55 protein-coding genes and 1 tRNA gene (2 of these 56 running past the window's edge) are annotated in these 55,969 nt (G+C 65.2%); 26 read left to right on the top strand and 30 right to left on the bottom strand.

Features of this window, described 5'->3' with window-relative positions:
* Together LG3211_RS25840 and LG3211_RS16430 are read right to left on the bottom strand one after the other, a co-directional pair.
* Nucleotides 1–297 carry the 5' portion of a hypothetical protein gene (locus LG3211_RS25840; protein ID WP_148648966.1) on the bottom strand. Its footprint begins 96 nt before the window's first position, so the window shows 297 of its 393 coding nt (coding positions 1–297); the start codon lies at nt 295–297; its stop codon lies off the left edge, out of view.
* Between the two features lie 23 nt (nt 298–320).
* On the bottom strand, nt 321–980 hold the full coding sequence (locus tag LG3211_RS16430) for a phosphatase PAP2 family protein (RefSeq protein WP_057943778.1): 660 nt from the start codon (nt 978–980) through the stop codon (nt 321–323).
* Between the two features lie 382 nt (nt 981–1,362).
* On the opposite strand from LG3211_RS16430, the gene LG3211_RS16425 reads away from it, so the two are divergent.
* The 10 genes from LG3211_RS16425 to LG3211_RS16380 all read left to right on the top strand — a co-directional run bounded on the left by LG3211_RS16425 (nt 1,363) and on the right by LG3211_RS16380 (nt 14,026).
* Nucleotides 1,363–2,448 carry a 3-oxoacyl-[acyl-carrier-protein] synthase III C-terminal domain-containing protein gene (locus LG3211_RS16425; RefSeq protein WP_057943777.1) on the top strand — a complete coding sequence of 362 codons (1,086 nt, stop codon included), beginning with the start codon at nt 1,363–1,365 and terminating at the stop codon, nt 2,446–2,448.
* Between the two features lie 213 nt (nt 2,449–2,661).
* Nucleotides 2,662–3,678, top strand: a complete 1,017-nt coding sequence (locus LG3211_RS16420; RefSeq protein ID WP_057943776.1) for an NAD-dependent epimerase/dehydratase family protein — start codon at nt 2,662–2,664, stop codon at nt 3,676–3,678.
* Nucleotides 3,675–4,565, top strand: coding sequence for an MBL fold metallo-hydrolase (locus tag LG3211_RS16415; RefSeq protein WP_057943775.1), 891 nt, complete (start codon nt 3,675–3,677; stop codon nt 4,563–4,565). Before LG3211_RS16420 ends, LG3211_RS16415 begins: the two co-directional genes overlap by 4 nt.
* A 307-nt stretch (nt 4,566–4,872) precedes the next feature.
* On the top strand, nt 4,873–5,556 hold the full coding sequence (locus tag LG3211_RS16410) for a TetR/AcrR family transcriptional regulator (RefSeq protein ID WP_057943774.1): 684 nt from the start codon (nt 4,873–4,875) through the stop codon (nt 5,554–5,556).
* 209 nt (nt 5,557–5,765) lie between these two features.
* Nucleotides 5,766–6,692 carry an HlyD family secretion protein gene (locus LG3211_RS16405; protein ID WP_057945538.1) on the top strand — a complete coding sequence of 309 codons (927 nt, stop codon included), beginning with the start codon at nt 5,766–5,768 and terminating at the stop codon, nt 6,690–6,692.
* A gap of 92 nt (nt 6,693–6,784) precedes the next feature.
* The gene (locus LG3211_RS16400; RefSeq protein WP_425479975.1) at nt 6,785–7,708 is read left to right on the top strand and encodes an ABC transporter ATP-binding protein; all 924 of its coding nucleotides are present in this window, start codon (nt 6,785–6,787) and stop codon (nt 7,706–7,708) included.
* Entirely contained in the window at nt 7,705–8,793 is a 1,089-nt protein-coding gene (locus LG3211_RS16395) for an ABC transporter permease (RefSeq protein WP_057943773.1), read from the top strand. Before LG3211_RS16400 ends, LG3211_RS16395 begins: the two co-directional genes overlap by 4 nt.
* An 87-nt stretch (nt 8,794–8,880) precedes the next feature.
* Nucleotides 8,881–10,557, top strand: coding sequence for an amidohydrolase (locus LG3211_RS16390; protein WP_148648965.1), 1,677 nt, complete (start codon nt 8,881–8,883; stop codon nt 10,555–10,557).
* 215 nt (nt 10,558–10,772) lie between these two features.
* Nucleotides 10,773–12,605, top strand: a complete 1,833-nt coding sequence (locus tag LG3211_RS16385) for a DUF1800 domain-containing protein (RefSeq protein ID WP_083512594.1) — start codon at nt 10,773–10,775, stop codon at nt 12,603–12,605.
* A gap of 20 nt (nt 12,606–12,625) precedes the next feature.
* Complete coding sequence (locus tag LG3211_RS16380; RefSeq protein WP_057943770.1) at nt 12,626–14,026, top strand: DUF1501 domain-containing protein; 1,401 nt, start codon at nt 12,626–12,628, stop codon at nt 14,024–14,026.
* Between the two features lie 813 nt (nt 14,027–14,839).
* Here LG3211_RS16380 and LG3211_RS16375 read toward each other — a convergent pair.
* Nucleotides 14,840–15,337: a GNAT family N-acetyltransferase gene (locus LG3211_RS16375; protein WP_057943769.1), complete on the bottom strand. Its 498-nt coding sequence runs from the start codon at nt 15,335–15,337 to the stop codon at nt 14,840–14,842.
* 27 nt (nt 15,338–15,364) lie between these two features.
* Nucleotides 15,365–16,792: a tRNA (N6-isopentenyl adenosine(37)-C2)-methylthiotransferase MiaB gene (miaB, locus tag LG3211_RS16370; protein ID WP_057943768.1), complete on the bottom strand. Its 1,428-nt coding sequence runs from the start codon at nt 16,790–16,792 to the stop codon at nt 15,365–15,367.
* A gap of 252 nt (nt 16,793–17,044) precedes the next feature.
* Between miaB and LG3211_RS16365 the strand changes: the two genes are divergently transcribed.
* The 6 genes from LG3211_RS16365 (at nt 17,045) to LG3211_RS16340 (ending at nt 22,769) form a co-directional block, all read left to right on the top strand.
* Nucleotides 17,045–18,058: a lytic transglycosylase domain-containing protein gene (locus tag LG3211_RS16365; RefSeq protein WP_057943767.1), complete on the top strand. Its 1,014-nt coding sequence runs from the start codon at nt 17,045–17,047 to the stop codon at nt 18,056–18,058.
* 401 nt (nt 18,059–18,459) lie between these two features.
* Complete coding sequence (gene petA, locus LG3211_RS16360; RefSeq protein WP_057943766.1) at nt 18,460–19,071, top strand: ubiquinol-cytochrome c reductase iron-sulfur subunit; 612 nt, start codon at nt 18,460–18,462, stop codon at nt 19,069–19,071.
* A gap of 3 nt (nt 19,072–19,074) precedes the next feature.
* Nucleotides 19,075–20,334, top strand: coding sequence for a cytochrome b (locus LG3211_RS16355; RefSeq protein ID WP_057943765.1), 1,260 nt, complete (start codon nt 19,075–19,077; stop codon nt 20,332–20,334).
* Between the two features lie 76 nt (nt 20,335–20,410).
* Nucleotides 20,411–21,154 carry a cytochrome c1 gene (locus tag LG3211_RS16350; RefSeq protein ID WP_057943764.1) on the top strand — a complete coding sequence of 248 codons (744 nt, stop codon included), beginning with the start codon at nt 20,411–20,413 and terminating at the stop codon, nt 21,152–21,154.
* Between the two features lie 178 nt (nt 21,155–21,332).
* Nucleotides 21,333–21,968, top strand: coding sequence for a glutathione S-transferase N-terminal domain-containing protein (locus LG3211_RS16345; RefSeq protein WP_057945536.1), 636 nt, complete (start codon nt 21,333–21,335; stop codon nt 21,966–21,968).
* 303 nt (nt 21,969–22,271) lie between these two features.
* A complete protein-coding gene (locus tag LG3211_RS16340) occupies nt 22,272–22,769 on the top strand; it encodes a ClpXP protease specificity-enhancing factor (RefSeq protein WP_083512593.1) in 498 nt (165 codons plus the stop codon).
* Nucleotides 22,770–23,116: 347 nt separating this feature from the next.
* On the opposite strand, the gene LG3211_RS16335 is transcribed toward LG3211_RS16340, so the two are convergent.
* Genes LG3211_RS16335 through LG3211_RS16325 form a run of 3 tightly spaced genes read right to left on the bottom strand, consistent with a single transcriptional unit; the run spans nt 23,117 to nt 24,639 of the window.
* A complete protein-coding gene (locus LG3211_RS16335) occupies nt 23,117–23,440 on the bottom strand; it encodes a DUF3301 domain-containing protein (RefSeq protein WP_057943763.1) in 324 nt (107 codons plus the stop codon).
* A gap of 39 nt (nt 23,441–23,479) precedes the next feature.
* Nucleotides 23,480–24,373: a carboxylating nicotinate-nucleotide diphosphorylase gene (gene nadC, locus LG3211_RS16330; RefSeq protein WP_057943762.1), complete on the bottom strand. Its 894-nt coding sequence runs from the start codon at nt 24,371–24,373 to the stop codon at nt 23,480–23,482.
* Complete coding sequence (locus tag LG3211_RS16325) at nt 24,370–24,639, bottom strand: Trm112 family protein (protein WP_057943761.1); 270 nt, start codon at nt 24,637–24,639, stop codon at nt 24,370–24,372. The genes nadC and LG3211_RS16325 overlap by 4 nt, the downstream gene beginning before the upstream one ends.
* Before the next feature lie 64 nt (nt 24,640–24,703).
* On the opposite strand from LG3211_RS16325, the gene purE reads away from it, so the two are divergent.
* Complete coding sequence (gene purE / locus LG3211_RS16320) at nt 24,704–25,243, top strand: 5-(carboxyamino)imidazole ribonucleotide mutase (RefSeq protein WP_057943760.1); 540 nt, start codon at nt 24,704–24,706, stop codon at nt 25,241–25,243.
* Complete coding sequence (locus LG3211_RS16315; RefSeq protein WP_057943759.1) at nt 25,240–26,379, top strand: 5-(carboxyamino)imidazole ribonucleotide synthase; 1,140 nt, start codon at nt 25,240–25,242, stop codon at nt 26,377–26,379. The genes purE and LG3211_RS16315 overlap by 4 nt, the downstream gene beginning before the upstream one ends.
* 160 nt (nt 26,380–26,539) lie before the next feature.
* Here LG3211_RS16315 and LG3211_RS16310 read toward each other — a convergent pair whose 3' ends face one another.
* From LG3211_RS16310 to LG3211_RS16300, 3 genes are all read right to left on the bottom strand, one after another.
* Nucleotides 26,540–27,055 (bottom strand): CcdC protein domain-containing protein, encoded by a 516-nt coding sequence (locus LG3211_RS16310; protein WP_057943758.1) that lies wholly within the window; start codon nt 27,053–27,055, stop codon nt 26,540–26,542.
* 159 nt (nt 27,056–27,214) lie between these two features.
* Nucleotides 27,215–29,092 carry an alpha/beta fold hydrolase gene (locus LG3211_RS16305; RefSeq protein ID WP_057943757.1) on the bottom strand — a complete coding sequence of 626 codons (1,878 nt, stop codon included), beginning with the start codon at nt 29,090–29,092 and terminating at the stop codon, nt 27,215–27,217.
* Between the two features lie 153 nt (nt 29,093–29,245).
* Nucleotides 29,246–29,824 carry a superoxide dismutase gene (locus LG3211_RS16300; RefSeq protein WP_057943756.1) on the bottom strand — a complete coding sequence of 193 codons (579 nt, stop codon included), beginning with the start codon at nt 29,822–29,824 and terminating at the stop codon, nt 29,246–29,248.
* 192 nt (nt 29,825–30,016) lie between these two features.
* Between LG3211_RS16300 and grxD the strand changes: the two genes are divergently transcribed.
* From grxD to LG3211_RS16270, 6 genes are all read left to right on the top strand, one after another.
* The gene (gene grxD, locus LG3211_RS16295; protein ID WP_057943755.1) at nt 30,017–30,337 is read left to right on the top strand and encodes a Grx4 family monothiol glutaredoxin; all 321 of its coding nucleotides are present in this window, start codon (nt 30,017–30,019) and stop codon (nt 30,335–30,337) included.
* 32 nt (nt 30,338–30,369) lie between these two features.
* Nucleotides 30,370–31,098, top strand: coding sequence for an SDR family NAD(P)-dependent oxidoreductase (locus tag LG3211_RS16290; protein ID WP_057945534.1), 729 nt, complete (start codon nt 30,370–30,372; stop codon nt 31,096–31,098).
* Between the two features lie 11 nt (nt 31,099–31,109).
* Entirely contained in the window at nt 31,110–31,703 is a 594-nt protein-coding gene (locus LG3211_RS16285) for a YhgN family NAAT transporter (RefSeq protein ID WP_057943754.1), read from the top strand.
* Between the two features lie 431 nt (nt 31,704–32,134).
* Nucleotides 32,135–35,359 carry a TonB-dependent receptor gene (locus LG3211_RS16280; RefSeq protein ID WP_057943753.1) on the top strand — a complete coding sequence of 1,075 codons (3,225 nt, stop codon included), beginning with the start codon at nt 32,135–32,137 and terminating at the stop codon, nt 35,357–35,359.
* A gap of 234 nt (nt 35,360–35,593) precedes the next feature.
* Nucleotides 35,594–36,976 carry a nucleotide 5'-monophosphate nucleosidase PpnN gene (ppnN, locus tag LG3211_RS16275; protein ID WP_057943752.1) on the top strand — a complete coding sequence of 461 codons (1,383 nt, stop codon included), beginning with the start codon at nt 35,594–35,596 and terminating at the stop codon, nt 36,974–36,976.
* 88 nt (nt 36,977–37,064) lie between these two features.
* Nucleotides 37,065–37,141 (top strand) — tRNA-Asn (locus LG3211_RS16270).
* Between the two features lie 77 nt (nt 37,142–37,218).
* Here LG3211_RS16270 and LG3211_RS16265 read toward each other — a convergent pair.
* From LG3211_RS16265 to LG3211_RS27485, 6 genes are all read right to left on the bottom strand, one after another.
* Nucleotides 37,219–38,442, bottom strand: a complete 1,224-nt coding sequence (locus LG3211_RS16265; protein ID WP_057943751.1) for a site-specific integrase — start codon at nt 38,440–38,442, stop codon at nt 37,219–37,221.
* The gene (locus LG3211_RS24980) at nt 38,442–38,663 is read right to left on the bottom strand and encodes a hypothetical protein (RefSeq protein ID WP_083512592.1); all 222 of its coding nucleotides are present in this window, start codon (nt 38,661–38,663) and stop codon (nt 38,442–38,444) included. Before LG3211_RS24980 ends, LG3211_RS16265 begins: the two co-directional genes overlap by 1 nt.
* 705 nt (nt 38,664–39,368) lie before the next feature.
* Entirely contained in the window at nt 39,369–39,989 is a 621-nt protein-coding gene (locus tag LG3211_RS16260) for a hypothetical protein (RefSeq protein ID WP_148648964.1), read from the bottom strand.
* Nucleotides 39,990–40,056: 67 nt separating this feature from the next.
* Nucleotides 40,057–42,705 carry a toprim domain-containing protein gene (locus LG3211_RS16255; protein WP_057943749.1) on the bottom strand — a complete coding sequence of 883 codons (2,649 nt, stop codon included), beginning with the start codon at nt 42,703–42,705 and terminating at the stop codon, nt 40,057–40,059.
* Between the two features lie 106 nt (nt 42,706–42,811).
* Nucleotides 42,812–43,087, bottom strand: coding sequence for an ogr/Delta-like zinc finger family protein (locus LG3211_RS24970; RefSeq protein ID WP_082647716.1), 276 nt, complete (start codon nt 43,085–43,087; stop codon nt 42,812–42,814).
* A 2-nt stretch (nt 43,088–43,089) separates the two neighbouring features.
* On the bottom strand, nt 43,090–43,236 hold the full coding sequence (locus LG3211_RS27485) for a helix-turn-helix domain-containing protein (RefSeq protein WP_425479914.1): 147 nt from the start codon (nt 43,234–43,236) through the stop codon (nt 43,090–43,092).
* A gap of 145 nt (nt 43,237–43,381) precedes the next feature.
* Here LG3211_RS27485 and LG3211_RS24960 point away from each other — a divergent pair, with 145 nt between their 5' ends.
* Nucleotides 43,382–43,813 (top strand): helix-turn-helix domain-containing protein, encoded by a 432-nt coding sequence (locus LG3211_RS24960; protein WP_187313035.1) that lies wholly within the window; start codon nt 43,382–43,384, stop codon nt 43,811–43,813.
* Between the two features lie 50 nt (nt 43,814–43,863).
* On the opposite strand, the gene LG3211_RS26820 is transcribed toward LG3211_RS24960, so the two are convergent.
* From LG3211_RS26820 to LG3211_RS16195, 14 genes are all read right to left on the bottom strand, one after another.
* On the bottom strand, nt 43,864–44,265 hold the full coding sequence (locus LG3211_RS26820) for a hypothetical protein (protein ID WP_148648963.1): 402 nt from the start codon (nt 44,263–44,265) through the stop codon (nt 43,864–43,866).
* Nucleotides 44,266–44,387: 122 nt separating this feature from the next.
* Nucleotides 44,388–45,380, bottom strand: coding sequence for a phage late control D family protein (locus LG3211_RS16250; RefSeq protein ID WP_057943748.1), 993 nt, complete (start codon nt 45,378–45,380; stop codon nt 44,388–44,390).
* Nucleotides 45,377–45,784, bottom strand: a complete 408-nt coding sequence (locus LG3211_RS16245) for a phage tail protein (RefSeq protein ID WP_057943747.1) — start codon at nt 45,782–45,784, stop codon at nt 45,377–45,379. Before LG3211_RS16245 ends, LG3211_RS16250 begins: the two co-directional genes overlap by 4 nt.
* Nucleotides 45,785–45,787: 3 nt before the next feature.
* Nucleotides 45,788–48,754 carry a phage tail tape measure protein gene (locus LG3211_RS16240; RefSeq protein ID WP_057943746.1) on the bottom strand — a complete coding sequence of 989 codons (2,967 nt, stop codon included), beginning with the start codon at nt 48,752–48,754 and terminating at the stop codon, nt 45,788–45,790.
* The gene (locus LG3211_RS27480; protein WP_425479974.1) at nt 48,751–48,825 is read right to left on the bottom strand and encodes a GpE family phage tail protein; all 75 of its coding nucleotides are present in this window, start codon (nt 48,823–48,825) and stop codon (nt 48,751–48,753) included. The genes LG3211_RS16240 and LG3211_RS27480 overlap by 4 nt, the downstream gene beginning before the upstream one ends.
* Before the next feature lie 50 nt (nt 48,826–48,875).
* Nucleotides 48,876–49,214 carry a phage tail assembly protein gene (locus LG3211_RS16235; protein WP_083512587.1) on the bottom strand — a complete coding sequence of 113 codons (339 nt, stop codon included), beginning with the start codon at nt 49,212–49,214 and terminating at the stop codon, nt 48,876–48,878.
* A 54-nt stretch (nt 49,215–49,268) separates the two neighbouring features.
* Nucleotides 49,269–49,781: a phage major tail tube protein gene (locus LG3211_RS16230; protein ID WP_057943745.1), complete on the bottom strand. Its 513-nt coding sequence runs from the start codon at nt 49,779–49,781 to the stop codon at nt 49,269–49,271.
* A gap of 22 nt (nt 49,782–49,803) precedes the next feature.
* Nucleotides 49,804–50,970 (bottom strand): phage tail sheath protein, encoded by a 1,167-nt coding sequence (locus tag LG3211_RS16225; RefSeq protein WP_057943744.1) that lies wholly within the window; start codon nt 50,968–50,970, stop codon nt 49,804–49,806.
* 18 nt (nt 50,971–50,988) lie between these two features.
* Nucleotides 50,989–51,345, bottom strand: coding sequence for a GPW/gp25 family protein (locus LG3211_RS16220; protein WP_057943743.1), 357 nt, complete (start codon nt 51,343–51,345; stop codon nt 50,989–50,991).
* The gene (locus LG3211_RS16215) at nt 51,342–51,914 is read right to left on the bottom strand and encodes a phage baseplate assembly protein V (protein WP_057943742.1); all 573 of its coding nucleotides are present in this window, start codon (nt 51,912–51,914) and stop codon (nt 51,342–51,344) included. Before LG3211_RS16215 ends, LG3211_RS16220 begins: the two co-directional genes overlap by 4 nt.
* A gap of 78 nt (nt 51,915–51,992) precedes the next feature.
* Nucleotides 51,993–52,622: a hypothetical protein gene (locus LG3211_RS16210; protein WP_057943741.1), complete on the bottom strand. Its 630-nt coding sequence runs from the start codon at nt 52,620–52,622 to the stop codon at nt 51,993–51,995.
* A gap of 2 nt (nt 52,623–52,624) precedes the next feature.
* The gene (locus tag LG3211_RS16205) at nt 52,625–54,352 is read right to left on the bottom strand and encodes a tail fiber domain-containing protein (protein WP_148648962.1); all 1,728 of its coding nucleotides are present in this window, start codon (nt 54,350–54,352) and stop codon (nt 52,625–52,627) included.
* Nucleotides 54,349–54,915 (bottom strand): phage tail protein I, encoded by a 567-nt coding sequence (locus tag LG3211_RS16200; protein WP_057943739.1) that lies wholly within the window; start codon nt 54,913–54,915, stop codon nt 54,349–54,351. The genes LG3211_RS16205 and LG3211_RS16200 overlap by 4 nt, the downstream gene beginning before the upstream one ends.
* On the bottom strand, nt 54,908–55,798 hold the full coding sequence (locus tag LG3211_RS16195; protein WP_057943738.1) for a baseplate assembly protein: 891 nt from the start codon (nt 55,796–55,798) through the stop codon (nt 54,908–54,910). The genes LG3211_RS16200 and LG3211_RS16195 overlap by 8 nt, the downstream gene beginning before the upstream one ends.
* Before the next feature lie 144 nt (nt 55,799–55,942).
* Between LG3211_RS16195 and LG3211_RS16190 the strand changes: the two genes are divergently transcribed.
* Nucleotides 55,943–55,969, top strand: partial view of a hypothetical protein gene (locus tag LG3211_RS16190; RefSeq protein ID WP_148648961.1) — the 5' portion only. It continues 438 nt past the right edge of the window; 27 of the gene's 465 nt are visible here — the first part of the coding sequence; the start codon lies at nt 55,943–55,945; its stop codon lies beyond the right edge, outside the window.

Raw genomic sequence — 55,969 nt, 5'->3', positions numbered from 1 at the left:
GGCATCGGCATCGAAAGCGCCGTGGCGGGTCGCGCGCATCCACGAGCGCAGCAGCCCCAACAGACCCAGCCCCAGGAACCAGAAGCCGATCGCGCCGCGCGACAGCAGGCTCGATTGCGGGGGCTGCGATGGGGCCTCGGATTGCGATGCGCCCGGGCCCGCTCGATCCCGCCCGGCCTCATCCGACCGCGGGCGACCTGTCTCGATTCCTTCCGGGCGGGGCGTCACCGCGCCGGGTTGCCCCGCCCGGGTCGGGTCGGGTCGGGCCGCACCGGTTGAATCGCGTTCATCGGACATGTCATTGCCTCCACACACAGCACTCACGGACGTGCAGATCGCCACAACGGCCGGCCTGCCAGCAAGAGGCCGATCGTCGCGGTCGCCAATCCGCCCAGCACATCCCAGGCGTAATGCTGCCCGGTGCTGACGACGCTGGGCGCCAGCGCCGCGAGCGCGATCCACACCACCGCCCGCATCGGCGGATATTGCGCGGCGAAACCCATGGCCGCCACCACCGGAATGGTGATATGGCCCGACGGAAAGCAATTATTCACGCCGTCCAGGGCGTACAGGCAGCGCCACGCGGCTTCGGTCAACGCGTCCAGGCCCTGCGGCAGCGGTGGGCGCACGGTCCGCGTCGGCCACAGCAGCCAGATCGTCGCGTTCAAGCCGATCGCGATCGCATAGGCGCGTATGGTCGCGCGCAACAGGCGGCGCTCGCCGATCGCCAGCGTCAGCGCCGGTCCCGCCAGCAGCAACAGCCAGTACGGCCAGATGGTCCAGGCTTGCCAGCCCAGCCAGTCGTCCGCGACGCTGCGCGGCAACAGCTGCGGTTCGCGCGGCGGAAAGGCGTTGATAGCCAGGTAGAGCACGCCGTTGATCGCCATCGCGATCAGCACGATGGCGATACGTCTGGATAACGCGACCGTATCGGTGCCGATGCCGGCATTGGTGCGAGTGCGGACATCGGCGGCGAGCATCTGCGGTAATGGGTCCGATGGCGATTGATCGGGCCAGCATGGGCGATGCGAGCAGGGCGACGCCAGTGTCGCCGCGCTTGTCCGCGCATCCTCATAGCCATTCGCTCTTGTGGGAGGGCCTTCGGGTCCGATGCTGTTCGCTCTGCTCGCGCGGAAGCTTCATCGCGGCTGAGAGGAAAGCATTGGACCTGAAGGCCCTCCCACAAAATCAGATCCCATCCGCAAAGGTCTTCAGGGTCGCCGCGGTCCCCGGCGCTTCGCAGTGCTTCTCGGCTTCAATCCACACCCCGTTGCCTTGCCCCATCTCAACGCACCGCCCCAAGCCAGACTCCCCCTGGCCATATCGGCAAACGCGCTCCGCTGGCTCATACTGCCGCCGCACATGGATACCCAATCGCAGGACATGCCGTCGTCGGATGCGTTGAACGCGGGCGCGAGCGGCCACAGACGCGGGCAGCGCACCGGGCCGGATCTCGACTGGCGCGTGCGCATCGCCGGGCTCGGCCGTTATTTGCCGCAGCGCCGTGTCTCCAGTGCAGAAATCGAACAACGCGCCGGTCTGCCGCCAGGCTGGGCCCTGCAAAACAGCGGCGTCGCTTTCCGCCATTGGGCGCAACCCGAGCGCGAACGCGCCAGCTGGATGGGCGCGCAAGCGGCGATGCAGGCTTGCGAGCAAGCCGGTATCGAACCGTCGATGCTGGATCTGATCGTGAACGCTTCAGGCTCGGCCGAGCGTGCGATTCCCGACGGCGGCCCGCTGCTGCAACGCGAGCTCGGCCTGGGCCGTTCCGGCATTCCGGCCTTGTCGGTGCATGCGACCTGCCTGAGTTTCGTCGCCGCGCTGGAACTGGCGGCCGAGCGCATCCACCACGGCCGCATCGAACGCGCGTTGATCGTCAGCAGCGAGATCGCCTCGGTCGGCCTGGATTTCGACAGCCCCGAGGTCTGCACCCTGTTCGGCGACGGCGCCGCCGCGGCGGTGTTGGAACGCGCGCCGGCCGACAGCGCCAGCCGCATCCATCGCATCGCCTGGCGCACGATGGGCGAGGGCGTGGAGATCACCACCTTGCGCGGCGGCGGCAGTTGGCGCCCGCCGCTCGGGCCGCTGACCACGCCGGCCGACGCGCTGTTTTCGATGCAGGGACAGGCCGCCTTGCGCAGCGGTATCCGGTTGGTGCCGTATGTGATGCGCAGTCTCGGATTGGACGATCGCAACGCCCGCCGCGCATTGCGCTGGGTCGCGCCGCATCAGGCCAGTCGCGCCGCGCTGGATGTGATCGAGCAGATCGGCTTCGAGCAGGCACGGATGGTGCGTACGCTGGAATACACCGGCAATTGCATCGCCGCGTCGATTCCGCTGGCGCTGGAGCAGGGCGTGCGCGAGGGTACGATCCGCCGCGGCGAACCCGGGGTGCTGCTCGGTACCGGCGCGGGGTTGTCCGGCGTTGGTTTGACCATGACTTACTGACGCGCGGGAGCGGATCGGGCCGATGATTGCGACGACAGCAGTGAAGTGCGCGGCCACCAGCGTGTCGTGTCTTGCCATGAAGTCCCTTGCTGTCGGGGTTTTGCGCATGGTTCGCTTCGATCGTAACGAAGTGGATTGGCGTGGCACCGCTTCGGTTGTCGGGGCTGAAGCCCCTCCCACAAAAGACTTCGGTGCTGTCGCGAGCAGGGCGTCATGACCACGCAGCGCATCGTCATCACCGGCGCCACCGGGTTTCTCGGCGGTGCGCTCGCGCGGCATCTGCTGGCGACGCGGCCTTGGACGCAGGTCGTCGGCTTGGGCCGCGATCCCGAACGCGGCCGCGCGCTACAGGCGCAAGGCGTCGAGTTCCAGGCGCTGGATCTGACCGACGAAGGCGCCGTGCATCGCGTCCTGCGCGGCGCCGATATCGTCGTGCACGCGGCGGCGCTGTCCAGTCCCTGGGGCCGGCGCGAAGCCTTCGTCGATGCCAATGTGCGCGCCACCGATCACGTCATCTCGGCCTGCATCGCGCGCCAGGTGCGGCGGCTGGTGCATATCTCCACGCCCGGCATCTATCACGACGGCGCGCCGCATCGCGGGATCGTCGAAGATCATCCGCTGCCGGCGCGCGCGGTCAACGACTACGCCGCGACCAAGCTCATCGCCGAGCGGCACGTGTTCGAGCGTTGCGCGGCCGGCGGCGTGTCGGCGCTGGCGCTGCGGCCGCGGGCGATTTTCGGACCCGGCGATAGCGCGATCCTGCCCCGCCTGGCGCAGGCGTTGCGCAGCGGACGTCTGCGCCGCATCGGCGCGGACGACTGCATGGTCGATCTGAGTTACGTCGATAACGTGGTCGATGCGATCGTGCTGGCGATGGACGCTTCGTGGCGCTTGAATGGCCGCGTCTACAACATCAGTAACGGCGAGCCGGTGGCGATCTGGAGCGTGATCGACCGGCTTGCCGACGCGCTGTCGTTGCCGCGTCCGGACAAGCGCATGCCCAAGCCGCTCGCGCTGGCCCTGGCCAGCACGGTGGAAGCGTTCTACCGGCGATTCAAGCCCGATAGCGAGCCGCCGCTGCTGCGCTACGGCGTCGAATTGCTGAGCGTGGACATGACCCTGGACATCACGCGCGCGCGCGATGAACTGGGTTATCGTCCTCGCGTGAGCATGGACGAAGCCCTCGACAGAACCTTGAGCGAACTGGCGCGCGTGGAGGCGCGACGGTGAGCGGCGAAGTCGCGCTGACCCTGGCCGCGTCCGGGCACAGCTGCGCCGATCCGCGCCATCTGGGTTTCGCCGCCGGCCCGCCTATGCATTTTCCCGCCGGCTGGGCCCTGATCGAGCATCCGGTGCAGGGCGCGATCCTGTTCGATTGCGGCTACGGGCCGGATGCGCGCGCGGCGATGCGGCGCGGCGTGCGCTGGATTTATCGTCGCGCCATCCACGCATGTTCCGCGCCACATACCGACGCCGCGCAGTTGCTGCACCGGCGCGGTCTGAGCCGCGACGACGTGCGCCTGCTGGTGATCAGCCATTTCCACCCCGATCACATCGGCGGGCTCGGCCAGTTTCCGCGTGCGCGCTTCCTCGCCCATGCACAGGCCTGGCGGCAGGTCGCCGAGTCGAATTGGTTCGGGCTGCTGCACGCGCAGATCTGGAAGGAACTGTTGCCGGCCGATTTCGCCGAGCGCCTGCAATTGCTCGACGACGACGGCCGGCGCGTGCTCGACGGCGATCTGGCGACGCTGGGCGAGGGCTGGGATCTGCTCGGCGACGGCAGCCTGCACGCGGTCGCGTTGCCGGGCCATGCGCGCGGCCAGATCGGCCTGGCTTTGCGTACGCGCACGGGCGAGCGGGTGGTGCTGGCGGCCGATGCGTTCTGGCGGCGCGAGCAGCTCGATCGCGATCAACCCTTGCCGTGGCTGACCCAGCGCGTGGCGATGGACGATGCCGCGGCGTATCGCGAGACCTTGCGGCGCCTGACCCGGTTTCGCGATACGCATCCCGGCGCCTGGGTGATTCCTTCGCATTGCGCCGATACCTTAGCGGCGTGGCGGGATCGGCATCCGCAGTCGGTGCTGGATGAGTTGCCGCAGGCGGCGTCGGCGGGGTGATGGAAGGTGCGGGCGATCGCCCGCGGACCTGGCTCAAGCGACGCTTATCGATCCGTCGATCGCGTCCGAGCGATACCGCCTAGTGCCTAGTGCGTTGCTCGCCCGGCCTCGGGCGGCGCTCGTTCGTATTGCCCGCAGCAGTTCAACTGCCGAATCGGCGTGGCTCAACCCGCACTGCGGATCAGGATGGGCGAGGGCCGCCTACCGCCAAACCTCGGCCATCAGCAGCCCATCCCACCCCCAGCCAGAACGACCGCCCGTCGGCCCGCTCTTGCGATCTAATTAATCATTGAATTAAATATGGCGCATGGACACGCCCACCCCCGCCAAACGCGGCCGGCCGCATAAGACCTCGGCGCCCAAGCGCGCCCCGGGTCGGCCGGCCGCGGCCGACAATCCCGATCTGCGCGCGCGCCTGCTCGATGCCGCCATCGCCTGTTACGCCCGCCAGGGCATCGCCGCGACCTCGCTGCGCGCGATCGCCGCCGAGGCCGGCGTCAATCCGGCGCTGTTGCATTACTACTTCGGCGACAAGGAGCAATTGCAGGAAGCGGTCAGCAACGAGCGCCTGATCCCGGTGTTCATGGGCCTGCGCGACGGGCTGATGGGCGAGGGCAAGGACGTGTTCGATCTGATCGGCGGCTTCGTCGCCGGGGTCGGCCGCATCGTCGCCGCGCATCCCTGGCTGCCGTCGCTGTGGGTGCGCGAGGTGCTGTGCGAAGGCGGCGCGCTGCGCGAAAGCGTGCTGTTCCAGAAGATCGGCCCGGTGCTGCCGCAGATGATGGCCAAGCGCTTCGCCCAGGCGCAGGCCGAGGGCCGCATCAATCCGGATCTGGACCCGCGCCTGCTGATGGTCAGCCTGATCGGCTTGACTCTGTTCCCGGCCGCGAGCGCGCCGATCTGGCGTTTCATGTTCGATGCCGAGGATCTCGATCTGGATACGCAGCGCCGCCACGCGCTGGCTCTGCTCGACCGGGGGTTGATGCCATGAAACGCGAGGACGACGAGATGACCGCGATGACTGCTGTCGGCGTTTGTGGGAGGAGCATCTTTTGTGGGAGGGGCTTCAGCCCCGACGCTTTTCTACCGGATCGCCGTGTTGGATCGAACAGCATCGGGGCTGAAGCCCCTCCCATAAAAGACTTCGGGGCCTCATCGCGAACCGGTTATCGCGCCTCAGTGAAGTTCGCGGGATTGAACATGCTGCTGCTCGCCATGTTGACCGCCTGCGGCAAAGACAAACCGCAGGCGCTGGGCACCCTGGAATGGGACCGCGTCACCTTGCCGGCGCCGACCGCGGAAAAAGTCGTGCGCATCGACGTGCGCGAAGGCCAGCGCGTCAAGGCCGGCACCCGCGTGCTGCAACTCGAACTCGACCGCACCCGTTCGCAATTGAGCGCCGCGCAGGCGCAGGCGCGCCAGTCCGCCGATGCATTGGCCGAGCTCGAAGCCGGTCCGCGCAGCGAAACCATCGCCCAGGCGCGCGCCAATCTCGCCGCCGCGCAGGCGCAGCAGCGCGATGCGGCGGCGTACTACGCCCGCGTGCAGCCGCTGGGCAAGCGCCAGTTGATCGCCGCGTCGGAAGTCGATCGCGCCCGCGCCGCCGCCGGCAACGCGCAAGCCCAGGTCGGCGCCGCGCAAGCGGCATTGCTGGAACTCGAACACGGCACCCGTCGCGAGCAGATCGCGCAGGGCCAGGCCGCGCTCGCCGCCGCGCAGGCGCAGGCGCAGGTGCAACAGGTGACGTTCGCAAAACTGGATGTGATCGCGCCGCGCGACGGCGTGATCGACAGCCTGCCGTACAAACTCGGCGATCAGGCGCCGGTGGGTTCGCCGCTGGCGGTGATGCTGGTCGGCGAACATCCCTACGCGCGCGTGTACGTGCCCGAGCCGATGCGCCAGGACGTGCTGGTCGGCCGCGCCGCGCGGGTCTACATCGAAGGTCGCGAACAGGCCTGGACCGGCCGCGTGCGTATGATCCGCAGCGAACCCAGCTTCACCCCGTACTACGCGCTGACCGGCGAAGACGCCGCGCGCCTGAGCTATCTGGCCGAAGTCGAACTGACCGACGCCAAGGCCACCGACTTGCCGGCCGGTCTGCCGGTGCGGGTCGAGTTCGCGCCATGAGCCGCGACCGGCCCGCCGATCCCGCCGCCGCGGTGCAACCGCCAGCGCCGGCCGCCGCCGGCAGCGAGCAACCGGCGATCAAGGCGCGCGGCATGAGCAAGCACTTCGGCGCCTTGCGCGCGGTCGATCGGGTCGATCTGACCGTGCCGCGTGCCTGCGTGTACGGCTTCCTCGGGCCCAACGGCTCGGGCAAGTCCACCACCATCCGCATGCTGTGCGGCCTGCTCACGCCGACCGAGGGCGAGATCGAAGTGCTCGGCCTGAAGATCCCGCAGCAGGCCGAAGCGCTGCGCCGCCGCATCGGCTACATGACGCAGAAGTTCTCCCTGTTCGAAGACCTGACCGTGCGCGAGAACCTGGAATTTCTCGCCGCCGTGCAGGAGATCCCGAAGGCCCGGGCGCGCGAACGCATCGATGAATTGATCGAGCAATACCACTTCGGCGATCGCCAGAAACAACTGGCCGGCACCATGAGCGGCGGCCAGAAACAGCGCCTGGCCCTGGCCGGCGCGGTCATTCACGGGCCGGAGCTGTTGTTCCTGGATGAACCCACCAGCGCGGTCGATCCCGAGTCGCGGCGCGACTTCTGGGAAAAACTGTTCGAACTCGCCGACGGCGGCACCACCTTGCTGGTGTCCACGCACTACATGGACGAAGCCGAACGTTGCCACCGCCTGGCGATTCTCGACCGCGGCGTGCTGGTCGCCGACGGCACCCCGGCCGAACTCACCGACGCGCTGGCCGGGCGTTCGGTCGAAGTGCTGGCGGCGCAGCCGCGCAAGGCCCAGCGCGTGCTGGTCGCGCTCGACGGCGTGCTCAGCGTCGCCCAGATCGGCAACAGCCTGCGCGTGCTGCTGGCCGATGCCGATACCGCGGAGTCGAACATCCTCGCCGCCCTGCGCGAGGCCGGCCTCGATGCCGAGGTGAACAAGGCCAAGCCCAATCTGGAAGACGTATTCGTATCGGCCACGCGCGGCCGCGACGCGCCCGCGCCGGCGGCGGAGGCCGCGGCATGAGACTGCGACGCTTATGGGCCATCGTGCTCAAGGAAGTCCGGCAGTTGCGCCGCGACCGCATCACCCTGGCGATGATCGTGATGATCCCGGTCGGCCAGCTGGTGCTGTTCGGCTATGCCATCAACCTCAACCCGCGCGGCCTGACCGCGGCCATCGCCGATCAATCCGGCACCGCCGCTTCGCGCGCGCTGATCATGGACATGATCGCCACCGGCGTGATCAAGCCGGTCGCCGATGCCGACACGCCGCAGCAACTGGTCGAGATGCTGCGTCGCGGCGAAATCAGCGTCGGCGTGAACTTGCCGCCGGACTTCGAACGCCGCCGCGTCGACGGCCGCGAAGTCGCGCAGGTGATGGTCGACGGCAGCGACACCGTGGTGCAGAGCGCGGCCGCGCAACTGGCGCAGTTGCCGATCGACAGCTCGGTGGCGGCGCCTCGCAAGACCGCGCCGATCAGCGTGGTCGCGTTCTACAACCCGCAGCGGCGCTCGCCGGTGAACATCGTGCCCGGCCTGATCGGCGTGATCCTGACCATGACGATGGTGATGTTCACTTCGGTGGCGATCGTGCGCGAACGCGAGCGCGGCAACATGGAATTGCTGATCACCACGCCGGTCAGCAGCACTGAGTTGATGATCGGCAAGGTGCTGCCGTATGCGTTGATCGGCCTGCTGCAGACCAGCGTGGTGCTGCTGCTGGGCGTGTGGCTGTTCGCGGTGCCGATCAAGGGCAGTGTGCTGGATGTCTATATCGCCGCGGTGCTGCTGATCCTGGCCAATCTGGCCCTGGGCCTGATGATTTCGACCAAGGCCGCCTCGCAGTTCCAGGCGATGCAGATGACGGTGTTCATCCTGCTGCCGTCGATCCTGCTGTCGGGCTTCATGTTCCCCTACGCCGGCATGCCGGTGGCGGCGCAGTGGTTGGCGGAAGTGCTGCCGATGACCCATTTCCTGCGGCTGATCCGTGGCGTGATGCTGCGCGGCGCCAGTCTGTGGGAGCTGTGGCACGACGTCGCGTATCTGGTCGGCTTCATCGCGGTGATGATGAGTCTGGCCGTGGCCAGGTTCACCAAGCGCCTGGATTGATCCGGCAGCGGCGGGGCGAGCACTTGCACGCCCCGCGGCTTTCTCGCACATTCGTGGCTGCGACGGCTTCGGGGAAACGCGATGCGGATGCTGCGGTATGTCCTGCCGGTTGTGCTCTTCAGCGCCAGTACGGTCGCGACGGCCGCGCCCGTCACCGTCCTCACCGCCGCGCGCATCCACACCATGGACCCCGCGCAGCCGCGCGCGCAAGCCATGGCCTACGATGCCGGCGGCAAGATTCTCGCTGTAGGCGGCAAACAGGAATTGCTGCGGCGTTATCCGCGCGCGCGGCGGCTGGACGTGGGCGCGGCCACCGTCGTGCCCGGCCTGATCGATTCGCACGCGCACGTGTTCGAACTGGGTTTCAACCGGATTCGCGCCGACCTGACCGGCGCCCGCAGCAAGGCCGAAGCGCTGCAGCGGCTGCGCGACTTCGCCGCGCATCTGCAACCCGGGCAGTGGCTGCTCGGCTACGGCTGGGACCAGAACGACTGGCTCGATCCGCGCTTTCCGAACGCCGAGGATCTCGACACCGAATTCAGCGACTGCCCGGTGTGGCTGCAGCGCATCGACGGCCACGCCGGCTGGGCCAACAGCGCCGCGATGAGCGCGGTCGGCCGCGACCTGTCCGGCGACTGGCAGCCCGACGGCGGCCGCATTCTGCGCGACGACCACGGCAAGCCCACCGGCATCTTCATCGACGATGCCATGGCGCTGCTGGAGAAAGCGCGTCCGCCCCTGGACGCGGCCGCGACCGAACGCGCGCTGACCCTGGGCATGCAGGCCGCGATCGCCGAAGGCCTCACCGGCGTGCACGACGCGCGAGTCGACATGTCCGTGCTGCGCGCCTATCAGCGCTTGGCCGATAGCAAGCAGCTGCCGCTGCGCATCACCGCCTTCGCCGACGGCGATGACGATGTGCTCGAACTGCTATGCCGCGAAGGCCTGTACCAGCATCCCTCGGGCCGCCTGAAACTGCGCACGGTCAAACTCTATGCCGACGGTGCACTCGGCAGCCGCGGCGCGGCGATGCTGGAGGATTACAGCGACGATCACGGCAACCGCGGTCTGCTGCGCATGTCGCCCGACGCGATGCGCACGGCGATCGCCAAAGCCAAGCGCTGCGGCGTGCAGGTCGCCACTCACGCCATCGGCGACCGCGGCAACCGCCAAGTGCTGGACCTGTACGAGCAAGCGCTCGGCGCCGACGCCCGGCGCGGCGATCCCCGCTGGCGGATCGAACACGCGCAGATCATCGCCGCGCAGGACCTGCCGCGCTTGGCCGCGATGCACGTAATCGCCGCGATGCAACCCACCCACGCCACCAGCGACATGCCCTGGGCCGAGCAGCGCATCGGCCCGGCCCGTATCAACGGCGCCTACGCCTGGCGGCAACTGCGCGACAGCGGCGCGCGCCTGGCATTGGGTTCGGACTTCCCGGTCGAATCGGCCGACCCGCGCCTGGGCCTGTACGCCACCGTGACCCGCGCCGACGCCGACGGCAAGCCGCTCGGCGGCTGGCATCCGGAGGAAAAACTCACCGCGTTCGAAGCCCTGCGCGGATTCACGCTCGATGCGGCGTATGCGGGGTTCGCCGAGGGCGAGGTGGGGAGTTTGGCGGTGGGAAAGAGCGCGGATTTCGTCGTGCTCGAGCAAGATCCGCTTGCGGTCGAACCAGGGCAGTTGCGCGATTTGAAGCTGCTTGGGACATACGTCGATGGGGCGACGGTGTGGAAACCCGCTGATCCGACATCCACGAAGTAGCCATTGGACTGGCGCGGTTTTGCCGGTCCTTTCGATTCGATGATTCATGCCGCGCCATCACTCACCGCCGATGACGATTGTCACCGCCGTCAAATTCCGTGATTGTCAATCCGGAATCAAGCCGTAGTCCGAATTAGAAGCGTGTCGGCTATCAAGATTCCGCACCTGTCACGCGCCTAGCATCGCTCCCGAATCGCCAGCCTTGGGGGCCCGCAATGAAATCGACACTTCTGCGCTCAGCGTGGATGGGCGCGTCGCCGCGCCTGTTGCTGGTGCTGGGAATCTTCGCCGTGCTGCGCGGCGTGACGCCGCTGCCTGAGTACGCGGGGCCGTATCCGGATGCGCGGGATCGAGCGAACCAGGGCATCGAGTCGCGCGCCGTCGGCGCCGCGCCGGTGGCGAAGGTCGCCGATATTCCGGCCACCGACGCCGAGGCGGCGCGATTCCTCGCGCAGGCGACGTTCGGGCCGACGCTCGAAGACATCGCCAAGCTCCGGCAGATCGGTTACGCCGCGTGGATCAACGAGCAGGTCGGTTATCCGGTGTCCTCGCAGTTGACCTTCATGAAGAACGCGGCGGCGCGCGCGGGCACCGGTAGCGACGTGCGCCGCGATTGGCGCCTGGATGCCTGGTTCGTCAATGCCATCGGCGGCAAGGACCCGATCAAGCCGACCCAGATCGTGCACAACGATCAACTGCGCCAACGCGTGGCGTTCGCGCTCAGCGAAATCTTCGTCGTCTCGGATGCGACTTCCGATCTGCTCGGCAACGCGCCGCACGGGATGACGCATTACTACGATACTCTGGCGCGCGATTCCTTCGGCAATTTCCGCACCTTGATCGAAGACGTGACCCTGCATCCGGTGATGGGAATCTACCTGTCGATGATGCAGAACCAGAAGCCCGATCCGGTTAACAACATCCGCCCGGACGAAAACTACGCGCGCGAAGTGCTGCAGTTGTTCAGTGTCGGCCTGGTGCGGCTCAATCCCGACGGCACGCCGATCCTCGATGCCAATCAGCAGCCGGTGCCGACCTACAACCAGGACACGGTCAAGGGCTTCGCCCACGTATTCACTGGCTGGACCTTCGACGGCTGCCAGGCGGAAGGTTATTTCGATTGCTACTACTACGATTCCAGCGCGCCGGCGTGGGTGACGCCGATGGAGAATCAGGCGGCCTATCACGCCTCGGCGCAGGAAAAGCAGTTGCTGGAATATACCGGCGTGAGCCTGCCGGGCGGCAAGCTCGCCGCCGGCGGCAGCGGCCACGGCGATCTGGCCGCTGCGCTCGACAACATCTTCAACCATCCCAACGTCGGGCCTTTCATCGGCCGGCAGTTGATCCAGCGGCTGGTCACCAGCAATCCCAGTCCGGCCTATGTCGGCCGCGTCGCGGCGGCGTTCAACGATAACGGCCAGGGCGTGCGCGGCGATCTGCGCGCGGTGGTGACCGCGGTGTTGATGGACCCGGAAGCGCGCGATCCGGCCTCGCAGCCGGAAAATTTCGGCAAGGTGCGCGAGCCGATCCTGCGTCTGACCCATCTGTGGCGCGCGCTCAACGCCAAGTCGAAGTCGGGCTTCCTCGACGAGTTCTGGACCATGGAGGGCAACCTCGGCCAGGCGCCGATGTACGCGTCCTCGGTGTTCAACTTCTTCAGCCCGAACTACCGGCCGATGGGCGAGCCCTCGCAATTGAATCTGGCCGCGCCGGAACTGCAGTTGGCCACCGACTACATGTTGCCGGCCAACGAAGGCTATCTGATGCGCAAGATCTTCGATTCCTATGTCGGCAATCCGGCCGGCATCGGCAACGACGAGATGGCGATCAATCTCACCCGCGACGTGGCGCTGGCGACCAATCCCGGTGCGTTGATCGATCGCTACAACGTGTTGTTCCTGTCCGGGCAGATGTCGGCGCCGATGCGTCAGGTGCTGCTGGAACGGCTCAACGGCATGCCGGCCAACACGACGGCGGCCAAGCGCGAACGGGTGCAGGAAGCGTTGTACCTGATCGTCAATTCGCCCGAATACATCGTGCAGAAGTAAGCAGGACTGAGGAGAACGCCATGAAACGTCGTGAATTCCTGCGTAATTCGATCTGCACCGCGCTCGGTGGCGCCGGCCTGTATTCGGCGCTGGGCAATCTGCGTCTGGTCGAGGCGGCCACGCGCGCCTACGGGGCGTCGAGCTTCGACGACTACAAGGCGCTGGTGTGCGTCTTCATGTTCGGCGGCAACGACTCGTTGAACATGGTCATACCGCGCGACAACGATCACTATCAGCAATACCGCACCGCCCGCGCGACGCTGGCGGTGGAACAGAGCCAACTGCTGCCGCTGGTGCCGCAGACCGGAGGCGGCGCGTCGGATGGCGCCGATTACGGTTTGCAGTCGTCGATCATCGGCGACGACACCGTCGGCATGAGTGGGTTGCAGGGTTTGTTCAACACCGGACAGGCGGCGGTGCTGGGCAATGTCGGCACGCTGATCCGCCCGACCAGCAAGGCCGACTACGCCAATCACGCGGTCGAACTGCCGCCGCAGTTGTTCTCGCACAACGATCAGCAGCAGTACTGGCAGGTGTCGCGCACCGGCGACGGCCGCAATCTGGGCTGGGGCGGGCGCATCGCCGATCTGCTGCACGACGCCAATCCCGATGCCTTCATCCCGATGTCGGTGTCGCTGAATTTCGAAAGCATCCTGCAGCGCGCGGCGACCGGCAGCCAGTACGTGATCGGCAACGACGGTCCGCGTTATTTCAGCCGTTTCGAATGGGACGGCGACAGCCGCCGCGCGTTCCTGGCGTTGATGGCGCCCAACGCGCAGCCGCATGTGTTCGGCCGCAGCTACGCCAACTCGTTCCGACGCGCGCGGGAGAACGCCGATGCGGTCGGCACGGCGCTGGATTCGTCCACGCCGTTGCAGACGGTGTTTCCCGCGAACAACGATCTGGCCGCGCAGCTGCAGATGGTGGCGCGCATGATCAAGGTGCGCGAAGTGCTGGGGCTGAAGCGGCAGGTGTATTTCGTGTCGATGGGCGGATTCGATAATCACGATCGCCTGCTCAGCGAGCAGCCGGCGTTGTTGTCGCGACTATCGCAGGCGATGACGGCGTTTCATGCGGCGACGGTCGAGCTGGGCGTGGCCGACAAGGTCACCGCGTTCACGGCCTCGGATTTCGGCCGGACCTTGTCGTCCAATGGCGATGGTTCCGATCACGGCTGGGGCGGGCATCACTTCGTCGTCGGTGGCGCGGTGCGCGGCGGACGCTTCTTCGGTCAGATGCCGACGCTGGTCAATGGCGGCAACGACGACGCCGGCTGGGGGCAGATTATTCCGACCACGCCGGTGGATCTGTATGCGGCGACGCTGGCGAAGTGGTTCGGGGTGGCGGACACGGATCTGGATTTGATCTTTCCGAACCTGGGGAATTTTTCGCCGCGGCGGGATTTGGGGTTTATGGGGTAGGGCGGAGGTGTCTTTCCGGGAGCATTGCTCCGCTGGGCATTCCTGCAAAAGCGGGAGCTCGGAGACTTCAGCGCGATCTCCCCACGCCATCATTCCCGCGAAGGCAGGCTCCGCTTTACTTCGGCGGTAGCCGAACATCCAGAGCCTTCAGCGCGATCTTTCCAGATCGTCATTCCCGCGAAGGCGGGAATCCAGAGGCTTCAGCGTCATCTTTCCAGGTCGTCATTCCCGCGAAGGCGGGAATCCAGGGCCTTCAGCGTCATCTTTCCAGACCGTCATTCCCGCGAATGCGGGAATCCAGCGACTTCAGCGTCATCTTTCCAGGCCGTCATTCCCGCGAAGGCGGGAATCCAGCGGCTTCAGCGTCATCTTTCCAGGCCGTCATTCCCGCGAAGGCGGGAATCCAGTGGCTTCAGCGTCATCTTTCCAGGCCGTCATTCCCGCGAATGCGGGAATCCAGCGACTTCAGCGTCATCTTTCCAGGCCGTCATTCCCGCGAAGGCGGGAATCCAGCGACTTCAGGCGTTCTCGCACGAAAGGCACTGGATTCCCGCGTTCGCGGGAATGACGGTAGGTGGGTGCGGTGGAGGCTGGTAGGGGCGTCGGCTCCGGGAGACTCGTTCTGACTCTGACTCTGACTCTGATCCTGATCCTGATCCTGATCCTGATCCTGATCCGAAGCCGAAGCCGAAGCCGAAGCCGAAGCCGAAGCCGAAGCCGCCGAAGCCGAAGCGGAAGCAGAAGCGGAAGCAGAAGCCGAATCCGAATCCGAATCCGAATCCGAATCCGAAGCAGAACTCGAGCCCAACCCCCTCAAAGCACCCGATGCATCACATAAACATCCACCAACCCCAGCGAGGAATGGCGGAACGCGCCCGGAATTCGCCCGACGATCTCGAACCCGTGCTTGCGCCACAAATGCACCGCGGCGGTATTGCTGCTGACCACATAGTTGAACTGCATCGCGATGAACCCCGCGCTGCGCGCCTGCGCCAGCGAGTGCTCGCATAGCGCGCCGCCGACACCCTTGCCCCAGGCGGCTTCGGCGACCATGTAGCTGGCGTTGGCGACGTGATCGCCGCGGCCAAGTTGGTTGGGACCGAGTTTGTAGCAACCCAGGATCTCGCCCGCGTCCACTTCGGCGATGAAGGTGCGGTACGGCGGCGAGGTCCACATCGCCCGCGCGCGCGACATCGACAGTTCGGCGGGGTAGTTGTAGCTCTCGCCGCGCGCGAGCACTTCGCGGAAGATCGGCCAGACCCGTTCGAATTCTTCCGGGCCGATTTCGCGGATGTGGAAGTCGCGATCCATGCGTGGGTTCCTGTCGTGCGCCGCCGGTCAGGCGGCGGCTTGGCTGTCGCCGAGGTGGACCCGGCCGCGCAGCGAGTTGGGCATCGCTTCGGTGATCATCACATCGACGAACTGGCCGATCAAACGCTGCGGGGCGGGGAAGTTCACCGAACGCATGTTCTCGGTCTTGCCGGTGAGCTCGTTCGGGTCCTTGCGCGAGGGGCCTTCGACCAGCACGCGCTGGACGCTGCCGACCATCGACTGCGAGATCGTCATCGAATGGGCGGTGATCGCGGCCTGCAGGCGCGACAGGCGCGCGTGCTTTTCCGCGTCGGTGACGCTGTCTTCCAGGTCGGCGGCCGGAGTGCCGGGGCGACGCGAGTAGATGAAGGAGAACGACTGGTCGAAGCCGACGTCCTCGATCAACTTCATGGTCTTCTCGAAATCGGCCTCGGTCTCGCCGGGGAAGCCGACGATGAAGTCGGAGGAAATCGAGATGTCCGGGCGCACCGCGCGCAGCTTGCGGATCTTCTGCTTGAATTCCAGCGCGGTGTAGCCGCGCTTCATCGCCGCCAGGATGCGGTCGCTGCCTGCCTGCACGGGCAGGTGCAGGTAGTTGGCCAGCTCCGGTACGTCGCGATAGGCCTCCACCAGCGAGTCGCTGAACTCCAGCGGGTGCGAGGTGGTGAAGCGGATGCGGTCGATGCCGTCGATCTGGGCGATGGTGCGGATCAGCAGCCCCAGGTCGGCGACTTCGCCTTCGGCCGCGCCGTCTTCGCCGGCCATCGGGCCGCGGTAGGCGTTGACGTTCTGGCCGAGCAGGTTGACCTCGCGCACGCCCTGCGCGGCCAGTTGCGCGACCTCGACCAGCACGTCCTCGAACGGACGGCTGACTTCTTCGCCGCGGGTATAGGGCACCACGCAGAACGAGCAGTACTTGCTGCAGCCTTCCATGATCGAGACGAACGCGCTGGGGCCTTCGGCGCGCGGCTCGGGCATGCGGTCGAACTTTTCGATCTCGGGGAAGCTGATATCGACCTGCGGCAGCCCGGTTTCGCGCTTGGCGCGGATCAGCTCGGGCAGGCGGTGCAGGGTCTGCGGGCCGAACACCAGATCGACGTAGGGCGCGCGCTTGACGATGGCCGCTCCTTCCTGTGAGGCGACGCAGCCGCCGACGCCGATGATGACCTGGCGATCGCCCTGCTTGTGCTGCTTCCAGCGGCCCAGCTGGCTGAATACCTTTTCCTGCGCCTTCTCGCGGATCGAGCAGGTGTTGATCAGGATGACGTCGGCTTCGCTGGCGTCGGTGGTGAGTTCCAGGCCGTCGCTGGCGGCGAGCACGTCGGCCATCTTGGCCGAGTCGTACTCGTTCATCTGGCAACCGTGGGTCTCGATGAACAGCTTCTTGGCGCCCGGCGTCGAGGGCCGGGCGGCGCCCGCGGCGGGCGCCGTGGGCAGGGGATGCAGGTCGGTCATGGCGATCCGGGTCCGGGGAGGGCGGCGGTTAATCCGCGCCGGAGTGGCTGGAGGGGGGGGGCGAGCGAGAAACGAGTTCAGAGGAGTGAGAAGTGAGTAAAAGGCGGTGCTGCCAAGCTTCCACTCACTACCTCACTCCTCTGAACTCGTTCCTCAACCAGTATAGCCGCCGGCCGCTCCAAGCCGCGGTCCCCGTCACGTTTCTGTATCAAGGACTTGGCAGCGTCGGCCGGGCGGGGGAAACTCGCCGCGATGAGGGGGCACGCGCTGATTCTGGGGACCGTCTGCCTGCTGGCGCTCGCGCCGGCGGTGGCGGGCACCGTTTGGAAATGTGAAAGCGCCAGCGGCGAGCGCAGCTACGTCAGCAAGAAGGTCAAGGGCCAAAGCTGCGTGGTCGCCAGCCAGTACACGGCCCTGGCCAAGCGGATGCGCAATCCGACCCCGGTGTCCTACGCGCCGCCGGCGCCGGCGGTGGGGTCGCTGACCACCCGCACCGATGTGGCCGGCGTGCCGGGTTCGATCCATAACAATCCACCGGCCACCTTCAGCGGCGCGGCCGCGGCGATGGCGGCGGGTGGGCTGAGGCCGACGCTGCCGGCGCCAGGCACCGCGGCAGCGGCGGGTACGGCCGCTGCGCCCGCGCCGATGGCGGTGATCGCGCCGATGCCGCAGCAAGCGCCGACCCGGCTGGTCCAGGGCCAGGTCTATTCCTATGTTCAGGACGGCGTGCGCCACTACACCAGCAAGCGCCCCAAGGGCCTGGCCAGTGCGACCGCGGTGCGGACCATCCGCTACAGCTTCATCGAGACCTGCTTCGCCTGCGCGGCCCGGCCCGGGGTCAACTTCGGCACCCTGCGCCTGAACACGGCGGCGTTCGCGGCCGAGATCGCCGCGGCCGCGCGCCAGCACGGGGTCGAGGAAGCGATCGTGCGCGCCATCATCCATGCCGAATCGGCCTACAACCCCAATGCGATGTCGCGGGTCGGCGCGCAGGGGCTGATGCAGCTGATGCCGGCGACCGCGCGTCGGTTCGGGGTCGGCAACGCCTTCGACGCCAACCAGAACATCCAGGGCGGGGTGCAGTACCTGGCCTGGCTGCTCAAGCGCTTCAACGGCGACCTGACCCTGGCCGCGGCCGGCTACAACGCCGGCGAGGGCGCGGTCGATAAGTACCGCGGCGTGCCACCGTACGCCGAAACCCAGCGCTACGTGCAGCGCGTGGCGGTGCTGGCCCAGCGCTATCGCTCGGCGGTGGTCGCGCGCTGAGGACGTGGCTGTAGCGGTATCGGCCGGAGCGCACGACAAGATCGAAGGCGCCGCCGGCCGCGCATCGACGCCCCCGCCTGCGGCCCGCCCGGCGCGCATGACGGCGCGTCGCTCGCGCAATGGCCGCGCTCGCGGCGAGTCCTTTTCCCACCCGGGCCGCTCGCCACTGCTGCCGTGGCCGCGCCAAAACCTGCAAAACAAGCGATCTGGTGGCGAATACCGCGCCCGGGGCGCACCGTGTGAGCAATTTGCAATGGCGCGGATTGTCGCGCCCTTAACGGTTCCGCTACACTTCCCCGTCTTTTGAGCCGCCAGCCTTTCGCCAGTGGTTGTGTTTGGTTAGCCAATGGTTCCGGGTAGTGCGGCGTTAACTTCGAATTGCAGCTTTTGCGGAGTGCCGGATGGCCAACCAAGGGGTCCACGATCCTATTAACACGGGCCGACGTCGGTTCCTGACGGCGACCACGGCAGTGGTCGGTGCGGTCGGGGCCGGCTTTGCAGCGGTGCCCTTCATCAAGTCCTGGAACCCCAGCGCGCGCGCCAAGCTCGCCGGTGCTCCGGTGACGGCGGATATCAGCGCGCTGACCGAAGGCCAACGCCTGATGGTGGAGTGGCGTGGTCAGCCGATCTGGATCGTCAAGCGTTCCAAGGCCGTGCTCGACGCACTGCCGACGCTGGACGGCCGTCTGCGCGATCCCAAGTCCGAAAACAAGGACCAGCAGCCCTCGTACATCAAGGGCGAGCTGCGTTCGATCAAGCCGGACATCTCCGTCCTGGTCGGCCTGTGCACCCATCTGGGCTGCTCGCCGGAAATGAAGGCCGAGATTCGTCCCGAGCCGTTCGATCCGGAATGGAAGGGCGGCTACTTCTGCCCCTGCCACAAGTCGCGCTTCGACATGTCCGGGCGCGTGTTCCAGGGCGTTCCGGCACCGATCAACCTGCTGGTGCCTCCGCATTACTACGAAAACGACAACACCATCATCATCGGTGTTGATCCGAAGGGAGCGGCGTAAGTCATGTCCAACATCCTTACCCGCACCGCCAACAACGTCTTCGATTGGGTCACCGCTCGCGCGCCCGGCATGATGCCGGTCTATCGCAAGCACATGACCGAGTACTACGCGCCGAAGAACTTCAACGTCTGGTACTACTTCGGTTCGCTGGCGCTGCTGGTGCTGGTCAACCAGATCGTCACCGGCATCTTCCTGACGATGCACTTCAAGCCGTCGGCGGCCGATGCGTTCTCGTCGGTCGAATACATCATGCGCGACGTGGAGTGGGGCTGGCTGATCCGCTACATGCATTCCACCGGCGCATCGCTGTTCTTCATCGTCGTTTACCTGCACATGTTCCGCGGCCTGCTGTACGGCTCGTACCAGAAGCCGCGCGAGCTGGTGTGGATCCTGGGCATGCTGATCTATCTGGTGCTGATGGCGGAAGCCTTCATGGGCTACGTGCTGCCGTGGGGCCAGATGTCGTTCTGGGGCGCCAAGGTCATCATCTCGCTGTTCGGCGCCATTCCGGTGATCGGCAACGGCCTGACCGAGTGGATCATGGGCGACTACCTGCCCGGCGACGCCACGCTCAACCGCTTCTTCGCCCTGCACGTGATCGCGCTGCCGCTGGTGCTGCTGTTGCTGGTGGTGCTGCACTTGGGCGCGCTGCACGAAGTCGGCTCCAACAACCCCGACGGCGTGGACATCAAGTACGGCCCGAAGGGCAACCGCTGGGACGCGAGCAAGCCGCTCGACGGCATTCCGTTCCACCCGTACTACACGGTCAAGGATCTGGTCGGCGTCGGCTTCTTCCTGATCATCGCCGCCTTCATCATCTTCTTCGCTCCGGCGATGGGCGGCTGGTTCCTGGAACACGACAACTTCACCGAGGCCAACCGCCTGGTGACGCCGGAGCACATCAAGCCGGTGTGGTACTACACGCCGTACTACGCGATGTTGCGCGTGATCCCGCACAAGCTGTCGGGCGTGCTGGTCATGTTCTCGGCGATCGCGGTGCTGTTCCTGGTGCCGTGGCTGGACCGCTGCAAGGTCAAGTCGGTGCGTTATCGCGGCTGGATCAGCAAGTTCATGCTGATGCTGCTGGCGGTGTGCTTCGTGTGGCTGGGCAAGATCGGCGCGGGCCCGGGTACCGACCCGGTCGAGACCATCGTCGGCCGCGTGTTGACCTTCCTGTACTTCGCCTTCTTCATCACCATGCCGCTGTGGACCAAGATCGACAAGACCAAGCCGGTGCCGCAACGGGTGACGATGCATGACTAAGACAAGTGTGCAGGTCCCTCTGCAAAAGCCCGCACATCCTTGTGCGGACTCTTCAAAAAGCCAGCCTCTGCGGAAGATGCGCATCGTGAAGAAGCTCGCCACCTTCGTCGCCGGCCTGCTCGTGTCGGCCACCGCCTTCGCGTCCGAGGGCGGCAACCTGATGCAGTCGGGGACCGATCTCAACGATCGCGCTTCGCTGCAGCGCGGCGCCCAGCTGTACATGAACTACTGCTCGGGCTGCCACTCGCTGAAGTACCTGCGCTACTCGCGCATGGCCGAGGACCTGGGCCTGACCGAAGAAGAGGTGATGAAGAACCTCAACTTCACCGGCGCCAAGTTCGGCGAGCAGATCCAGGTCAGCCTGACCCCGGACCACGCCAACCAGTGGTTCGGCAAGATGCCGCCGGACCTGAGCCTGATCACCCGCGTGCGCGGCAGCGACTGGGTCTATACCTACCTGAACTCGTTCTACCTCGACGAAGGGCGTCCGCTGGGCTGGAACAACAAGTTGTTCCCGAACGCGTCCATGCCCAACCCGTTGTGGGAGCTGCAGGGCCTGCAGCACGCTGAGTTCGGCGAGCCGGACAAGACCACCGGCGATCGTCCGGTGCACGCGCTCAAGGTCACCCAGCCCGGCAAGCTCGACGCCGAAGGCTTCAAGACCGCCACGCGCGACATCACCACCTTCCTCGAGTACGCCGGCGAACCGGCCGCCCTCAAGCGCCAGAGTCTCGGCGTTTGGGTGATCCTGTTCCTGGTGTTGTTCACCTTCATCGCGTATCTGTTGAAGACCGAGTACTGGCGCGACGTGGAACATTGATGTCGTCCGGCTGGAAAACCCGCGCCACAAGCGCGGGTTTTCCGCTAGGGTTGTCGGTCTAGCGAGCCGGCAGCTTCAGCAAAGTAGGCTGTGCCCAGGCTCGAGGCCGTGATGACCTTCCACAAAGGGTGGAGGGCGTCTTGCGACTGGCGGATTCCGGTTGCTGGAGAGGTCGATGATGGCGGCGAGCCCCCGTATGCGTAATGCCCTGACTCTGTTTTCGTCCACCGATTGCGTACTGTGCCACCGCGTCAGACTGGTTCTGGCGGCCAAGGGCGTCACCTACGATCTGATCCCGGTCGATCCGCAGAATCCGCCCGAAGACCTCGTCGATCTCAATCCCTACCACTCGGTGCCGACCCTGGTCGAACGCGACCTGGTGCTCTACGCCGCCAGCGTGGTCAGCGAATACCTCGACGAGCGCTATCCGCATCCGCCGCTGATGCCGGTCGATCCGCTTTCGCGCGCGCGCCTGCGCCTGGCCATGCTGCGCCTGGAGCACGACTGGGTGCCGCAGGTGCAGGCCATCCAGATGGGCAACAAGGCCCAGGCCGAGGCCGCGCGCAAGCGCCTGAAGGAACTGCTGACCGCCTCGGTGCCGTTGTTCAAGGCCAGCAAGTTCTTCTTGAACCCGGAAATGAGCCTGGCGGACTGCGCGATGGCGCCGATCATCTGGCGCCTGCCGTCGCTGGACGTGCCGCTGCCGAAGGACGGCAAGGCCATCGAGGACTACGGCAACCGCATCTTCCGCAACCCCGGCTTCACCCGCAGCTTGACCGACCAGGAGCGCAAGCTGCGCGAGATGCCTGGTTGAGGCGGGGAATGGGGAGTTGGGAATAGGGAATGGGTAGTGCGAGTGGGGCGGAGGGCTTCGATGCTTTCGGGGCGGTTCGCGTCCCAGGCCTGAGGTTGCCGGCGACGAAGCTTCGGGGCTGAAGCCTCTCGAAAGGTCGCGGTGGATCGGCGGCGGAGCAGGGGGGCGGCGCGCTTCGTGGCCCTGAAGCGAACTACGCATCTGCAGCCCTTTCCAGCGGCGTGAAGCCTTCGATCCGGGCCGAGAGGCTTGGGAATAGTTTCTGGCTGCCTGCCGGCCAGCGCTTTAGCTTAAAATGCGCATATGACCGAAAGCAGCACGCCGATGACCAGCCACCGCCCCTACCTGTTGCGGGCGCTGTACGAATGGATCGCCGATAACGGCATGACCCCGCACCTGCTGGTCGATGCCACGCGTCCGTCCGTGCAGGTGCCCGCGCACGCGGTCAAGGACGGCAAGATCGTGCTCAACGTCGCCGCGCGCGCGGTCTCGCACCTGGAAATGGGCAACGACTTCATCCGCTTCAGCGCCCGCTTCGGCGGCGTCAGCCATCCGGTCTCGGTGCCGGTCGGCGCGGTGTTGGCGATCTATGCGCGCGAAACCGGGCAGGGCATGGCGCTGCCGGAAGACGTGAACATGGAAGAGGCCGCGCTGGACGAAGAGCAGGAGGAGGCTGAGTCGACCTCGCCGCCGGTGCTCAGCGCCGTGCCCAACGATCCCGCGCCGGACGGCGACGACGACGGCCCGCAGCCGCCGACGCCCAGTCCGCGTCGTGGCGGGCATTTGCGGATCGTGAAGTAAGCAACCGCTTTCCTTCTCCCGCCGCGGGAGAAGGTGCCCGGAGGACGGATAAGGGGCGCGGCAATGACTGGCCTGCGTCGTTTTCCCTTCTCCCGCGTGCGGGAGAAGGTGCCCGAAGAGCCTGCCCCCGCGAAGGCGGGGGGCGGATGAGGGCGCGCGGCAATGATTGGCCTGCGTCGTTGCGTTACTGTCGCTGGCCCTCACCCCAACCCTGCCCCGGCCCAAACGCATAGCGTTTGGGCGTTCGCGGACGCGCGAGCCAATGGCTCGCAAGCAACGTCCACTCACACCCCACAAGCGGGAGAGGGAGCAAAAACTCAGTGTTATGGCTAGGGCTATCGCTATCGCTAGTGCAACTGCGACGGCTCGCGAGTCACCGGCCCGCTGAAAGCGATCAGCTTGTCCCCGCGCAGGATCATCCGCCCGACATGGCGGTCTTCGCCGTCGATCGAATAATCGAAGCGGAAGGTGCGCTCGAATCCGAGCCAGCCGCTTTCCTGGCGGATGATCCGCAGGCCGATCGAATGCACGCTCTGGTCCAGCCACTGCACGCCGGCCGCACGGCAGGCATCGCGGCCGACGACCTCGGCGCGTTCGGCGGCGGCGCGGCCGGCGCTCCAGAACGAGAACGCGGCGGCGCCGAAGATCATCAGCAGGATCAAGGTAGGCATGGCGGATTTCTGGCGACGGCGGGCGCGAAAAGCAAGGCGTCAGGCGCCCTGGAGATTCGGCGGCGGCCCGAGTTTCAGCGAAAGATCGATGGCGCGCACATGTTTGGTCAGCGCGCCGATCGAGATGCAGTCCACGCCGTCCTCGGCGATGCCGCGCAGGGTGGTGAAATCCACGCCGCCCGATACCTCCAGCGGAATGCGCCCGTCGAACGGTGCGGCGCGCGCGATGCGCACCGCTTCGCGGCGATCGTCGGCGCTGAAGTCGTCGATCAGCACCCGGTCGCAGCCCTGGCCCAGCGCCTCGCGCAGTTGCTCCAGGGTTTCGACCTCGACGATCAGCGGCAGCTTCGGATGGCGGGCGCGCGCGCTGTGGATCGCGCCGCGGATCGAACCGGCGGCGCGGATATGGTTTTCCTTGAGCATCACCGCATCGAACAGGCCGATGCGGTGATTGACCCCGCCGCCGACGCGTACCGCGTATTTCTGCGCCAGGCGCAGGCCGGGCAGGGTCTTGCGGGTGTCGAGGATCTTCGCGCCGGTGCCTTCAACGGCCGCGACGTACTGCGCGGTGACGGTGGCGACGGCCGACAGGGTCTGCATGAAATTCAGCGAGGCGCGCTCGGCGCTGACCAGGGCCCGGGCCCGGCCCTGCAGGGTCGCCAGGACCGTGCGGCCGTGGACGCGCTGGCCTTCCTCGACCTTCCAGTCGATCTGTACGTGCGGGTCCAGCGCGCGATGGCAGGCGTCGAACCACGGCCGTCCGCACACCACCGCATCTTCCTTGCACAGCAGGTAGGCGATGTCGGCCACGTCCGGCAGCAGATCGGCGGTGACGTCGCCGCCGCCCAGATCCTCGGCCAGGGCGTCGGCGGCGTCGGCCTCGATCTCGGCCGCCGGCGGCGGGGTCAGGTCAAGCCTCGCCTGCGCGCTCATGCGCCCGGGAAGCCGTCGATCTGGGCCGTGCCGATGGCGTTTTCCGAATCCAGCAGCGGAATGCCGTCATCGACGATGTAGACGATCTTGCGATCGCGGGTGATCAGGGCCTCGCGCAGCGGCTGGGGCTGGGCGTCGCCGCTGCCGCGGACCACGCCGCCGGCCTCGATGGCGGCGTTGAGCGCCTGCAGGCCGCGGCCGTCCAGCGGCAGCAGCGGTTGGCGGGTGGTGGGGCAGACGAGCAGGTCGAGCAGTTTGCGATCCATACGGTGCGGTGCCGGTACGACGGGACAGGGCGTTAGAATACGTCTTTGCGCCAAGGCACGTCCCATGTCCCCAGCCAGCAGTTCCGCTTCTTCGTCCGGCTCCCCGTCAAGTCCGTCGTCGCCGCTGGTCGGCATCGTCATGGGCTCGCGTTCGGACTGGGAGACCATGCAGCACGCCGCCGCCAAGCTCGAAGCGCTGGGCGTTCCGCACGAAGTTCGGGTGGTGTCGGCGCATCGCACGCCCGACGTGTTGTTCGAATACGCCGACACGGCCGCCTCGCGCGGCCTGCGCGCGATCATCGCCGGCGCCGGCGGCGCGGCGCACCTGCCGGGCATGCTGGCGGCCAAGACCGCGGTGCCGGTGCTCGGCGTGCCGGTGCAGTCCAAGGCGCTCAACGGCATGGACTCGCTGCTGTCGATCGTGCAGATGCCGGCCGGCATTCCGGTGGCGACCTTCGCCATCGGCAACGCCGGCGCGGCCAATGCGGCCTTGTTCGCCGCGGCGCTGCTGTCGCCGGAATACCCGGCCATCGGCGCGGCGCTCAGCGCCTTCCGCGCGCGCCAGACCGACGACGTCCTGGCCAACGACGACCCGCGCCAATGACCACCGTCGGCATTCTCGGAGGCGGGCAGCTGGCCCGCATGCTCGCGCTTTCCGGCGCGCCGCTGGGGCTGCGTTTCCTGGTGCTGGACAGCGCCGAAGACGCCTGCGCCGGCCAGTTCGCGCCGATGGTCGTGGGCGACTACACCGATCAGGCCGCGCTGGACGAATTCGCTTCGAATATCGACGTGGCCACCTTCGACTTCGAAAATGTCCCGGCCGAATCCGCGCACTGGCTGGCCGAGCGCCGCCCGGTGTTCCCGAGCCCGCGCGCGCTGGCCGTGGCGCAGGACCGACTGGCGGAGAAGACCTTGTTCCTCGACCTGGGCATCCCGGTGCCGGATTTCGCCGCGATCGGCACGCGCGAATCGCTCGACGCCGCGCTGGCCAAGATCGGTACGCCGTGCATCCTCAAGACTCGCCGCCTGGGCTACGACGGCAAGGGTCAGTTCCGCATCAAGACGCCGGCCGACGCCGACGCGGCCTGGGCCGCGCTGGGCGCGCAGGCGGACAAGGTCGGCCTGATCCTGGAAGGCTTTGTCGCCTTCCAGCGCGAACTGTCGGTGGTCGCCGTGCGCGGCCGCGACGGCGAATTCCGCGCCTGGCCGCTGACCGAGAACTGGCACGTCGACGGCGTGCTGTCGGCGAGCCTGGCCCCGGCGCAAACCGATGAGGCCTTGGCCGCGACCGCCATCTCGCATGCGCGCAAGCTGGCCGAAGCGCTGGACTACGTCGGCGTGTTCGCGCTCGAACTGTTCTGCCGCGACGGCGTGCTGCTGGCCAACGAGCTCGCCCCGCGCGTGCACAACTCCGGCCACTGGACCATCGAAGGCAGCGAGACCTCGCAGTTCCAGAATCATCTGCGCGCCGTGCTCGGCCTGCCGCTGGGCGACACGCGCATGCTCGGTCATGCCTGCATGCTCAACTGGATCGGCGCGATGCCCGATGCCAATGCGGTGCTCGGCGAGGCCGGCGGGCATTGGCACGATTACGGCAAGCAGCCGCGCGAGGGACGCAAGGTAGGGCATGCGACTTTGCGTGCGGATTCGCCGAAAGAACTCGCCGAGGCCTTGCGTCGCGTGGGTGAGGCGCTTGGCCGCGCCCAGCAGGTCGATCCGGTGGTCGCGAGGTTGGTGTGATCCTCGCCGTCACCGAGGCGCCGCAGTCACCGCGCGCCGCCGGCGATCTTGCACAACCTGGGACTGTTGCGGCGGGCCGCGCCGTTTTTTCCGGGCGCGCTCGTTTGCATGGCCTTGAATCGGCTTGCCGCGACGTGGGCAGCAACCCGTCTTGTCGCGTTTAGTCGCCGCTCGCGGCGCTGTTTTCGTCCGTGGCCGGCAGCCGCCGCATCTGCAGCATCAAGCCGATCAGATACACCAGCGAATACACGATCAGCACCGCGGCCAGGCCGAGGGTGAGCGGACTCGGCGCGGCTTGCGTCGCGGCCAGCCCGTCGTGCGTCCAGCGCCAGGCCAGCCGGCCGACCAGCAGCACGGTCAGCGCGCCGCCGATCCACGGATTGGGCGTGTAGACCCGGCGGCCGTCTTTCCAGACCACATGGGTGTGCTTGAGCGCGAGCAGCCCGACGCCGACACCGATGACGGCGCCCGCGCCCATCGCCAATGCCAACTGCGACTGCAACACCGCCAGCACGATCAACATGCACGCGACCAGCGACAGAATCCCGAGACGAATGCCGCTGCGCACCGGACGCCACGGTTGCACGCCGAAATTGCGGCGAATGCGGCGGTAGACCATCAGAGCCGACAGGGCCGGCACCCAATAGGGAGCGGTGGAAGCGAACGCCGTGGCCATCGAAACGACCTGATCAGTCTGCGGGAATGCACTGGTGAGCTTGAGCGCTGCCCGACGACGGCGCAAGCCCGCCGGAAGTCACATCGCTTGCATCGAGGGCGAAACCCGCCCTGAAAGCTCGCGCGGGATGTCCGCGCGAGCAATGGCGCCGCCGCTCGCTCAGGTGTCGCGACCTCGCTGGGCATTCGCCGCCGCGTGCTTGAACTTGGAATCCAGCACCGGCGTGAAGCGGATCGACTTGGCTTCCGAGTAGGCGCGCGCGGCGCCGGCTTCGTCGCCGCGCGACTTGAGGATGTCGCCCTTCAGCGACAAGCCGTTGCTCTTGGTCGCCGGCGTGCTTTCCAGGTGCTTGGCCAATTCCAGCAGCGCCTGACTGTCGCCGGCGCTGGCCAGCACCACTTCGTTGCGCGGCTGCGCGGATTCTTTGTCCTTGAGCACCGGCATGGGCGTGGCGACGAATACGTCTTTCTTGCCCGACTGCGCGGACACCTGCGCGGCGAGCTGGCGCACCGCGGGCGATTGCGCGGTCTGCGGATAGTCCTTCTCGACGATGCGCATGGCCAGCGCCGAGGATTCGAGGATGCCTAACTGCGACAGCAAATCGGCGGCGGCGACCCAGCGCGCGCCGGCCGGCAGCTCGGGCGAGCTCTCGGCGATCGAACTTTGCGCGGTGTCGGCCAGCAGCTGCCATTTGCTTTCGTCAGACAAGGCTTTGAACGATGCATCGCCCGCTTGCGATTCGATGCGCATATTCACCGCTTTGGCGACCGCTTCGATCTGTTGCGCCTTGGCCGCTTTTGCCGCGGCCAGATTCGGAATGCGCACCAATACCGTGCGCTGCGGCAGCGAGGCCAGTTGCAGCCCGAAGCTGTATTCGGGCTGCAACTCGCCGTACACGACCAATCGCAGATCTTCGCGATTGCCCGGCGCGACGCTGCGCGGCGTCTGCTCCGGCGATATCAATAATTTTGAGTTCGCCGGCAAGGTGATTCTGTAGTCCTGCCGAGTCAGGCTCTTGTTGATCAACCCGGCGTGATTGAGGTCGTTGACCTGCGTCAGGGTATAGACCCACTTATCGGTTTCCGGGGAGAAATCCGGGGTTTCCCAGGTCGTGGCATCCAGGCGCGGCAACGCGTACTTGCGCAGCGCGTTGACCAGCTTGACCACCGATTCGTGTTCCTGCCGGTCGGGTTTGACGATGGTGATGTGATCGGCGCCGGCGATGCCGGGCGGCGCTTCGTCGCAGAAGCGGGTGGCGCTGGTCCAGGGCACGATCGTAACCGGCCCGGTCTTCACCGTTTCGTAGGCGCAGATCACTTTCGGCGCCGCGCCGCTGCTCTTAAGACCCATCCAGTCGTCGCTGAGCTGTTTGAGGTAATCGTTGGCGTCGGCCGGCAGCATCTGCCGGATCGCGTTGTTGTTGACGACGATGTACTTGGCAATGTTGGTGATCTGCGAGCCTTGCTGCGGCGTCGCGTACAACATCAGCAGCGGTGTTTTCGCGCTGAGGTCGGGATGGCTGATGAGTTCGCGCATCACCACCAGGCCGCCCATGCTGTGGGCGACGAAGACGACCGAGTCGTAATGGCTCACGCCGTGATAGTCGAGATATTCGTGCAGCTTCAGCGAGGCCTCGCGGATGTCGAGCGAGCCTTGCGCGAACATGCGCGAGGTGAAGCCGAAGGCGTAGATATCGACCTTGTCGCCGATGCCGGGCGCCGACCGCAGCAGATCGAAGAAGCGCGTGCCGTTGGCGTTGGTCCAGGTGCCGCTGGTGTCGCCGAAGATGCCGTGGACGAAGACCACCGCGATCTTGGCGTGCGGATTGCCTTGATGCACCCAGTAGGGATCGGTGGTGTTGACCGGCTGCGGCTTGGCGTTGTTCCTGGTTTCGGTGCCGTCGGGCGTGGGCGCCGGGCCCGGACAGCCGCAGGCCAGCAGCGCGAAGGCGCAGGCGAACAGCAGGTTCAGCCAGGCGCGGCCGGTCGGCGACTTGCCGCGCGCGCGGCCCGGCAGGGTGGGGCCGATGCTGCTCATCTCGCGTGCACTCCCTGGCTTCGACGTTCTGGGTCCATACCGGGCAACGTAATTCGCGCCGCCAACCGGTCTGCCGCGCGTCGCCGGATCGGCGTCCAAAAAGAAACGGCCGGGTTTCCCCGGCCGTTTCGGTATCGCGATGACGCCGGGCGCTTACTTCAGGTTCGAAGCCACGAAGTCCCAGTTGACCAGGTTCCAGAACGCCTCGACGTACTTCGGACGGGCGTTGCGGTAGTCGATGTAGTAGGCGTGTTCCCACACGTCGCAGGTCAGCAGGGCGGTGTCTTCGCCGGTCAGCGGGGTAGCCGCGTTCGGGGTGCTGACCAGGGCCAGCGAGCCGTCCGGGCGCTGCACCAGCCAACCCCAGCCCGAGCCGAAGGTGCCCACGGCGGTCTTGGTGAACTCTTCCTTGAACTTGGCGAAGTCGCCGAAGGCCTTGTTGATGAGCTCGGCCAGCTTGCCGGTGGGCTCGCCGCCGCCCTTGGGCGACAGGCAGTTCCAGTAGAAGGTGTGGTTCCAGATCTGGGCGGCGTTGTTGAACATGCCGCCCTGCGACTTGCGGATGATCTCTTCCAGCGACAGCGAGGCGAACTCGGTGCCTTCGATCATCTTGTTGAGATTATCGACGTAGGCCTTGTGGTGCTTGCCGTAGTGGAAGTCGATGGTCTCGCCGGAGATGGTGGGTTCGAGCGCGGTGCGGTCGTAGGGCAGGGCAGGCAATTCGATGGCCATTGGCGGGCTCCTAAAGTTTCGAGGGGGGCTGGCTAGCGGAGGGCGCCGCGGCCGGCGTTCCGCTCCCGGGACAATGGAGTTCCGGGCCGGACGCGTCGGCGACGCCGCGAAGGCTTACAATTCATATTCTATCCCCACGTTTCGTTGCCGAACCGTCAAAGTCGGCAACAAACCATCGCAGGAGCAGTACCCATGTCCGTTATGGAACGGATCCAGGCCGAAGTCGAAGCCCATCCGATCGTCCTTTTCATGAAGGGCACCGCGCAGTTCCCGATGTGCGGCTTCTCCAGCCGCGCCGTGCAGGCGCTCAAGTCCGCCGGCGCGACCGCGCTGCATACGGTCAATGTCCTGGAAGACGCGGAGATTCGCGCCAATCTGCCGCGCTACTCGAACTGGCCGACGTTCCCGCAGCTTTTCATCCACGGCGAACTGATCGGCGGTTGCGACATCACCCTGGAGCTGTTCGAGTCCGGCGAGTTGGCGCGGATGATCAGCGAGACCCAGACGCAGTGAATTCCGGCGCCGTCAGTTCGAACGCCGCGGGCATGGACGATGCCTCGCTGGCGTTGGGCGGCCGGGTGGTCCTGATCACCGGCGCCAACGGCGGCCTCGGCGCCGCCGCGGCCGCGGCCTGCACGCGCGCCGGAGCGACGGTGGTGCTGCTCGGCCGCAAGCTGCCGAAGTTGAACCGCGTGTACGACGCCCTGGCCCAGATCGGGCCCGAGCCGCTGCTGTACCCGCTGGACCTGGAAGGCGCGCAACCCGACGACTACGCGGAAATGGCCGCGCGCATCGACAGCGAGCTGGGCCATCTCGACGGCGTGCTGCACTGCGCGGCGGATTTCCCCGGCCTGACCCCGCTGGCGCAGACCGACCCGGCCGCGTTCGCGCGCGCCGTGCACGTCAATCTGACCGCGCCGTGGTGGCTGTCGCAGGCCTGCCTGCCGTTGCTGGCCAAGTCGCCCGATTCGGCCCTGGTGTTCGCCCTGGACGATCCGCAGCGGGTCGGCCAGGCCTACTGGGGCGGTTACGGCGCCGCCCAGCACGGGCTGGCCGCATTGGTCGGCATCCTGCATGCCGAACTGGCCAATTCCAGCATCCGCGTCGCCGGGCTGCGTCCCGGACCGATGCGCACGCCGCTGCGCGCGCGTGCCTATGTGGAAGAAAACGACCGCTCCGCGCGCGACCCGGGCGCCTACGCCGAGGCCTGCGTGAGCCTGTTGTCGGCGCGCGGCGCGGTCCATCGCGGCCAAGTCTGGGCGCCCTCGCTCTGAACCCGCCGACCATGACCGTCGCCTCGGCCGCGCTGCTGCTGTTCATCATCCTGGACCCGCTGGGCAATATCCCGGTGTTCCTGAGCCTGCTGCGCGGGCTGCCGCCCAAGCGCCAGCGCATCGTGCTCGCGCGCGAGCTGCTGATCGCGCTGGGCGTGCTGATGGTGTTCCTGTGGGGCGGCAAGTACGCGCTGGAGCTGATGCACCTGCGCCAGGAGTCGGTATCCATCGCCGGCGGCATCGTGCTGTTCCTGATCGGCATCCGCATGATCTTCCCGCCGCCGGAAGGGTTGATGGGCGAGATCCCGGACGGCGAGCCCTTCATCGTGCCGATGGCGATCCCGCTGGTGGCCGGCCCCTCAGGCATGGCTGCGGTGATGCTGATGGGCAGCAACGACCCCTCGCGCCTGGGCGACTGGAGCCTGGCGCTGATGATCGCCTGGGGCGCGACCTCGGCGATCCTGTTCTCGGCCACCATCCTCTACAAGCTGCTGGGCCGCCGCGCCCTGATCGCGATCGAGCGCCTGATGGGCATGCTGCTGGTGGCGATCTCGGTGCAGATGATCCTCGACGGGCTGGGGGCCTATCTGCCCGGGCCGCCGTAATTGATGGCGGGGAATGAGGGGCCTGGGGAACAGGAAGTGGTTAGAGACGCTGGAAGGCCCGCCACCGAGCGGGCCTTGTTCGTTTTGGTCGCTTGATCCGGGACCTTCCATTCCCTGATCCCTATTCCCCCATTCCCGGCTTCTACCCCATACGCCTCGCCGAGCCACCTGGCACTTCCCGCGCGCCCGGTTATACAACTTTGCGCTGTCTGGCAGTTCTGTTGTGGCCACCGTCACCGTGTGACAAGGCTTGATGTCGGTCACGTCTCTGTCACAGAGCCTGCCTAGCCTGTTAAACTGCTGTTAACCCGGCGGGCCACTGGTCGCGCGGGTCAGGGGCTAGCCAAATCAATTCCTCGTGCACGGCCGCGGCGCAAAGCCGCGCCTGTCGATACTCCGCCACGCATTTCTAACGTCCTGAGGCCACTGTAATGACCCATCAGAACCGCGTCCGCATGTCCAAGCTCGCGCTTGGTCTGCTCGCCGTACTCGCTACCGCTCCCGTATTCGCGCAGAGCACCTCCGCCGGTATCGCCGGTCGTGTCGTCGGCGCCGACGGCCAGCCGGTGCAGAACGCCGAAGTCACCATCACCCACACCGAGTCGGGCACGGTCAGCCGCGCCACCACCGGTGCCGATGGTCGCTACAACGCTCGCGGTCTGCGCGTCGGCGGTCCGTACACCGTCGTGATCAATAAGGAAGGCGGCGGCACCGCGAGCCAGGACGGGGTCTACCTGAACCTCGACAAGGTCAACGAAGTCGATGTGTCGCTGAACAACTCGGTTACCACCCTGGAGTCCGTCCAGGCGGTCGCCGCGGCGGCCTCGGAAGTGTTCTCGGCCAACAAGATGGGCGCCGGCTCGGTCGTGACCCGCCAGCAGCTCGAGCAGATGCCGACCATCAACCGCAACCTGCAGGACTTCGTCCGCCTCGACCCGCGCGTCGTGCAGACCGACAAGTCGCGCAACGAAATCTCCGTCGGCGGCCAGAACCCGCGCTACAACGTGATCCGCGTCGACGGCGTCAGCACCAACGACTCCTTCGGCCTGGGCGGCAACGGTCTGCCGACGCCGAAGCAGCCGTTCTCGATGGACGTGATCGACGAAGTCTCGATCGACGTCGCCAACTACGACGTCACCATCGCCGGCGGCACCGGCGGCGTGATCAACGCCGTCACCAAGTCGGGCACGAACGATTTCCACGGCTCGCTGTACGGCATCTACCGCGACAACGACTGGTCGGGCAAGAATTCGGCCAACTCGCGTCCGCAGCTGTTCGACAACGAAAGCACCTACGGCGGCACCTTCGGCGGCCCGCTGATCAAGGACAAGCTGTTCTTCTTCGCCAACTACGAGAAGTACACCGGCAAGGAAGTGTTCACCGGCAACTCCAGCTTCGGTCCTCCGGGCTCGGGCGCGAACAACACCGTCAACATCAGCCAGGCCCAGATCAACGAGATCATCGACATCTCCAAGAACGTCTGGGGCTTCGATCCGGGCACCTTGTCGCTGCCGTCGCTGGACACCAAGAGCGAGGAATACGGCCTGAAGATCGACTGGAACATCAGCGATCGTCACCGCGCCAACTTCCGCTATGCGCAGAGCAAGCAGAGCACCGCGTTCCTGCAGGGCTTCGGCTCCAACTCGCTGGCCCTGAGCTCGTACCACTACGTGCAGGACTTCGAGTTCAAGACCTACACCGCGCAGTTGTTCAGCGACTGGACCGACAACTTCTCGACCGAAGCCAAGGTCTCCTACCGCGACTACTCGGCCGTGCGTAACCCGCAGTTCGACCTGCCGGCGATCGGCGTGCGCGTGGGCAGCAACACGCTGAACTTCGGCACCGAAGAGAACACCCAGGCCAACGTTCTGGAGACCAAGACCTGGAACGGCTTCTTCGCCGGCAACTTGTTCCTGGACGCGCACACCCTCAAGTTCGGCGCCGACTACGAGTCGAACGAGGTCTATAACCTGTTCGGCCGCCGCATCAACGGCGCGTACACCTTCAACTCCATCGCCGACTACCGCACCGGCCGTTCTGGCCGTTATCAGCTGTTCGCTCCGCGCGGCGGCGATCTCGACAACATGGCGGCGGGCTTCACCCAGAAGAACCTCGGCCTGTTCGTGCAGGACAGCTGGGCGGTCAACGACAGGCTGACCCTGACCTTCGGCGTGCGCTACGACCGCGCGATGGTCGATGAGAAGCCCACCTTCAATCCGGCCGCGTCGGCGTTGTTCGGTGTGAACAACAGCAACACCATCGACGGCAGCGACCTGTGGCAGCCGCGCTTCGGCTTCAACTACACCTTCGACAGCGAGCGTCCGACCCAGCTGCGCGGCGGTATCGGCCTGTTCAAGGGCGGTTCGCCGACCGTGTGGCTGGCGAACCCGTACTCCAATAATGGCGTTTCGTACACCGACTACTTCTTCCCGAACGGCATCACCAGGTTCAGCCCGAATCCGGATGCTCAGCTGGGTCTGTTCAATCCGGGCACGGGCGGCCAGCAGTCGGTTGACTTTATCGAGAAGGACCTGAGCCTGCCGTCGGTCTGGAAGGCTAACCTGGCGTTCGATACCGAACTGCCGTGGTACGGCATGGTCGCCGCCATTGAAGGCGTGGTGACCAAGGTCGAAGACGCTCTGTACTACCAGCAGCTCAACCTCGGCAGCGCGCGGCGCGTCGGTCAGGACGGCCGCAACATCTATTGGAACGACGCCGGTTTGAGCCCGCTGAGCTGGAACCAGGACGGCACCGCCTGCCTGCGCGAAACCGGCACGGCCGGCGGCCCGGCTTGCGTCAGCAGCGGCACTAACGCGCGTGCTGGCCGCTCCACCCTGTACAACGACGCCATCATCGCCCGCAACACCTCCAAGGGCGAAAGCCAGCAGCTGACCATTTCGTTGAACAAGCCGTTCAACAACAGCGACTGGGCATGGGGCGTGGCATACACCTTCACCCACGCCACCGAAGTCAGCCCGCTGACCAGCTCGACCTCGAGCTCGCAGCTCGGCAACGTCGGCGTGTTCCAGGCCAACGAAGAAGTGGCCGCGCGTTCGGCCTATGAAATCCGCGACCGTTTCACCGCCAACGTGAACTGGAAGCACGCCTTCTTCGGCGACTACAACACCATCGTCTCGCTGGTGTACGAAGGCCGTTCGGGCCGTCCGTACAGCTACGCGTTCGACAACGACGCCAACGGCGACGGCCGCCTGAACGATCTGCTGTACATCCCGAAGGGCGTGGGCGACGTGGTGTTCCGCAACCCGGCCGAACAGCAGGCGTTCTGGAACTACGTCAACGGCAACGAATACCTGCGCAGCCATCTGGGCCAGGTCGCCGAGCGCAACGACGTGCGCGGCAAGTGGGTCAACCAGTTCGACCTGCACATCGCGCAGGAACTGCCGGGCTTCTGGGAAGGCCACAAGGCCGAGCTGGCCGTGGACATCATGAACGTCGGCAACCTGCTCAATAAGAAGTGGGGCCGCGTCGAAGAAGTGGCGTTCCCGGGCATGCGCGGCGTGGTCGAGTACGGCGGTGTCGATCCGGCGACCGGCAAGTACGTCTACCGCTTCAACACCCCGGATCCCGAGCAGATCTACGACGAGAAGGGCATCTCGCGCTGGGCGGCTCAGGTGAGCTTCCGCTACCGCTTCTGATCCATCGCTTCCGATTTGCGGGCTTCGGCCGCAATATCGGTTGAAGACCGAAAACGGCCGGGGCCTCCCCGGCCGTTTTCTTTTTATGGGGGCGCAGGCATCGCCGGCCCCCCCCGGGCAGGGTGGGGCGGCACGGCCGCGGACCGGCCCGCAGGGCGGCCGAGCGCCGCAGTCACATAGCAAGCTGCTAGAGTCCTAACCCACTAATCGATGAAGAAAACAGAGAAAAACGCAATGACCGCACCCCCTCAAACGGCCGTCCTGCCGACGGTCAACGCCCGCATCTATCCCAAGGGCGGGCTCGATGTTCTGTCCCGCGACGAAGTCGCGCGCCTGCGCGACGCCTCCACCGGCATGCACGACCTGCTGCGTCGCTGCGCCCTGGCGGTGCTGACCAGCGGCAGCGCCTCCGACGACCCGCGCGCGGCGCGCGAGCTGTATCCCGACTTCGACATCGAGGTCCACCAGCAGGACCGCGGCGTGCGCATCGATCTGCGCCACGCGCCGGCGATGGCCTTCGTCGATGGCGACATCATCCGTGGCGTCGCCGAGCTGCTGTTCGCGGTGGTCCGCGACCTGGCCTATACCGCGATCGAGCTGGGCAAGGGCGGTGGCCGCGATCTGGCCAGCAGCGACGGCCTGACCGATTCGGTGTTCGGCCTGCTGCGCAACGCGCGCATCCTGCACCCGGCCGACCCGAACCTGGTGGTGTGCTGGGGCGGCCACTCGATCTCGCGCGACGAGTACATCTACACCAAGCAGGTCGGCTACGAGCTGGGCCTGCGCGGTCTGGACATCTGCACCGGCTGCGGCCCGGGCGCGATGAAGGGCCCGATGAAGGGCGCGACCATCGCCCACGCCAAGCAACGCAAGCGCAACATGCGCTACATCGGCATCACCGAGCCGGGCATCATCGCCGCCGAGTCGCCGAACCCGATCGTCAATCACTTGGTGATCATGCCGGACATCGAGAAGCGCCTTGAGGCCTTCGTGCGAATGGGTCACGGCATCATCGTGTTCCCGGGCGGCGTCGGCACGGCCGAGGAGATCCTGTACCTGCTGGGCATCCTGCTGCGCGAGGAAAACGCCGGACTGCCGTTCCCGCTGATCCTGACCGGCCCGACCGCGTCGGCGCCGTATTTCGAGCAGATCGACAAGTTCCTGCGCCTGACCCTGGGCGAGGCGGCGACCTCGCGCTACGAGATCGTCGTCGGCAACCCGGAGCAGGTCGCCAAGCGCATGGCGCACGGCATCCGCAAGGTGCGCGAATACCGGATCGAGCAGAAGGATTCGTTCTACTTCAACTGGTCGATCGACATCCCGCTGACGTTCCAGCAGCCGTTCATCCCGACCCACGAGGCGATGGCGGCGCTGGACCTGCACCACGGCCGCAAGCCGCACGAACTGGCGGCCGATCTGCGTCGCGCGTTCTCCGGCATCGTCGCCGGCAACGTCAAGGAAGACGGCATGCGCCGGATCGAGGAATTCGGCCCGTTCGAGATCCACGGCGATACCGACATGATGCAGTCCCTGGACGAGCTGCTGCGCGCCTTCGTCGAGCAGCGCCGGATGAAGATCGCCGGCGAGTACAAGCCCTGCTATCGCGTCGTAACCTGAGCAGCGACCGCTGAAACGCCGGCGTTTTTCACTTTTTTATCGCAGAGTGTTGACGCCGGCCGGATCAATAAGCATCATATGCAGCCCCGCCCGAATAGCTCAGCCGGTTAGAGCACTTGACTGTTAATCAGGGGGTCGTTGGTTCGAGTCCAACTTCGGGCGCCAAATAAAAGAAGGGCTTACGACGCAGTCGTAGGCCCTTTTTCTTTGCCCCGGCAAAATTGGCGGCAAAATTCAGCTGATCACCAAGTTTCCAGGGCATCGCTGAACGCCGATTCCTCGTCCTCGGCTGCCGTTGGCGGGTCCACCTCCATCACCTCATGGTCATACAGGTCCGTCATCTGCGGCGAGACGTGCCCGGCAGCGTCTTGCTTGACCGCACGGCCGCCGCGTGTGTCGGTGATTCCGCGATGCTTGAGGCCGTGTAGCGCGAACCGTTCGGCTTTCGTGATGGTGCCGGCCTCAATCGCGGCGGTGATCAAACGCTGCCATGCCGTTTTGAGCGTTGATCGCGCCAATGGCGTGCCGGTCTGTGTGACGAGCAAGGGGCGTAGGTCCGGACGAAGCGGAACCGGCCGCTTGTGCGCCTCCTGCCGCTTGGCCCGGTACTCGCGAAGCCATCGCCATGCCCAGCGCATATCCTCGTTCCAACGCGTCACGTTGTCGCGCGACCCCTTCAGTCGGTTGCACAGAACGCCGCGCTTCAAAGCATGAGCATCGGTCAGTTCGGTCACCTCCATCCCGCGCAGGCGAGCGTTGTAGGCGAGAATCATCACGGCAGGCATGTATGGGGGACAGGAACCTTTGCTGTGCAGCGGCAACGCGGCGCGTTCCTTCGCGAAGGCCAGCACTAGGACGAATGGCTGTCGTTCGGGCATTTTCGCGTCGGCTTTTTCTTTCGCCTGCCGCACGCCCTGCGCCGGGTTCTTGGAGCAGTACCCCATGCGAATTCCCCAATTGAAAAGCCTGCGCAAGAATCGAAGCACGTGGTTTGCGGTCGAAGGGCGGCCAACGATTTCGGTCTGCCCCGGCGATGCTTCCCGTCCCTTGGCTATGGCCTCGATCAATCGCTGTATGCCGGGCACCGACATACGATCAACGGGCATCGCGGATAGCAAAGCGCCATCTCTTAGCTTGTACTCGCAAGCTATGTTGGCGTGGTGGTCATAATCGTCCCGCGTACCTTGAGAAAGTTCTCTGTATTCGGTGGATTCGCGGAATTTACGACAGACATAGCCCAAAGTGCCGATGGGTTCGGAACTGCGGCTCGCTTCAACGATGGCGTGAAGTTCAGATAAGACCGCATTCCCATAAGCGACTGTGCGCTTACGTGGCCGACCGGTATCAGGGTGCGGCTCCACTAAAAACCATCGGTTCTCACCCCAATACAGGCCGCGCGGAAGCGCGGCCTGTTCGATGTGCGAAGGGATGCCGGGATTAACTCCCCTTTTTCTTCCGCGACCCATCAGATTAAATCCTCCATTTTTGGCGACTTGTCAGCCGCCACGCCCAAGCCGATTGCAGCGTTGAGCGCATCCAAGGTTGTCCAGATTCCGCCGCGTCCATCGTGGTTGTAGCGAATGCCCAGGCGATCCGCCCAGCGGCGTACCGTCAAAGTGCGCGGCAGAGGGCCGATAGGCACGCACACGCGTTGAAGCGTCGTAAAGGGGACGATTCGTTCATTCATCACATTGCATCCATCAGGCGCGGCACGCGGCGCACGTAAAACGGTTGACTAACAACCCCGACACGCACAGCACGCGAACGCGTCCACCCGCGATTGACCGTGCAACATTGCAGCGATGACAGCGACGCGCATAGACGGTCAACGGGGAGCGACAGGCGACGACGGGCCAGGGCGCGGCCGGCGCGCTCTCCAAAGGAGCGCGCCGGCCGCCGAAGCGATTGATTGTTCGACCCATCGTTAGCCCCCTCGCGCAAACGCTAGAGGGAACTGCACAACGCCCGCCATGTCGTACTGCGGTTCTACTGTCAAAGGCTCGGCCCGACGAACGCGAGGGCGTGACGTGGCGTTGATCCATAGCCATTCCTGCAATGCGTCGCCCACGCTCGCGCGCTTGACGGTTTGGCGACACTCGCATTCCAGCAAATGACCGCCCCCCGCGCTCGCGGTGCGCCGGTCGTGCATGTGGCGGGCCGCGTGTCCGTTGATACACGTAGGCAAAGTGACTTGATGCGAAATCTGCCGTTGGGTCATGCGACCCCCCAAGTGCGGCGCACCGCCTGCGGCCCTTGCAGACGACGTAGCCCGGTGGCTGTAACGCCGCACGCCAGCAGGGCGCGGCGGAACTCGCGGCGTTGCGCATACTGCCGTGCGGTGTTGCCGAAGCGACCGGCAAATGCAAGCCGAACAATGAAACGTTGGATTGGCTTAGTCATGCGCGCCACCCTTGGCCGACGCTCGGGCAGAAGTTAGTGCGGCGATTGCCGTCGCCACGTCCTCAGGAAGCGGAATGAAATTGAGGTACTCGCAAAGTTCCTCGCCCAGGACGGTTTCGGAATCGTCCCAACGCGGATCGCGGCATCGCCAAGTGCCGGTGCCGATGCGCGCCCAGGTCCGTGCGACTGCGGCACCGTGCCCGGCGACCCGCGCCGTTTGCCGGATCGAGTCATGGCCTATGACCAACACGATTTCGATATTGACCGGATCAGGCTGCGGCAGTTTTTCGCGGAACTCGGCCGCCAGTTTTGCGCACGAAATCGCGCGGCGGTCCGAAAGCTTGGCGAGGTCTTCGGCGCCTTGAGCCAGAAGAACGCGATCCGCACTCGGGGCGAGGGGATTGCCGCGATGAACTTCTGCCATCGCTCGATTCTCGGCGGCTTCCGCGCGGTGACGCGCGTCGGCGGCGTCGAAATAGGCGATGGAACGGCGCAGGTTGCCGACCAATCGCGATTCGTCGCGGGCGAGCGTGCTAGCCTTTCCAGTGGTCCCGGTGCCGCGATCCGCGTGGGGTGCTGCCGCTGCCAGCTTCGGTTCGGTGCTGTGGTGCATGGTTCTCTCCATTTACTGCGTGGTGATGGCCTTGGGGAGAGCTGTAACTCTCCCGCCGGGGCCGCTCTTATGCTTCGCGCCGGAAGACCCAGCACTTTTTTGTTGCGTTGTTGATTCGCGAATTGATGGCGGTGTTATCCACGAACTTGCGCACCTGTGAGGTCCGCAATAGCCGTTTTAGTTCGGTCATGTCGCAGGGGAGCCGGCTACCGGCTTTGGATAGCCGGGCCTCAAGTTCCACTAGGCTGATAGCGATCAGTTTCTCGTCGCGGTGATGATTGAGCGACGAACCTTCGCTATCCCCATGTACGTAATCGAACAGTTCCCAAAATGTTTGCACGTGCGGGTGATCCGCGTTGATCGCCACTTGGCGTTCCAACGCCATGCCAATGAGCGCGCTATGCGTTTCGCTGTATTGCGCGTCCGTCATCGGGACAACTAAACGCAGCGCGTCCACGAGCGCCATGATTTGCGCGTGATTCTTGGCGAGTCGGCCGTTCTTCATATCGGCCAGGGCCATCAACTGATTCGAATAGTCGTTGGTGTTCTCGGTGATGATCTTCATCACGTCGCGTTCGCGCTGCGCCGCCATGAGCGCAAACCCGGACACAGCAGAAACGTCGATACCCGATAGCTGTTCTGCGATGGCCTTGTTGGCCGCGCTGTGCCGCTGCTTGTCGAACGTCATATGCACGATGCGTTCCATAACCGCGTTGCTTGCGCTAACCGCTGCGTTCTGTTCGATCAGGATCGATCCGCGAAACGGCGGGTCGTAAGTGTCAGTGCCCGAATTTTTCAAGCCGATGGCGCGGCCGACGTGCCCGTTATACAGCGGCTTGATTTCGTCCCAATCGAAGCGCTTCTGTTTGTTGTCATCTTCCTTGCCGCGATCCGACTCGATCAGTACGACGGGAAGATTCGCGCTTTGCGTGAAGGTACGCATCCGACCCGCCAGGGTCGATTTGGTTGGGTCTGTGCCCTCGTGGCCAGTACGCCCGACCAGCTTCCAAAGGAAATCGATCAGCGTTGATTTTCCGGTGCCGGGCTCGCCCGACATTTCAAGGAACGGCAGGCTCTGCTGTTTCGCTCGGATTTGTTCGGCGAACAAGGTTCCGAACCAGAAGGCTAGCGACACCATGCCTTTGACGCCGTAACAGGCCCAAATCATGTTCAGCCAGTCGCTGCGGTACTCCTCACGCTTGAGGTTAAGCGCAAGCCCCATGCTCTCATTGAGGCTCTTAATCGACAGCTTGCCAATGTCGAAATAGTCTTCGTCGTTGCGCTTGTAGATCACGCCATCTTTCACGGCTACGTCGCCGAACACGTAGCAGCCGTGTTCGCGGGTGTAGCCGATGAAATTGATCGTCTCGACTTCCTTGATATTGAACAGCATTTCTTTCATTACGCGATCCAGTTGGGGAGTGGTGCCGCTGAATTGCGCGCCACGGGCAACCCCGTAGGCACGTTTTTTGAACTCGCTTGCCGTCGCGATCTGCGTCGCGGTGAATGTGTCTTTGACGGGCTGGCCGCCATGAGGGAAGGCGATTCGGAAGTAATACCAACTCTCGTTGGTGAGTCGGTTTGACTGGAAATAGAGCGCGGTCGGGTTGAAGTTCGCGAACTCCGACACGGAAAACGAACGCTTCAATGCTTCGTCGCGTATTTCTTCGTCGGATAGATCGGAATCGCCTTCGCCGAGCTTGTCTTTGGCCTCTTTGTACGCGGCGTCATTGAAGGCGGCCCAATACATGCTGTTGCCGTGTTCGAAATGAAACGAGGCGCGTTCGGTGCGCTTGTAGATGAGTCGGGCTTTTTCGGTCGGCGTTTCCGCGCACAACAACGCGCCTTCGTACAAATACCCTTCGCGATCCTTTGGGGTGAGCGTTCCGCGTTGGTGGGCGTCGTTCCAATCGATCTTGTCGCGCCCCTGTCTCGGGATGACGGCGGCGGTCGCGGCCCAACCCTCGGTGCGCGCCCGGCGAACCCACCGAAGGGCGTAGCTGCGCCCGGCCTTGTCGTCGTCAAGCGCAAACACCAACTGCGGCAGACTGGCGCCGGATGCCTCGCATTCGGCGCGTATCCGCTTGAGCGCAATTTCTGGATAGTTGTTGCACGACATAAGCGCACGGGCCGCGACGCCGTTTAGCTCCAGCGCGTAGGCGTCAAAGATGCCCTCGGACAACCACAGTTGTTTAGGCGCCTTCGCGCTATCGGGCAGTTGCCACCATTCGCCGGCTCGATCCTTACCGGGTGCGAACTTGGCCTTTTGCTTTCCGAAGCGTTCGGGGCGATCAATGAAACGCTCCCACCAACTGCCGTTAGGAAGCGAAAATCGCACCGTCGCGGTGCCGATCCTCAATTCCTGGTCGTAATGCCGTTCCTGCGTGTAGAGGCCGCGCAGGCGGGTAAGCGCGAAGCCCCGCGCCTCTCTCAGATAGGCATCGGCGGCGGCGTGTGGTTCGGCGTCGGTCGTCTTGATGCGGTCGGAGTAGCTTTCGAACAAGTCGCGATAGATATCGCGGATGTAGATGACGGCACCGCAGTTGTTTTCGCGACCGCACTTGAGCGCGACAGGCTCCGATGCGTTGGCGTATAGCTCACGTTCGCCGCATTCGGGGCACTTGCCCTTTTGATACCAACCCTGGTCACTCTTGCGCTTGAACTGGTAATCCCGTTCAAGGCGCTTGACGATTTCGTGTTGCAGTTCTTTGCGCATGGGTTACTTCGGGCAATAGGAAGCCGTGCCCGGCCAAATGGCCGTGCGGGATGGCAGTAGGTAGCGAGGCGTCGCGAAAGACGCGGACAGCTAGCGGGCGCTAGGCTCAGTCATTGGCTGCATCCATGAGCGCAAGTTCCATTTGGTGAACGATGGTGCGGATCAAGACATTGCGGGCAAAGGGCAATTGCACGTCGGGATTCGGGCACGCCGAAGGTGAGGTAGTACGGACGGCGATCAAGTCGGCAACCCAGCTATGACCGCACATGTCGTTCGTGCATCGAAAAGTGACCTCGCGATACGTCGCGGTCATTTCCCGACTTGAACGCACGTTCGCGACGTGGCGGCAGTGGCCGCATTGCATGGTGAGTTGGCGACTCATGCTTACCGCTTCCCTGCGACCGCGCTCCGCTTGAGACCCAGGGCAACAGCCGCACGATGCGATTCGCCTCGATTTCCTTTGGTCGTGCCATACAGCGCGTGGTAAACCGCCGCCGTGGTTAGGTCGTTGTCGCGGGCGAACTGAGCCATGCTGATTCCCTGGCGATGGAGTGCCGCCTTGGCCTGTTCCGGGGTCCGAATCCGTGATCGATTTGACATTGCGAAAGATGCCGATAGGTTCTTGTAGATGAGGCTCCATCTTGGGGAAAAATATTCCTCATGTCAACGAACTATGGTGAATATTTTGGACATTGGAACTAGGCTCAAGGAAGAACGTGAACGACTCAGCCTGTCGCAGATCGATCTAGCAACGGCTACAGGCGTGGAAAGAAAAACGCAGGCGAACTATGAGGCCGGACGAAGCGAACCTACGGCGGGCTATCTAGCGCGCGCCGCTCACCTCGGCTTCGATATCAGTTATGTGGTTCTCGGCGTTCCTGCGGCGTCTTTGGCGACAGAGGAACAGGAATTGCTTCGTCGGTTTCGGGGCGCCACCGATGACCTGCGGGCGGGCGCACTAGCCGTGTTAGGCGTGTCGGGATCGGCTCGAACTGGCGTTCATATCGCGGGTGATGTCACGCATGTGAGTCACGGTCCCATGACCGGGGCGAATACCTACAACGTCGGCGGCAAGGGCGGGCGCAAAAAAAGGGGCTCGGCGGACTGACGCCAGAGGTCAACATCGGATCGCTTACGGTCAATGATGTACGTGCGCAGTCAGTCACGATTTATTGGGGTTTGCCGAATCAGCGCGGTGACGCGAGTTGGTTGGTTCGCAATGACCTGTTGGGCGCACCCGAATGGAAACAATGGGGTTTGCGTGCGCAGGACAGCGAACAGCGCAGCGAGACGCGAACAAGCGATCAACCCGCGCGCCAACACCGCATCAACCTTCTCAAATGTCGGGGCGGCAAGGCCCGGCAGGCTCGCGCAGATCGCGGCGCATTGCGCGAGACACGGAGTAAGGATTGCCGCGACGGTGCGTCGGGTATCTGCGAGTTGTGGTGTAGGAATAATCCTACTCAGAAAAACCGGATGAGCAAACACGGCAAGGCCGCCCCGGTGCAACACACGGGGCGTATGCGAAAGCGAAAGAGGACCCCGGCGCTTGAGGTCCATGCGGTCGATGCGTCGCGATCCTTCGCAACACGAAATGGCCTAGGCGTTCGCGCGAAGGTCGTCATCGCGCAATCGGACTTGTCGCCTACGCGGGTGTAGGAATTTCCCTCGGACTGAATTGTTCAGTCCGAAACCGCCTCAAGATCAAGTGCGGTCGAAAATCCGTCGTCGCCGGTTATCGTGTGCGTGGTCTTCGCGATCAGCCACGGTGTGCTGTCCATTTCCGGTTTGAACCCGCGCACGCGCACGCGCTGTTCGGGGTATAGCTCCGGGCGTCCCATCGCCAGCGTGTACGACAACGTGGCCGCGCCGCGCTGCACACGCGCCCATTCCGCGTTCGCTTGTTCGCGCGCCTCGGCCTCGCTGGCGTAGGTCTCTCGCAGTCGTTTGGCGTCGGCGCTCTCGCCCACCAACACCGACTTTCGATTCGCCCCCGCATGATCCGACCAATACGCGCGCACGCCGCTGTACTTGTCTCGGTCGGCATAGCCGAAGCGATGACTGTCGCCGCTTTCGCGAGCGATGACGACGCGCGGCAGGGCCGCGCCGGTCGGCGTGGTGCCGCTGCCAATCGGCGCGAATAGCAGACTGCCGCCCTTGATGGTTGCCACGGCGTCATATCGTTGGCCCAGGCGTGCCAATAGAGCGAGGTCGCTTTCGCTTTGGTCCAGATGCGCCAGCGGCACCGCCGCCAGGGCGGGCGCAATGCGTGGCTGCAAGCGATGCTCGCCGGCCAACTGGCGCAACACCGCGCCGAGCGTGACCCCGTGCCATGACCGTTCCTGTCGAGTCCGCAGCGGGCGCGTCAGATCGGCGCTGCGTGCGCGGATTGTAATCACGTCGGGCGAGCCGGAATGCTCCACCTCATCAACGGTAAACGTGCCTTTGTCCACCAGACCGCTACCGCGCCAGCCCAGCGCAATCGACAGCACCACGCCACGGCGCGGCAAGGCCATTGCGCCGTCGTGGTCGTGAATCCGCAAATCGAGTTGGTCGGCCTCGCCGCCTCGCGCCTCAGTAAGCGACAGGTCGAGCAATCGCGGCCGTAGCCGGTCGGTCAGGTCTTTACCGTCGAGCGTCACTCGCCAATCGGGGATCGCGTGCGCGGGGCTCATGCGCGCCCCCGCTGGTCAAGTTCGCTGTCGTCGTCGGCCCTAACCAGCGTCATATCGAATTCGATGCGGCGGGCGGCGCCATCGGCAAATAGAAGTGTGCGCGTCTCGTTCAGATCGCCAATCACGAAGCCGCCGTAAACCATGCCGGTGCCTTCGACCAGGGCGAACACCTCGCCCGTGTTCGCCATGCCGCGCAGCACGTCGAGCGATATCGGCGTGCCGGTCAGGTCGGGCGCGATCAGGCCCGAAAGACGGATGGTGTCATCGCCCGGCCCGACGTACTGACGCGCCGCACGGGCGCCGACGCGATCCGAGCCCGGATGGCGCCATGACGTGCTCCGCTGGAACTGGTCATAGGCCAGCGTCGGAAGCGAGAACACGAACGTACCCAATGCCATCATCATGAGTCAGTCGTAGTCCGTGAAGGTGGAACGTTGGCGCGCGGATTTCTCGCGCTCGATCTTTGCCAGCTCGACGCGTACGGCCGCCGCAATATCCTCGGCGCGGGTGCTGCTGTCGGCGTGAATGTTGATGACGATGGGCGCGGATGCTGCGGCAGGCTGCGGAGCGGAGCGCGGCGTAACCGGCGGACGTTGATCGATCGCCACGGCTGGCGCCGACGCGGCGCCTATCGCGAGCGCGGCGCCTGCGGTGCGCATTCCGTTAGTCAGGCGCGACAGCACGTCGAGCGGCGCGGACTGGCTGCGATCCAAGCCGACCGCGAGTCCGGTCATGGTGTGATCGCCGAAGCTGGCGAACACGCGCGATGGGCTGCGTATGTCGAGCCGCTTGGCGAACCATCCGGCGACGTTGCCGGCGACGCCGGTCATAGTCGATTTGAGCGCGTCGAGCCTCCCCAGCACGCCATTAATCAATCCTTGCACCATGTCGCGGCCGAAGCCCAGGAATCGCGCGGGCCAGCCCATGAGCGCCGAATTGATGGACTCCCATAGCAACGCCAGCGCACCGCGCAGGCGCGGGCCGTCGCCCGTGAAGATGCCGACGACGGCATTCCAGCCGCCGCGCACGATCCCGAACACCGAATCGATGAGCGTTGCGAAATAGGTTTTGATCGCGCCCCAATTCGAAACGATCATCGCCAGCGGCGAATAGGCAACCACAGTTTTCAACACGCCTGCCAGCATCGTCACCAGGGCGACCACGGCGCGAATCTGCCCGGCGACCACGCCGCCCAGCACTTGGCCGAACGAGCGGCCGTTCTCGGTCGCGCCCGCCAGTTGCGCGGCCGTGGCTTCGAAGGGGGAAAACAGATCCCGCACCACGCCCCACACGGCCGACAACGCCGCCGTGATGCCGTCCCACAACGGGCGCAGCGGCGAGAGCGCATCGACCAACACCGCGCCCAGCGGCGCCAGTTCGGCCAGGGCGGGGCGAACCGCGGCGGTGAAGCCTTCCCACAGCCCGATGAAAAACGCCTTGATCGGCGTCCAGAATTTCCAGATCAGCAACGCGGCTACGGCCACCACCGCAATGACGGCCAGAATCGGCGCAGACAAGCCGCCCAGGATCGGGAGCAGCATGCGGGCACCGTTTGCGAGCATCGGCAACACGCGCGCGCCCAGGCCGCCCAGCGTGGTTTGCGCCTGCGTCAGCGCCGGGCCTAGCGCGGTGAAGCCGTAGCGGATCACGGCCAGCGGCGCCAGGATGCCGGCCAGGACCAGGGCGAGCCCCGCCAGCGCAGCGAGCAGCACCGCACCGGCCGCAGCCGCTTTGACCAGGCCCCCGGCCAAGGCCGGGTTTTCCTTGATCCAGACGCGGGCGCTTTGGGTCAGGCTCTTGAACCGGTCGCCCAGCTCGCGCAGATCAGGCGCGAGCAAGGCGCCGGCATCCGCGCCCAGGTTGCGGCCGGCATCCTTGGCGTTGGCCCAGATCGCGGACACGTTGCCGGCGCGGGCCTGCGCCTCGCGCAGCGCCGATCCTTTTTGCTCGGCGGCCGTGGTCAACGCGATTTGCCTGCGGTACTCCTCAAGGTTGTTTGCGAGCTTGGACGCGTCGTCGCCGAATTCCTTACCGAACAACTGCGTCGTAACGGTCAATTGATCTTCGGCCGGTAACCGCTTGACGGCTTCTAGAACGGCCTGAATCGTTCCCTGTGAGTCGGTCACCATGCCTTGCTGCAAACGCGTCGCGTCGAGTCCCAGCGCCCGCAATCCGGCCTGGAAGCGCTTTCCCTGCATGGTGGCGATAGACAGCTCGCGCACCATCGCGTTCGCCGCGCTGGCGGCCACCTCGGGCGCGCTGCCCAGCGACAGAAACGTACTGCCCAGCGCAGCGGCCTGCCGGAAGTTCAGTTTGTCGGCGACGCCGCCCAGGCGTTGCAGCACGTCGATAATGTCGCGGCCGTTCGACTGCGCGTTGTCGTCAAGGTAATTGAGCGCATCACCGAGTTCATTGATGCGGTCGAACGGCACTTTGTAGAGGTTGGCGACCTTGCCCATGCTCTCGCCGATTTCATCGGTCGGCATGGTGAAGGCATCGGCCATGATCGCGACCGACTCGGTGAACTTGATCAGGTTCGCTCTGCCCTGAACGCCCATGCGCGCCGATGCTTCCGTGATCGCGGCGAGGTCTTCGGCCGTGCCGGGCAAGCGCTCGGACATGGCTTGCAGTTCCCGCCCCATCTCGTAATAGAGCGGCGTCAACTTCCCTTGTTCGTCGCGCGCTCCCTTGACCTGACGCGCAACGCCGGTCATCGCGTCTTCGAAGGACGCATAGGATTTGATGGCGAACGCCAGCGGCGCGGCCAGGGTGCCGGCCGCCGCGCCCAGGCCCGCGCCCGCAGCGGCCAGCGCGCCCGCCTGCTGCTGTGTCTTCGCCATGCGCTGCTGCGCCGCCTGCGCCTGCCGGGACTGTTGGGCGAGTCTTCCAAGTTGTTGCCGCTGCTGTGCAATGCGTTGATTGGTCTGCGCCATCTCGGCCGCCAACCGGCGTTCGTGGTCGCCGAGTTGTTTGGTCTCGATGCCCGCAGCGGCGAGCCCTTCCTTTGCGCCCTTGAGGGCGCGCAGTTTGTTGATGTGCGCGAACCGGAGCTTTTCGGTTTGCCGCTCGGCCCGCGCATAGTTCTGCGATAGCGTCTTGCTCGCGACGCCGCAGCGTTCCATCTGCGCGCGCACGTCCGCCAGTCGCTGCTGCTGCGCCTTGAGCGCTTGGCCGCTCGCATCGGCTTCGTTCTTGAGCCGGCGAAAGCCGGCAATCTGCTGCTGTGCGCGGTCCAGTTCCTTGAGTCGGCCTTGGGTCTCGCGCAAGGCGCGGGCCGTGGCTTCGCTGGCGGCGGCGATCCGCTTCATGGGCGCACTGGCGCGGTCGAGCGCATCCAATCGCACCTTCAAAGCCAAATCGCCGCCGTTGCTCATTCGTCCACGCCACTCCGCACGCGGGCGCGCTCGCGCCACTGTGCTAACTCAGAAAGGGAGAAATCCGCCATGTCGGCGGGGGTCCAACCGAAGATGACCGCTATATCGGCCATCGCGTCATCTACGCAGGCAGGGAGCCCGACCGCTGCGCTTTCGTCACGAAAAAATCGCCAATCGCCAAGCCGAATTGCGCGGTGTCTGCCGGATCGAGCTTTGCCACTTCGAAGCTGTTCAACATCGGTTGCGTGATGCGCGGCAACACCTTATGCACCGCGTCAATTTCCATGCGCATCAGGTCGAGCATGGACAGGCCGCGCAGCTCGCCCGAGACGGGGCGGCGAACGGTCACAGTGGTTACGAGGGTGTCGCCGCGCTTGAACGGCTGTTCGAGCGTGATATCCACGCTAGTGACAGGATCGGCTTGCGCGGCTTGAATCTCGGCCGGGGTGGTCTTGGACATGGGAGTTCCTTGCGGTAGAGAAAGACAGCGCCCGACCTTGCGTCGGGCGCGGGGTTAGTAGCCGATGGCGGCGCGCTGCTGCGCGAGGCGGTCCACACCGCCGACGATCTCGATCATGTTCATGAAATCGATTTCGATATCGGTCACACCGTTAACAATGATCTTGTAATAGCTGCACGTGGTCTTGAACGTGGTTTCGGTATCGTCGCCGGCTTTGACGGTGCCGAACGTGATTTCCTTGTGCCGACCGCGCAAGACGAACTCGACCGCCATAATTTCCGACGTGTCGTCGCGCTGGTAGGCGCCGGCAATGCGCAGCGGCACCGCATCGTGACGGGTCGCGCCGTACTGACGCAGCGCGTCGCGGACGAAGCCGCCGCACTTCCATTCGAAGATCATCGGGCCATCGGGGCCGAAATCGATTTCGACCTCGCCATTCATGCCGCCGCCGCGATATGGCTCCATTTTTCGATTGAGCGGCGGCGGGGTCAGTTCGTTGACCAAACCCAGATAGCTTTGACCGTCGATGAAGGCGCCGAAATTTTTGAGTTTGGCGGGAAGTGCCATGTGGTCTCCAAGGCGAAAGGGGTTAGGCGCTCAAACGACTGGCGAAGTCGTTGATGTATTCGTCGGTGATCGTTGCAGCCAAAGTCAGGTCTTCCATCGGCGGCACGGGCGTGTAGTCGTAGGCAAGGCGCAAGCGGCCTGCGGCAATGGACTCCTTCGGGTTCGCGTCGGGGTCGAACCAGCATTTGCCGCCGAGGATGTAGCCGCCGTTTTTCCAGGCGCGGAACTGAGCATTCAGCGATTCGATGATGTCTTTGACGCGCTGCGGCGTAAGCGGGCTATCGACGTCGGGAAAGCAATGTTCGGCGAAGGTGTCGGCGATGACTTGGCTGGTGCGAACCGCCGACTCAAACGCGAATCGCGGATCATCGCTGCACGTCCGCGAGCCCCAGAAGCGGGGGCCTTTGTTGTTGATGAGCGTCGTCACGTCGCCCGCATTGAGGTAGCCGGCGTCCGTGTTCGGGTCTTGCAAGTCCCAATGCACGTCACGCGACAGGCCGGTGACGCCATTGACGGCGACGTTCGACAGGGTTTTGTGCCAGCCCTGTTCTTGATCGATGCGGGCACGCAGGCCGAGCGCGCGGGCGACGGCAAACGCAGGTTTTGCGGTGCTGGTGACCGTGTCGAACGCCACAAAGTCCGGCCAGACAATCATCACTTCGCGCTGCGCGAACGATTTGCGGTACAACACCGCGTCTTCCTTGGTCGCGCTGGTGCCGGCGCTCACGTAGGCCATGCCGCGCAGTTTCTGGGCGATGGTCGCCAACGCCACCGCGACCGGCTGGGTATCGACGCCGGGCGCGCCGAGAATGCGCGGGCGCACGCCGAGTTGCACTTGCGCCGCGAGCAGTGCGGACAAGCCGGTATAGCTGCCGGTCTCGGTGCCGCCGATGACGTTGCTGGTCGTGGTCGCATCATCCGTGCCGGTCGGCACGCGCACGACGACGACCAGGGGACTGCATTGGTCGGCGATGGCTTGCAGTGCCGGGCGCAAGGTGCCGTTAACGCCGGCCTTGGCAATGGCCTTGCGAACGTCGGTCAAGAGCACGGGACGGTTGAGCGGAAACGCGGACGCGTCGGCGTCGTTGGACGTGCAAACCATGCCAATGACGGACGTGGAGACGGTGCGGACGGAGCGCGCGCCATCCTTTACTTCGGTAATGCGAACGCCGTGGTGATAGTCGGCCAAAGGAAACTCCGGGGTGGGTTACAGGCGAATGGGGAGAGGGAGCGAAAGAGAGGCCGGCACGCGGCGGCCGGCGCCGTCGATCCGCTGCCCCTGAAGTTCCAGGCGGGCCGATCCCGGCGTGTCACCCGGCGACAGGCCGACGCGGGTCAGGCGAAAGCGCGGCTCAAACCGTTGCAGCGCCGTTGCGGTCGCGCCGAACAGGCGCACGCGGGTGGCTTCGTTCATGGGTTGGTCGATCAGCTCGAACAACAGCGAGCCGTAATCGCGGCGCATAACGCGCGAGCCGATGGGCGTGGTCAGAATGTCGGTGATGGACTGGCGCAAATGCGCCTCGCCGTCGATCCGCTTGCCGGTGTGGCGGTCGGTGCCGATCATCCGGGCGGCCCCGACAGGCCGGTGCCGGGCATGACGAGTTTGTGCGGATGGGTCGCAAGGCTCACGCCGCCGCCGACGACATCCTCGGTCGCCTCGGCCTTGCCCTTGATCGACGCATTGCCGTTGATCGTGGTCGCGCCGTTGATGGTGACCGGGCCGTTTAGCGTGATGCCGCCATCGGCCGACAGCGTGGCCGTGCCGCCGCTCGGCAAGGTCGCGTGCAAGGCGTGCGCGTCTTCGTCGTAGCTGATAACCGCACCGTCGCCGTAGCGGTTTACGTGGCGGTTCTCGCCGTCATCGGGCGCCGGGTTCGCTTTGCTGTAGAGCGATCCGAGAATGAAAGCGCGCGTCGTCTCGCCTTGCGGGCAAACGAGGATGACTTGTTCGCCGACGCTGCGCGGGGACCAATTCGAGCGCTTGCCCGCGCGGCCCGTGCACCAGGGCAGAAAGTCGGTTGTGAGATCGCCCGACGACACGCGTGCGGTTTTTGAACCGTAATCGACTTCGGTAATGGTGCCGATGCGAATCATGTTCGCGATCTTGCGCAGAATGTCGGCGTTGTTTTGCATGTCCCCAGGATCGGCGCCGGTCGAATCGCGCGCACGACAACGCGCACGTGTAACGGCGTTACACGTGCGCGGTTCGGGTTAGCCGTCGCTTACGACAGAAGCAGAGAAGTTCAGGTTGAAGTTCAATAGGATCGCGCCATCGGATCGGCGACGAATCTGCACGTTGACTGATGCGGACGCGCTGCGTGATTGGCCGTTGCTAGCGAATATTCCTAGGCTGCAAGGTTGGTCCGAACTTATCTGCCGCCAAACGTTGTCAGCGCCGTTCAATGAGCCACCAGAACTAACGCCGAGATTCTGATACTTGATGTCGTACGCGGCGCCGGGGCTTCCGGTGCCGGGCGCCCAAGTGCCGACGCCGGGCGCCCCTGCGTCAGTTGTCCACATGACTTGACCCGTTGCACGGAAGCTGACGAACGCCGAGGAACTGCCGCCGGTCGGTGGCACCACCTGAAGATCGCTGATGTGGTCAGGAACACCGCCTCTACTGATATACGACGCCGTGCCCTTCGCGGCCCACAAGTTGGACACGTCCACGTTGTTGACGCGAAAGTTCACGTCGGCACGTTTCCTGCCGTACTGGATATGCGCGAATCGCAGCGGCTGGCCGTTGTGGAAACAGCGCCCCGCCACAGGACCGTCACCCATAATGTCCGGGTCGAACAGGTCTTCGAACAGCAGGCCTTGGTGCTTGATGAGCGTCGCCATGCTTATGCGCCCCGTTCCAACTTCGCAAGACGTTGATGCACGCGGTCTACCCGCCGAGTCAGTTGGCGGACCAATGCGGACAACTGCTGCACCGCACGAATCAGCACGGGAATCAGTTGGATGTACTCGACGGCGGCGTACCGCTTGCCTCGGAACAGCACCGACTTTTTACGCACCGCTTCGGGGATGATTGGCGCGAGCTGTTCGGCGATCACGAAGCAACGGCGGCGCCCGTCGCTTTGGAAGTCGCTTTTGTATTGGCCGACCTTGACCCGGATACGCTCGATTTCAGCCAGGCCATAGGGCAGGGCCTGCAAATCGGTTTTCAGGTGGCGCGACGAGCCCGTGTTCAAGCCGCCCGGCATAGAAACCGAGGCTTCATTAAAGCTGTAGTTGGTCCCGTCCCAATACAGATAGCGGTTCAAGCTGGCGTTGAGGAAGATCACGCCGGTACCGTCGCCACGGTCTGCGGTTACGTCACGAAAGCTCACGTTGTCCCGACGCACCGCGTAGCGCGTGTCCAGCGTGCTTTCGTGCAAGTGGCAACGCTCCCAGGCAGTCCACGTTCCGCCCGACTTCTGTCGCCGCCAGAGGTTGCGAAAGTTGGACGCGAACGTCCAGACGGTTTGTGTCTGCCAATCGCTGTTGTGCTGAACAACTTCGCCGATGAACCACTCGCCCGCGATAGGGGCGTTCGCCGCGCCTGACGCCATGTACCAACCGTTTTCCGTCGCGGTGTTCCAATCGCCAATAGTCTTTCCGACGCCACCCAGGCGGCCGGAGATATCCGTGCCGTCGTGTTGGTGGGCCTTGTTGGCGCGGCTGTCCAAAGCGGGTTGCAGGCCGTTCACGTCGGCGATGGCGTGTGTATGCGCCAGCGGCTTATAGGCGTCGGGGCGGCCGGTGACTTCTTCGAACGTCGGCCAGCGCCGCGCGGTATCGGGCACCCCGTCCAGTTCGGCCCAGGCGTGGCGATGTGCCTTCGGGGTGAAGTCACTCGGTACGTTGGTGAGATTTCCGAAATCGCGGTAGAACGCGCCGTGTTCGCCGTCGAGCTTGTCGGCATCCAAGTTATTGCCGTGGCCCTCGTTGCGCACCGACGCGGAACCCAGGCCCAGCGATCCGCGCAGGGCCACCGCGGTTGCCGCTGCCAACAGCGTTTTTACAAATGCGCTCGGGGCGTTCTCGCCCAGGCGTGCGTCTACCAATGCTTTGCCGCCGAACGGCGTCAGGGCGCGCGTGTGGTCTGTGCCGGCGATGGCCTCGACACGGTCGGCAATCTCTACAACACCTTGCACGGTCTCGGTCGCAGGCGGGTTCAACCAGTACGTGTCACCAAACACCAGCGTCGTCGCGTCGATCCTTTGGAAGCGCACGTCGGCGGTCAGCAGCATGGACGCGGCCGCGCTCTTGTCCAGGATCACGCCGGGTTGGCTGTAGATGGCAAACAACGTGCCGTCGCTCAGATACAGACCGAACGCGCGATAGGCGTACTGGCCCGGGCCGTCGTCGCGGATGGACAGGTGCAACGTGTCCTTAGCGACTGCGACACCGCCGAAGCTGGTCAGGCGCATGAACTCGCCGGGAAGGGCGGTCATGTCCTCGGTGCTGGTGAAGGTCGCAGCGCTCAGGCCGATATGCGTCACGGTGACCGGGTTTGTCCCGGTGTTGGTGCGATTTACCAACGCTCGATAGCCGGCGCTGGTAACAGTGATGAAAAGTCCGCTCACGAGGTTGCGTTGTCCTTGGGTTCGATGGCTTGGAACTGCAAGCGGCGATGCACGGCGACGCGGGCCGCAGCGGCGACGCCAACGCCGCCGACGGCATAGGCGCCTTGCGTGAAAGTGAAGTGCGACCGCACGGGTTTCGTTCGCGCGATTTCCGCGATCACGTCCGCCACAAACTCTTTGGTGGCGACCTGTCCGGCTTCGCCGGAGACGGTCAACTGCACGTCGAACGTGTGCGGCGGCCCCTTGGGCTCCATCTGCCACCATTCGCGCAACACCACTGCGCCGCCGAACGCGGACACCACGTCGCGCACGCTCTGCGCCGTGCCCTTGCGGCGCTGAATCTCTGTTGCGGTGCGAACACGGGCGCGCTTCACGTGTTCGGACCAATACGGCTTCCAAGAATCTATCGATCGATCCCAGGCCAGCCACGGCAGGAACGCAAGCGGACACCGATCCGGGTCGCGTATCTCGCGCAGCGGAATCGGAACCTCTGTAACTGCCGCGTTGGTGGCTTCTAGGGCGCGTTGGAATGCGGTTGCGTTCGGCGGTAGCAGGCTATTCATCGACGCCGCCAACGGCGATATCCACGGCCGTGCAGTTCGTGGCTTGGGTCCGATCGATCACGATATCGGCCGCAGGCGAGTGCAGTTCGACGCGCTGCACGCCTTCGGAGTGCAGGACGGAGAACAGGCCCGAGCGCGGAACGTCGCGGCCGAGTCGGTGCGACTCTTCGATGTAGCGACGCAGCCGTTTGACGGATTCGTCGATGACCAATGACGAATCGGGGCCGGCGTAGGTGTAGACCGTGGCGCGTACTTCGAACGGCACGATGCGCGCCGACTGCACTTTGACGTAATCGGTCAGCGGCCGAATGCGGTCATCGGTCAACACGCGTTCAACCGCACTCACTAAGGCAGGCGATGCGGTGCCATCGCCGCGACGCGCCAGGACGGTGACCAGCACCTCACCGGGCGCCGGGCTGGTCGCGCTCGCGTCCAATACGTCCGGGTCTGCGCTGAGCGCATGGAAGATGTAGGCGCCTTCCGGGCCGGCGACCGAGAAACCTTCCGGCGCCAGCTGAATGCGGCGGCGAAAGTCCGCATCGCTTTCGAAGATGGGCGGGATGCCGCGCGATGGGTCGCCGGGATCGAGCATGTAACGCGTGATGTTGTCGCGTGCGCCGATGTGGTCAAGATCGGTCCCTGTTGCATAAGCGAGCATTCCGCCTTTCGCGGCGTCGTTGACGCGCTGGCGGAACACCAATTCGCGATAAGCGCTTTCCTGCAAATGGATGATCGACGGATCGGATTCTGTGAGCCCGTCGAAGTCCGGAAACAGCTCGCGGAATTTCGCGATGCGCTTCGCCAGGATCGTTTCGTAATCCAGCGGTTCCACCAGCGCGGGCGGCGGAAGACGCGACAGATCGACGGCGGTAAAAGTGGACATGGCGGACCCGGTAGAAACTCGGGTCAGATTCGCGCGCGCACGTCGATGGGCCTACGAAGTGCCTTTGTGTAAGCGGGTTTTACCGTCTCACCGGGTGCGACGTGCGGGCGTAGACTGCGGGCGTCGAGCCTTGAGGGCGCAACCATGCGCAACCCACCTAGAAACCCCTAC

The sequence above is a fragment of the Lysobacter gummosus genome (genome assembly GCF_001442805.1).
In the GTDB taxonomy this organism is placed as follows: Bacteria; Pseudomonadota; Gammaproteobacteria; order Xanthomonadales; family Xanthomonadaceae; genus Lysobacter; species Lysobacter gummosus.
Note: the sequence above shows the minus strand (reverse complement) of the source record. Positions and strands in the feature narration are given on the sequence as shown.

Bases quoted from the DNA above. Each gene is read 5' to 3' on its own strand.
- LG3211_RS16430 (WP_057943778.1), bottom strand. From the start codon at position 980: ATGCTCGCCGCCGATGTCCGCACTCGCACCAATGCCGGCATCGGCACC.
- LG3211_RS16425 (WP_057943777.1), top strand. From the start codon at position 1,363: ATGGATACCCAATCGCAGGACATGCCGTCGTCGGATGCGTTGAACGCG.
- LG3211_RS16420 (WP_057943776.1), top strand. From the start codon at position 2,662: ATGACCACGCAGCGCATCGTCATCACCGGCGCCACCGGGTTTCTCGGC.
- LG3211_RS16410 (WP_057943774.1), top strand. From the start codon at position 4,873: ATGGACACGCCCACCCCCGCCAAACGCGGCCGGCCGCATAAGACCTCG.
- LG3211_RS16405 (WP_057945538.1), top strand. From the start codon at position 5,766: ATGCTGCTGCTCGCCATGTTGACCGCCTGCGGCAAAGACAAACCGCAG.
- LG3211_RS16400 (WP_425479975.1), top strand. From the start codon at position 6,785: ATGAGCAAGCACTTCGGCGCCTTGCGCGCGGTCGATCGGGTCGATCTG.
- LG3211_RS16395 (WP_057943773.1), top strand. From the start codon at position 7,705: ATGAGACTGCGACGCTTATGGGCCATCGTGCTCAAGGAAGTCCGGCAG.
- LG3211_RS16390 (WP_148648965.1), top strand. From the start codon at position 8,881: ATGCTGCGGTATGTCCTGCCGGTTGTGCTCTTCAGCGCCAGTACGGTC.
- LG3211_RS16385 (WP_083512594.1), top strand. From the start codon at position 10,773: ATGAAATCGACACTTCTGCGCTCAGCGTGGATGGGCGCGTCGCCGCGC.
- LG3211_RS16380 (WP_057943770.1), top strand. From the start codon at position 12,626: ATGAAACGTCGTGAATTCCTGCGTAATTCGATCTGCACCGCGCTCGGT.
- LG3211_RS16375 (WP_057943769.1), bottom strand. From the start codon at position 15,337: ATGGATCGCGACTTCCACATCCGCGAAATCGGCCCGGAAGAATTCGAA.
- miaB (WP_057943768.1), bottom strand. From the start codon at position 16,792: ATGACCGACCTGCATCCCCTGCCCACGGCGCCCGCCGCGGGCGCCGCC.
- LG3211_RS16365 (WP_057943767.1), top strand. From the start codon at position 17,045: ATGAGGGGGCACGCGCTGATTCTGGGGACCGTCTGCCTGCTGGCGCTC.
- petA (WP_057943766.1), top strand. From the start codon at position 18,460: ATGGCCAACCAAGGGGTCCACGATCCTATTAACACGGGCCGACGTCGG.
- LG3211_RS16355 (WP_057943765.1), top strand. From the start codon at position 19,075: ATGTCCAACATCCTTACCCGCACCGCCAACAACGTCTTCGATTGGGTC.
- LG3211_RS16350 (WP_057943764.1), top strand. From the start codon at position 20,411: ATGCGCATCGTGAAGAAGCTCGCCACCTTCGTCGCCGGCCTGCTCGTG.
- LG3211_RS16345 (WP_057945536.1), top strand. From the start codon at position 21,333: ATGGCGGCGAGCCCCCGTATGCGTAATGCCCTGACTCTGTTTTCGTCC.
- LG3211_RS16340 (WP_083512593.1), top strand. From the start codon at position 22,272: ATGACCGAAAGCAGCACGCCGATGACCAGCCACCGCCCCTACCTGTTG.
- LG3211_RS16335 (WP_057943763.1), bottom strand. From the start codon at position 23,440: ATGCCTACCTTGATCCTGCTGATGATCTTCGGCGCCGCCGCGTTCTCG.
- nadC (WP_057943762.1), bottom strand. From the start codon at position 24,373: ATGAGCGCGCAGGCGAGGCTTGACCTGACCCCGCCGCCGGCGGCCGAG.
- LG3211_RS16325 (WP_057943761.1), bottom strand. From the start codon at position 24,639: ATGGATCGCAAACTGCTCGACCTGCTCGTCTGCCCCACCACCCGCCAA.
- purE (WP_057943760.1), top strand. From the start codon at position 24,704: ATGTCCCCAGCCAGCAGTTCCGCTTCTTCGTCCGGCTCCCCGTCAAGT.
- LG3211_RS16315 (WP_057943759.1), top strand. From the start codon at position 25,240: ATGACCACCGTCGGCATTCTCGGAGGCGGGCAGCTGGCCCGCATGCTC.
- LG3211_RS16310 (WP_057943758.1), bottom strand. From the start codon at position 27,055: ATGGCCACGGCGTTCGCTTCCACCGCTCCCTATTGGGTGCCGGCCCTG.
- LG3211_RS16305 (WP_057943757.1), bottom strand. From the start codon at position 29,092: ATGAGCAGCATCGGCCCCACCCTGCCGGGCCGCGCGCGCGGCAAGTCG.
- LG3211_RS16300 (WP_057943756.1), bottom strand. From the start codon at position 29,824: ATGGCCATCGAATTGCCTGCCCTGCCCTACGACCGCACCGCGCTCGAA.
- grxD (WP_057943755.1), top strand. From the start codon at position 30,017: ATGTCCGTTATGGAACGGATCCAGGCCGAAGTCGAAGCCCATCCGATC.
- LG3211_RS16290 (WP_057945534.1), top strand. From the start codon at position 30,370: ATGGACGATGCCTCGCTGGCGTTGGGCGGCCGGGTGGTCCTGATCACC.
- LG3211_RS16285 (WP_057943754.1), top strand. From the start codon at position 31,110: ATGACCGTCGCCTCGGCCGCGCTGCTGCTGTTCATCATCCTGGACCCG.
- LG3211_RS16280 (WP_057943753.1), top strand. From the start codon at position 32,135: ATGACCCATCAGAACCGCGTCCGCATGTCCAAGCTCGCGCTTGGTCTG.
- ppnN (WP_057943752.1), top strand. From the start codon at position 35,594: ATGACCGCACCCCCTCAAACGGCCGTCCTGCCGACGGTCAACGCCCGC.
- LG3211_RS16265 (WP_057943751.1), bottom strand. From the start codon at position 38,442: ATGGGTCGCGGAAGAAAAAGGGGAGTTAATCCCGGCATCCCTTCGCAC.
- LG3211_RS24980 (WP_083512592.1), bottom strand. From the start codon at position 38,663: ATGAATGAACGAATCGTCCCCTTTACGACGCTTCAACGCGTGTGCGTG.
- LG3211_RS16260 (WP_148648964.1), bottom strand. From the start codon at position 39,989: ATGCACCACAGCACCGAACCGAAGCTGGCAGCGGCAGCACCCCACGCG.
- LG3211_RS16255 (WP_057943749.1), bottom strand. From the start codon at position 42,705: ATGCGCAAAGAACTGCAACACGAAATCGTCAAGCGCCTTGAACGGGAT.
- LG3211_RS24970 (WP_082647716.1), bottom strand. From the start codon at position 43,087: ATGAGTCGCCAACTCACCATGCAATGCGGCCACTGCCGCCACGTCGCG.
- LG3211_RS27485 (WP_425479914.1), bottom strand. From the start codon at position 43,236: ATGGCTCAGTTCGCCCGCGACAACGACCTAACCACGGCGGCGGTTTAC.
- LG3211_RS26820 (WP_148648963.1), bottom strand. From the start codon at position 44,265: ATGGACCTCAAGCGCCGGGGTCCTCTTTCGCTTTCGCATACGCCCCGT.
- LG3211_RS16250 (WP_057943748.1), bottom strand. From the start codon at position 45,380: ATGAGCCCCGCGCACGCGATCCCCGATTGGCGAGTGACGCTCGACGGT.
- LG3211_RS16245 (WP_057943747.1), bottom strand. From the start codon at position 45,784: ATGATGATGGCATTGGGTACGTTCGTGTTCTCGCTTCCGACGCTGGCC.
- LG3211_RS16240 (WP_057943746.1), bottom strand. From the start codon at position 48,754: ATGAGCAACGGCGGCGATTTGGCTTTGAAGGTGCGATTGGATGCGCTC.
- LG3211_RS16235 (WP_083512587.1), bottom strand. From the start codon at position 49,214: ATGTCCAAGACCACCCCGGCCGAGATTCAAGCCGCGCAAGCCGATCCT.
- LG3211_RS16230 (WP_057943745.1), bottom strand. From the start codon at position 49,781: ATGGCACTTCCCGCCAAACTCAAAAATTTCGGCGCCTTCATCGACGGT.
- LG3211_RS16220 (WP_057943743.1), bottom strand. From the start codon at position 51,345: ATGATCGGCACCGACCGCCACACCGGCAAGCGGATCGACGGCGAGGCG.
- LG3211_RS16215 (WP_057943742.1), bottom strand. From the start codon at position 51,914: ATGCAAAACAACGCCGACATTCTGCGCAAGATCGCGAACATGATTCGC.
- LG3211_RS16210 (WP_057943741.1), bottom strand. From the start codon at position 52,622: ATGGCGACGCTCATCAAGCACCAAGGCCTGCTGTTCGAAGACCTGTTC.
- LG3211_RS16200 (WP_057943739.1), bottom strand. From the start codon at position 54,915: ATGAATAGCCTGCTACCGCCGAACGCAACCGCATTCCAACGCGCCCTA.
- LG3211_RS16195 (WP_057943738.1), bottom strand. From the start codon at position 55,798: ATGTCCACTTTTACCGCCGTCGATCTGTCGCGTCTTCCGCCGCCCGCG.